Source organism: Mesorhizobium sp. WSM3626 (assembly GCF_000513935.1).
Classification (GTDB): domain Bacteria; phylum Pseudomonadota; class Alphaproteobacteria; order Rhizobiales; family Rhizobiaceae; genus Mesorhizobium; species Mesorhizobium salmacidum.
On sequence record NZ_AZUY01000027.1, the window covers coordinates 1 to 57671 of the forward strand.

A 57671-nucleotide genomic window follows, 5' to 3' on the forward strand; every position below is an offset into this window, starting at 1 on the left:
GACAGACCGACGGCGAAATCGCAGATGTCGATCATTTCCTGCACTTCACCGAGCCCTTCGGAGGGGATCTTGCCAACCTCGATCGACACCAGCCGGCCCAGCTCGGTCTTGTGNGCGCGCAGTTCTTCGCCCAGCAGCCGAACCAGTTCGCCNCGCTTGGGACCCGGCACCAGCCGCCAGGACTGGAATGCCTGGTGGGCGTCATCAATAGTCTTTGCCGCGTCGGCCGGCGAGATCGTCTTCAGCGCCGCGATCTGCTCACCCGTCACTGGGCTGCGCACGATCAGGTCGCCGCCGACAAGCGCCTCCTTGGCCACGCCCAGTTTCGCCAGAAGCTCGGCCGTTTCCTTCGCTATCGTCATTTTTGTCCCTTTCAGATCCCGCCGCTCGTGTGGCGTGGGTCAACGTCTTGCGCCATGCCTTCCCGCGCCGTTGCGGCTGGAAGGGGCTATCATGGCGTGCCATTACCTGTTTCAGGGGAAAATCGCCACCCCGGCATGGTCCAAGTCCAGGCTGCACGATTGAGCCAGACGACCCTTGGAGCAGAACTGGCTCAGTTTGCCTTTTTCGCCGGCGCGCGCACGGCGCCGTCCTTGATCAGACGGTCGATATGCATGCGGATATGGGCTGCTTCCGCCGCCGTGTTGGCGAGCGCAATGGCGCGGTCGAAGGCAATGCGTGCCTCCTCGCCCCGGTCGAGTTGCATCAAGAGCCCGCCCTTGAGGCCGAAGAAATGGAAATAGCCGGACAGTCTCTGTTCGAGCGGCTCGATCATCGCCAACGCCGCTTCCGGTCCGCGCACCTTGGCCACCGCGACCGCACGGTTAAGTGTGATGACCGGCGACGGCTGCATCTGTTCGAGCAGGCCGTAGAGCAGGTCGATCTCCACCCAATCCGTGTCCTCGGCCTTCTCGGCCCGCGCGTGGAGCGCCGCGATCGCCGCCTGCACCTGGTAAGGGCCGGGCTTGCGGTGGCGCAGGGCCTTGTCGACCAGCGCCAAGCCTTCGTCGATCATCTTGCGGCTCCACAGGCTTCGATCCTGGTCCTCGAGCAGCACGATCTCGCCATCATCGTCGAAACGTGCCGGAGCGCGCGCGTGCTGCAGCAGAAGCAATGCCGTCAGCCCCATGATCTCGGGCTCGGTCTGGAACAGTCTGAGCAGCAGCCGGGCCAGCCGGATCGCCTCCTCGCACAGCGGCGCGCGGGCCGGCGCCTCGCCGCTGTTGGTCGAATAGCCCTCGTTGAAGATCAGGTAGACCATGGACGCGACCGCCGCGAGCCGCTCGGAGCGCTCGACCGCGCCTGGCGTCTCGAACGGCACGCCGGCGTCCGCGATGCGCGCCTTGGCGCGGGTGATGCGCTGCTCCATCGCACTCTCGCCGACCAGGAAGGCGCGCGCGATCTGCTTGACGGTGAGGCCGGAGACGACGCGCAGCGCCACTGCGATCTGCTGTGTTGCGGGCAAATCAGGGTGACAGCAGATGAACAGCAGCCGCAGGATGTCGTCGCGGTAATGCGCGCCGTCCAGCCGCTCCGCGATATCGCTCTCGGCGTCTTCCAGATCGGATATCTGGTCTTCCTCCGGCATCGGCGCCTGCTTGGCGCGCTTGCGCACCGCGTCGATGCCGCTGTTGCGGCCGACGAAGATCAGCCAGGCCGCCGGATCGCGTGGCGGCCCGTTCTGCGGCCAGTTCTTCAGCGCCTTGAGACAAGCGTCCTGGAAAGCTTCCTCCGCGGTATCGAGATCGCGGAAATAGCGCAGCAGTGCGCCCATCGCTTGTGGGCGGGCAGCGCTGATCGCGGAGCTTATCCAGGCAAGTTCGGTCATGCTGGAACCCTGGTTGGGTGAAACACCGATACCGGCCGGATCTCATAGGAACCGCCGCTCGGGTTGACCTCGGAAAGCTCGCGGGCGAATTCGACGGCCTCATCGAGGTCAGCGCAATCGAGCGTATAGAAGCCGAGGAACTGTTCCTTGGTTTCGGCGAACGGCCCGTCGATGACCAGCGATTCGCCTTTCACTTTCCGCAGCGTCGTTGCCGCGGTCGTCGGCAAAAGCCGCGCCACGGGCCCAAGCCGGCCGGCGTTGGCATACTTCTCCTGAACGCCGAGCAGGTCGGCCATGACCTTGTCGTCCTGTTCCTTGCTCCAGGAGCAGACGACATCTTCGGAGGCGTAGCAGAGGATGGCATAGAGCATGGAGGGTCCTTTCTGTAGCAAAGGACGAAACACTAGGGCCGATCCCGACACGGCGTCGATAAAAAAATCGAGACGCCGCGGATTCAGCGGCCGCTGATTGCCGCCGATCGACTCTCCTGCGTCTTCAACCATCTCAGCACAAACGCTTCCTCTTCGTCGAGACCGTTTATGGATCGCTTGCGCTTGTTGGCTTCCGCCATTTCGGCAAGCAGCCGTCCTTCGCTCCAGGCCTCGAAGACCTGCGGGTGGATATAGCATTTGCGGCAGACCGCGCGCGTATTGCCCAGCCGTTCGGCCACTTTGTCGATGATGTTGTTCATCGCCCGCTTTCGCTGTGCCTGGCTTTCAGGCAGTTCCGTCTGTGCAAACAGCGACGCGGCATGGATGGTGCCGCCCCATGTGCGGAAATGCTTCGAACTGAACGCGTCGCCGGCGGCGTCCCGGATGTAGCGGTTGACGTCGTCGGAGCGGACCGGGCGTCTGTCGTCCCTCTCGTCGAGATACTGGAACAGTTTCTGGCCCGGCAGGTCCTGCGCGCCCCGAACGATCCCGGCGATGCGGCGGTCCACCAGCTTCAATCTCCATTCCTTGCCGGACTTTCCCTTGAAGGCGAAGCGCAGGCTCGATCCCTTGATGTCGACATGCCGATCGCGCAACGTCGTCAGGCCGAAGCTCTTGTTATCGCGTGCATAGGCCGCGTTGCCGACGCGGATCATCGTGTTGTCGAGCAGCCAGACCACCGCGGCGACGACGCGTTCGAGCGGCAGGCCGTGACGGCGCAGGTCGCTGTCGATTCTGCGCCGCAGGTCCGGCAGGCTTTCGGCAAAAGCGACGAGGCTGGAATATTTGACACCGTCGCGCTCCTCGGCCCATTGCGGGTGATAGCGATACTGCTTGCGCCCCCGCTGATCCCTCCCGGTCGCCTGGATATGCCCATTCGGATCGGGCGAAATCCAGACATCGGTCCAGGCCGGCGGAATGACGATGGCCGCGATGCGCGCCCTGTCGGCATCGGAGACCGCTCTCCCGTCCGGTCCCTTGTAGGCAAAGCCCTTGCCAGCCTTCAGCCGGCGGATGCCGGGCTCGGCATCGCTGACATAGGTGAGCGCGGTATCCCGGGCGGAAATCTGTGGTCGATTCTTGGGTACGCTATCACAGTCAGCCAATCGGCTACGCGACGATCCGGTTCTCTGCAGCATGACGGCTCCACGCAAAATGTCCGTAGATAAGCTGCGGGCAGACTGCTGGTTCCACACCCCGTCTGGAAAGCAGGATCCGGTGGCGTCGGCGAGGCAATGCGCTGCATCTGTGTCGGCGGAAAGGACAGCCGGCGGCGCGCGCCTTTTTTACGCCTTTTCGAGCACCACCGGGATGACGTCGACAGCCTGCTCCCCGACCTGTCCGCCGGTCGTCTTCAGCACGCCGACGATGGGCGCCACATCCGAATAGTCGCGCCCGTAACCGACGGTGATATGGTCGTTGGAAGCCCGCATGCCGTTGGTCGGATCGAACTCCTGCCAGCCGGCATCACGCCCGCACCAGACCTTGACCCAGGCATGCATGGCATCCGCACCTTCCAGCCGCGGCTTGCCCTTGGGCGGAATGGTGCGCAGGAAGCCGCTGACATAGCCGGCCGGAATGCCGAGTCCGCGCAGCCCGGCGATCATGATGTGCGAGAAATCCTGGCAGACGCCCCGCTTCAGCCGAAAGGCATCGCTGGCCAGGGTCCGCACCGTGGTCGCTTCGCCATCATACGTGAAATCATGGTGGATGCGCTGGCAGAGGCTCATAGCCGTGCCGGCGGTCGAGCCACCGATGCTGTCTTGCGCATAGATGGTGATCGCCGCATCCATGCCGGCGTGACCGCTTGCCACCAGGAAGTGATGCGGCGACGCCGGCGCCAGCGACCGCACGGTCGCCAGTTCCCGCCTCAGTCGGCCGATATCGGGCGACACGTCGAGCCCAGGCTCGGGCCGCGACACAGAAACGCGCGCGCTCATCCTTATGTCGAGCGCTTCATGCGCGTGGCGAAACGCGATCGAGGTGACGTTGTTGCCGAAAAAATCGGTGAAGTCGGATCGTTCATTGGGTGCCGGTTCAAAGGACAGCGAAGCGGCGATGACGCGCTGCACCCCGCCAATGGTCGGCGGCAGCACCCGCACCTGATGCCGGCCGCCGCCGGCAGCGGCGGCGTAGTCGTAATGGAGCAGAAGCCGGATGTCGTACAGCATGGCCATTGCTTTCTAGCCGAAATAGGCTTTGGCGAGGCTGTTGTAGAGGCCGCCGATTTCGCTGGCGAGTTCGTTCAGCGCCTCCGTCGTCATGTCAGCCGGCTCCTTGATGGCGATGGCGGTATTGAGCTGCAGGATCTCCTTGGCCGCCGCCGACATGTGCCCCTCGCCGCCGGTCGCCGGCAGCAGCCCTATCTCGGTCTTCAGCCTTTCCAGCTGGAACAGGATGGAGCGTGGATTGAGCGGATCGAGCGCCAGGAGATCGACCACCGTGCGCCGGCCGGCCTGCACCGGATATTGCCGACGATGGGTCATGACGCTGTCGCCGATCTCCAGCATCATGTCCAGCGCGCCATCCGGCGCCTTGCTGCCGGTCAGTCGGGCCAGCGTGCCGGCGATCTGGATGCCACGTTCCAGCCGCCGGCCGATCTCGAGGAAGCGCCAGCCGGCGAAACGGTACATGTTCTCGTGCAGCAGGCCGGAGAATCCGGCAAGCTTGCGCAGAATGACGGTCATGGCCCGCGTCGCGTCGTCGCCGGGCGCCACGGTGGTGGCGAACCGATGGATCGTCTTCGACAAATCCTTGAGCGCCAGCCAGCCATCCGGCGAGAAACGATCGCGGATCTGGCCGGCGCTGTAGACAGCGCTGTCGAGCATGCCGATCAGCCCTGGCGGGATCGCCGTTTCGACATCGATGCCGAACGGCTCGAGATAGTCCCTGATATCTGCCAGCAGAGGCATGTCGGGATCGGACGTTTCGGCGAGCCGCACATGATAAGCGCGCAGGATGCGCACGGTGTCTTCCGAGCGTTCGATGTAGCGGCCGAGCCAGGTCAGGTTTTCCGCCGCGCGGCTGGGCAGGCTGCCCGGTCTGGTGCGGTTGAAGCTGTCGCCCTCCTGCGGTAGCAGCGTCTCGCGCTCGACCGGTCTGTCGCTGACCACCCAGACATCAGCCGCCTGGCCGCCGCGCTGCATGGCGATCGCCGTCGGGTCGAGCGACAGGCCGACGCGGGCGAAACCGCCGGGCATCACCGTCCATCCTTCGGGCGTGCGCGCCAGATAGACGCGCAAGCTCGCCGGCCGGGGCTCCAGCCAGCCGCCGACATAGACGGGTGTCGTCGAAAGCGTCACTGCTTCCTGGCCGACGAAGGCCTCGCCATCACGTTCGATGCGCGCCACCAGTTCCGCCCGTTCCCCGACCGACAACGCCGAGCCGAGTTTTGTCTGTCCGTCATCCTCGAAGGCAAGTCTTGTCGACAGCGCCGGACCGACCACCATGCGGTCGATATTGGCGAGCACATGGGCGCGCTCCGTCCCCTGCCCGCACCACCATGTCGCCACACTGGGCAAAAGCAGCTCCTCGCCCCACAATTCGCGCGCGATCTTGGGCAGGAAGGCAAGCAGCGCACGCGTCTCCATCAGGCCCGATCCCAGCGCATTGACGGTGGACACCGTGCCTTGCCGGATCGCTTCGACCAGGCCCGGCGTGCCGATCTGCGAATCCGGACGCAGCTCGAGAGGATCGGCGAAGGCGGCGTCGAGCCGCCGCCACAGCACGCTGATCGGCATCAGGCCCGACACGGTGCGCACCATGAGCCTGCCGCCGGAAACAGTCAGATCCTCGCCTTCGAGCAGCATGATGCCGAGGTAGCGGGCGATATAGGCGTGTTCATAGTAGGTTTCGTTGAGCGGCCCCGGCGTCAGGATGGCGACGCGGCCGTCGCTCTCCTTTGCCATTCCGATCAGCGCATCGCGGAAGCGACGGAAGAAGCCGGCGAGCCGGTGCACATGCATCTCGCCATAGATGTCGGACAAAGCGCGCGTGGTGGCGACACGATTCTCCAGCGCGAAGCCGGCGCCCGAAGGCGCCTGGGTGCGGTCGCCAAGCACCCACCAGCGGCCATCGGGCCCGCGGCCGAGCTCGAAGGCGCAGAAATGCAGGAAATGCCCTCCGGCCGGCCTGGTGCCGACCACGGGCCGCAAATATTCAGGGCTCGCCGCGACCAGCCCTGCCGGCAGGATGCCTTTTTCGACCAGCCGGTTCTGCCCATGGATATCGGCGACAATTTCCTCGAGCAGGTCGGCGCGCTGCACCAGGCCGGCGCTGATCGCCTGCCACTCGCTGTCCTCGATGAGCACGGGAATATGCGCCAGCGGCCATTCGCGCTCGTTGGCGCCCGCCTTGTCATAGACGCGGTAGTAAACACCCGCATCGCGCAGATACTGGTCGGCGCGGGCGAAGCGCTGGCCGAGCTTTTCGGCCCCGAGTTCGTCCAGCGCTTCGACAAAATCCTTCCAGACCGGGCGGGGATTGCCCGACGCGTCGACCATCTCGTCGACGACGCCGTCAATCGGCTGGTAGTGCTCCAGCAGGCTATGGGCCTGCGGCTTGCCGCGTACCCTTTTGTGATTCCCCTTTGCCATATGGTCAGATCACAGTCTTGGTGGACGCCTGAGGTCAAGGGTCATCGGGAAATCTTCCCCCGGCTGTTCTTCACGCAACACATAGCCGGACGGGGTATGGCCGCGCGGTTCGAAGCGGGCGAGCCGCCGTGCCTCGGCCTCGTTGCCATTGACCGGGAAGGTGTCATAGTTGCGCCCGCCGGGATGGGCGACATGGTAGACACAGCCGCCGACCGCCCTGCCCGACCAGCGGTCGTAGATGTCGAACACCAGCGGCGTGTTGATCGGCAGTGCCGGATGCAGGCCTGAAGCCGGCTGCCAGGCCTTGAAGCGCACGCCCGCTACCGCGACCTCCCGGTTGTCGGTAGCCCTCATCGGCACGATGCGGCCGTTGCAGACGATCGCATGGCGCTCCGGATTGAGACCTTCGGTCTTGACCTGCAGCCGTTCGACCGAGGAATCGACGAAACGCACCGTGCCGCCGATCGCGCCCTGCTCGCCCATGACATGCCATGGCTCCAGCGCTTGCCTGAGCTCCAGCTTGATGCCCGCATGCTGGACTTCGCCGCAGAAAGGAAAGCGGAATTCGAGCTGGGCGTCGAACCATTCGGGCCGGAACTCGAAACCATTGAGCTTGAGGTCGTCGAGCACATCGAGAAAGTCCGCCCAGACATAGTGCGGCAGCATGAAGCGGTCATGCAGCGAAGTGCCCCAGCGCACGAAGCGTCCGTCGAGCGGGTTCTTCCAGGCGCGTGCGATGATGGCCCGCACCAGCAATTGCTGCGCCAGAGACATGCGCGCATTGGGTGGCATCTCGAATCCACGGAATTCGACAAGGCCAAGCCGACCGGTCGGTCCATCGGGCGAGAACAGCTTGTCGATGCAGATTTCCGAGCGATGCGTATTGCCGGTGACGTCGGTCAACAAATTGCGGAACAGGCGGTCGACCAGCCATGGCAAGGGTGCGGCCCCCTGGTCGGGATGCGGCACCTGCGCCATCGCGATCTCGAGCTCATAGAGTGAATCGTGTCGCGCCTCGTCGAGGCGCGGCGCCTGGCTGGTCGGGCCGATGAACAGGCCGGAGAACAGATAGGACAACGAGGGACGCCGTTGCCATTGCAGCACCAGGCTCTTCAGCAGGTCGGGCCGGCGCAGGAACGGACTGTCATTGGGCGTGGCGCCACCGACCACGACATGGTTGCCGCCGCCGGTACCGGTGTGGCGGCCATCGATCATGAACTTGTCGGCGCCAAGCCGCGTCTGCCGCGCTTCGTCGTAGATCGCCGTCGTGGTCGCCACGCAATCCTGCCAATTCGAGGCGGGATGGATGTTGACTTCGATGACACCGGGGTCGGGTGCCACGCGGATGACGTTGAGGCGCGGGTCATGCGGCGGGCCGTAGCCCTCGATGTGCACGGGAAGGCCAATCGCCTTTGCCGCGTTCTCGGCAGCGGCGACGAGTTCGAGATAGTCTTCCAGCGCCTCGACCGGCGGCATGAAAACGCACAGCCTGCCGTCACGCGGTTCGACCGAAAGTGCCGTGCGCACCGCGCCGCCGATCTCGGTGATCTCCTGCTCGACCCGCTCCTGCTGGCCGGTTGCCGCGGTGAACGACGCCGCCTGCTGGCGGCGTGCCATTTCGTCGGCGCCTTCCAGTTCGGCCGGAGCGGCCGCAGGCAAGATCGCTTCCCGCACGGGCAGCGGGCCACGCGGCAGCGACGGATCGACAGGCACGATGTAGGGGAACTGCGCGGGCGGCACATAGGGCAGCGTGCCCAGCGGCAGACGATAGCCGACCGGGGAATCGCCCGGCACCAGGAACAGCCGGCCACGCCGCGTCTTCCATTTTTCCGAGCGCCAGCGCGGATCGGACGCCTGGCTGTTCCAGCGCTGCACCGGCAGCACATAGCCTGACGGCTTGGTCAGCCCACGCTCGAAGACGCGCGCCATACGGCTGCGTTCCTCAGGATCTTCCAGCTTCGAATTGGACGGGTCGACATTCTCGGGCAGCTTGCCTTCCTTGAGCAGCCATTCGGCTGGATCCTCATAGGCTTCACTGACCATGGACGTGTCGATGCCGAGCTCGCCGGCGATCGCCGTCAGCAGGCTTTCGGCCTGTTTCGGCCCGACATCAGCCGAGCTTTTCTCCGGCGCGATCAGCGACGGATCGCTCCACACCGGCTCGCCGTCGGCGCGCCAAAAGAGCGAGAAGGTCCAGCGCGGCAGGCTTTCACCGGGATACCATTTGCCCTGGCCGTAATGCAGAAAACCGCCGGGCGCGAAGCGCTCGCGCAGGCGGCGGATCAGCGCGTCGGCCTTTTCACGCTTGCTCGGCCCGACGGCGGCGGTGTTCCACTCGGCGGCCTCGAAATCGTCGATCGACACGAAGGTCGGTTCGCCGCCCATGGTCAGCCGCACATCCCCGGCCGCGAGCGCGGCATCGACCTTGTTGCCGAGCGCGTCGAGCGCTTGCCAGCTTTCATCCGAGAACGGCTTGGTGATGCGCGGATGCTCGGCGATGCGATCGACCCGCATCTCGAAGCCGAACTCGACATTGGCAAAGCTCGCCATGCCCGAAATGGGTGCCGCATTGCGGAAATGCGGCGTGGCGGCCAGCGGCACATGGCTCTCGCCGGTGAGCAGGCCGGAAGTCGGGTCGAAACCGATCCAGCCGGCACCGGGAAGATAGACCTCGCACCAGGCATGCAGGTCGGTGAAATCGACTGATGTGCCGGCCGGCCCATCCAGCGCGACAAGGTCGGGCTTGAGCTGGATCAGATAGCCCGAGACGAAACGCGCGGCGACGCCGAGATTGCGCAGGATCTGCACCAGAAGCCAGCTCGAATCCCGGCAGGAGCCCTTGGCCGCCGCCAGCGTTTCCTCCGGCGAGAACACGCCGGTCTCCATGCGCACGATGTAGGCGATCTCGCGCTGCAGACGCGCATTGAGGTCGACGAGGAAATTGACCGTGTTCGGCGCGCTGCGGTCGACGGTTTCCAGGAAAGCCGAGAGAAGCGGCCCCGCCGGCTCCGGTGCCCGGTAGATGGCCAGATCATCCCTGATTTCCTCGGGATAATCGAACGGGAATGCCTCCGCCGACGGTTCGACGAAGAAGTCGAACGGATTGTAGACCGTCATGTCGGCGACGAGGTCGACCTCGATCTTCAGCTCCGTCACCGGCTCGGGAAAGACAAAACGGGCGAGGAAGTTGCCGTAGGGGTCTTGCTGCAGATTGACGAAGTGGTTCGCCGGCTCGACCTTGAGCGAATGGCTCAACACCTTGGTGCGGGAATGCGGTGCCGGCTGAAGCCTGATCACCTGTGGACCCAGAACCACCGGCCGGTCGTATTTGTAGTGGGTCAGGTGGTAGACGGCTGCCAGAATTGCCATGGGGCCCCGGAGATCGGCGTTTAGCTGGCCGAACCCTGACACATCTGGCCGCCATTCTCCAAGCGGATGTTGCGGTGCACCTAAATTAAACGGCTATTGAACGCTCAGAAAAAGGCCTGTATCCCCGTCTGCGCCCGTCCCAGGATGAGCGCGTGCACGTCATGCGTGCCTTCATAGGTGTTGACGGTCTCCAAATTCTGCGCGTGGCGCATGACGTGGTAGCCGATCTGGATACCGTTGCCGCCATGCATGTCGCGGGCCTGGCGGGCGATGTCGAGCGCCTTGCCGCAATTGTTGCGCTTGACGATCGAGATCATTTCCGGCGCCATTTTGTCTTCATCAAGCAGACGCCCGACGCGCAACGACGCCTGCAGCCCCAAGGCGATCTCGGTCTGCATATCGGCGAGCTTCTTCTGGTAAAGCTGCGTGCCGGCCAGCGGCTTGCCGAACTGCTTGCGGTCCAGCCCATACTGGCGAGCGCGATGCCAGCAATCTTCCGCCGCGCCCATCGAGCCCCATGAGATGCCGTAGCGGGCCCGGTTGAGGCAACCGAACGGTCCGCCGAGCCCCTTGGCGTTGGGCAGCATTGCGTCCTCGCCGACCTCGACGCCTTCCATCACCACTTCACCGGTGATCGACGCCCGCAGTGACAGCTTGCCGCCGATCTTCGGCGCCGACAGCCCCTTCATGCCTTTTTCCAGCACGAAACCGCGGATCTCGTCCTTGCCGTTCTCGCCCTTCAACTTCGCCCAGACGACGAACACGTCGGCGACCGGCGCGTTGGAAATCCACATTTTGGAGCCGGTCAGCTTGTAGCCGCTGGCGGTCTTTTCCGCGCGCGTCTTCATGCCGCCGGGGTCGGAGCCGGCATCCGGCTCGGTCAGCCCGAAGCAGCCGATCCATTCGCCGCTGGCGAGCTTCGGCAGGTACTTCTTGCGTTGTTCATCCGAGCCATAAGCGTAGATTGGATACATCACCAGCGATGACTGCACCGACATCATCGAGCGATAGCCGGAATCGACGCGTTCGACTTCCCGCGCCACCAGCCCGTAGGTCACATAGTTGGCGCCGAGGCCACCGAACTCCTCCGGGATATTGATGCCGAGCAGGCCAGCCTCGCCCATCTCCCGGAAGATCGCCGTGTCGAAAGTCTCGTTGAGATACGCGTCCTCGATGCGCGGCGCGAGCTTGTCGGCGGCAAAGGCCGCCGCGCCGTCGCGCACCATGCGTTCATCTTCCGAAAGCTGGTCCTCGATCAGGAACGGGTCTTCCCAGACGAATGCATTCTTGTCGGCGGCCATGGCTTGATCCTCAGAAGGGTGAAGCCCGGCTTATCGGCCCGTGGCCCGAAAAAATCAAACGAAATTGCTTCACCGATCAATGAGCGTTAGGAATAGATCATGAGTGTCCAGCGTCGCCTTTTGCCCAACATCAGCGCCCTTGCCGCCTTCGAGGCGGTGGCCCGGCTTGGCAGTTTCACCGCCGCTGCCCGGGAACTGGATCTAACCCAGGGTGCCGTCAGCCGGCAGATCAGCTTGCTGGAAGATCAGTTCGGTCGCCGATTGTTCGAGCGCGACAGCCGCAACGTCCGCCTGTCGACGGCAGGCGAAATCTACGCCGAGGCAGTACGTTCCGCACTTGGCCAATTGCGCGACGCAGCGCTTGGATTGATGAGCAATCGGCATAGCGGCATCCTGAACCTGGCCATATTGCCGACCTTCGGCACGCGCTGGCTGATGCCGATGATGCCCAATTTCGTCGAAAGCAATCCCGATATCACCATCAACTTCGTTACGCGCGTCGGCCGGTTCGACTTCGCCAGGGAGAGGTTGGATGCAGCCATCCACTACGGCCCGCCGGACTGGCCGGAAGCCGACTCGACACTGCTGGTGCGTGAGACGGTGGCACCGGTGGTGTCGCCCGAGTTCCTCGCCGGCCGCGCCATCGCCACGCCGGCCGACATCGGTCGTTTGCCGCTGCTGCACATGACGACGCGCCCCGGCGCCTGGACGGAATGGTTCGAGCATCAGGGACTGAGCGCGCCGACCGGACCAGGCATGCAGTTCGAGCAGTTCGGCACCGCCGCCCAGGCCTGCATGGCGGGGCTCGGCGTGGCGCTGTTGCCGCTGCTCCTCATCGCTGGCGAATTACAGCGCGGCCAGCTTGTGCCAGCACCCGGCCAGCCGATGCAAAGCCGCAGCGCCTATTACCTCGTCGTTCCCCACGACAAGCGCGGCTATCCACCGGTTGCCAGCTTTCGAGATTGGCTGCTAGGCCAGCTCGAGAAGGAGCCGGCTGTTCTGGCGTGGTAGCTATTTCCGCTTCAGTGCGTCGGCCAGCGCGGCGCCGAACGCACCTTGCTGTGCCGGCCGCTCGGGCTGGCGCTGCGGCGCCGGCGAGCGTGGCGCCGGCCTGCCGCCGCCATTGTCGCGCGGCCCGCTCCTCGGCGCGCCGCCCTCACCGGCATCCTTGCGCATGGAGAGCGCGATGCGCTTGCGCTTGACGTCGACATCGACGACGCGCACCTTCACCACGTCGCCGGCCTTGACCACCTCATGCGCGTCCTTGATAAAACGGTCGGCCAGTTGCGAGACATGCACCAGCCCGTCCTGGTGCACGCCGATATCGACGAAGGCGCCGAACGCTGCGACATTCGTGACAGTGCCTTCCAGCAGCATGCCGGGCTTCAAATCCTTGATGTCGTCGATGCCATCGGCGAAGGTAGCCGTCTTGAAGCCGGGGCGCGGGTCGCGGCCGGGCTTTTCCAGCTCCGCCAGAATATCGCGCACCGTCGGCAGGCCGAAACGCTCGTCGACGAAGACGCGCGGGTCGAGCGCCTTCAGCGCGGCGCTGTCGCCCATCAACGAACGTACGTCGCGGCCGCATGCGGCGACGATCTTCTTGGCCACGCCATAGGCTTCCGGATGCACCGACGAGGCATCGAGCGGCTCGCTGCCATTGGCAATGCGCAGGAAGCCGGCGGACTGTTCGAACGCGCGCGGCCCAAGCCGTGCCACCTTCAGCAGATCCTTGCGGCTGGCGAACGGGCCGGTCGCATCGCGATGCGCGACGATCGCCTCGGCAAGCGACGCGCCGAGGCCTGAAACGCGCGCCAGCAACGGTGCCGAGGCGGTGTTGAGGTCGACGCCGACCGCGTTGACGGCGTCCTCGACGACAGCCTCCAGCGAGCGGCCGAGCCGGTACTGGTCGACATCGTGCTGATACTGGCCGACACCGATGGATTTCGGCTCGATCTTGACCAGCTCAGCCAGCGGATCCTGCAGGCGCCGCGCGATCGACACCGCGCCGCGCAGCGACACGTCGAGGCCGGGAAATTCGGCCGCCGCCGTCGCCGAGGCCGAATAGACCGAGGCACCCGCCTCGCTGACGATAACCTTGAGCGGCTTCGGCCCTGGCCCCGCTGGCATGTCCGACAGCATGTCCGCCACCAGCTTCTCTGTTTCGCGGCTGCCGGTGCCGTTGCCGATCGAGATCAGCTCGACCTTGTGCTGACGGATCAGCGCGGCAAGCTCGGCCTGCGTGCCGCGCACATCGTTCCGCGGCGGGAACGGATAGACCGTCGTCGTCGCCAGCAGCTTGCCGGTGCCGTCGACCACCGCAACCTTGACGCCGGTGCGGATGCCGGGATCGAGCCCCATCGTCGGCCGCGAGCCGGCGGGAGCCGCCAGCAGCAAATCCTTCAGGTTGCGGGCAAAGACATGGATCGCCTCTTCCTCGGCCCGCTCGCGCAGGTCGCGCATCAGATCGAGCGTCAGGTGCAACGACAGTTTTATCCGCCAGGTCCAGCCGGCGACCTCCATCAGCCAGCGGTCGCCCGGCAGACTGGCACCGATGGCGTAGGCATTGGCGATCATCCGCTCGACCGGCTTCACCGGTGAGGCATCGTCGGCATCGACCTCGATATCGAGCGACAGCACCTCTTCATTGCGGCCGCGCAGCATGGCCAGCGCGCGGTGGCTTGGCGCCGTGGACCAACGCTCGACATGGTCGAAATAGTCCGAGAATTTCGCGCCGGCCTCCTGCTTGCCGTCGACCACCCTGGCGCGCAGGAAGGCGCGCTCCTTCATGTAGCCGCGCAGCTTGCCGACCAGATCGGCATTTTCCGCGAACTGCTCCGACAGGATGTCGCGCGCGCCATCGAGCGCGGCCTTGGCATCGGCCACCTCTTCGGTGACATAGGCGAGCGCGACTTCCGCGGGCACCAATGAGCGGTCGTTGAGAATGGCTTCGGCGAGCGGCCCCAGCCCGCGCTCCCTGGCGATCTCGGCCTTGGTGCGGCGCTTCGGCTTGTAGGGTAGGTAGATGTCTTCGAGCTCCGCCTTGGTGGCCACCGCCCCGATCTTCGCTTCGAGGTCTGGCGTAAGCTTGCCCTGCTCGCGGATCGAACCCAAAATGGTGTCGCGGCGGGCGTCGAGTTCGCGCAGATAGACGAGACGCTCGGCAAGGTCGCGCAGCTGCGTGTCGTCCAGCCCGCCGGTCACCTCCTTGCGGTAGCGTGCCACGAAAGGCACCGTCGCCCCCTCATCGAGCAGTCCGATCGCCGCGGCCGCCTGTTCGGGCCGCGCCTTGATTTCGGCTGCGATGATGGCTGCGATGCGCTTGATGTCGGATGCCATGTCGTTCCCACTCTCGTCGAAAAGAGCGGCGACCATAGGCGCAGAGATCAGGTCCGCCAACCACCGCGTTTTCAACGGCGGCGGAGGTCCACAGGAAAGCGCGGACGATTGGATTGTCCGGGCTGGTCAGACCATGCGGCTCAGCGCTTCGAAAAAGGCGACGATTTCGAGGTCCAGTGCATCGTCGACCGGCTCCGGCTGCGACGACATCTTGGCGATGACCACTTCGGTCCTGGGGTCGACGTAGAGCCATTGCCCATGGATGCCGATGCCGCAATAAGCGCCATTTTCCAAACCGGTCTGATACCATTTGTTTCGGTAACGGCCTTTCGGGAACAGCGGCAGCATGGCACCGCGTTGCCAGGCTTCCGAGCTGCCGCCGGTGCTGGTGGTGTCGCGCACCCAGGCCTCGGGCACGATGCGGCGGCCATTGGCCGTGCCGCCCTGCCGCATCATCTCGCCGATGCGCGCCAGGTCACGCGGCGTCACCGAAAGGCCGCCTGCGGTGCGTGCCGTGCCTTCCATGTCGACACCGACGGAGGCCTCGCTGACAGCGCCAAGCGGCAGCCACAGTTTTTCGCGCATCAAGTCGCAGAAGCGCTGCCCTGAAGCGCGTTCCAGGAGAAGGCCGAGCAGGTCGGAATTGGGCGAACGGTAGCGGAAGGTCTGGCCATGCGGCTCGGCAAGCCGCTCCAGGGTCAGGATGAATTCGCGCAGGCTTTCGGTGCCGCCGCCGGGGTTCCACAGCGTCGCGCGGCGGTAGCGGGCAAAGGCGCTTTCCGGATCGAGATAGGCCTCCTCGAAATCGAGGCTGACGCTCATGTCGAGCACATTCCGCACGCTTGCATCGCCATAGGCCGAGCCGGCGGCTTCGGGGATGTAGCGCGTCACCGGCGCCTTGGGGTCGAACACCCCCTCGCCTTCCAGTATGCCGGCGATGAGCGCCGTCACCGACTTGCTGACCGAGAAGATGATGTGGCGCGCGCCGAACTCCATATGCGGCGCGAACCAGTCGCCTATGATCTTGCCGCCTTTCATCACCGTCAATGCGTCGGTGCTGGAGCGAACGAGAAACTCGGCCACCGTCTCCGGCGCGCTCGCGACCGTGACCTTTTCCCCGAGCAAGCCGCCCAAGTCCCGCACAGGAGCCTCGATGACGCCCGGCGCCGCTGCCACGCGTGCCGTCGGCACCAGTTCGCCGAGGTTCTGGAACGACCACCGGTTGAACGGGGCCACGCGCCAGTTGCCGAGCAGCACCTCGTTACGGCCGAATCCGTATCGTGTCTCGAACGCGGTCTTGCCGGCCATCGCGTTTCCTACCAGTCCATTGTTCTTGAAGCTCAGCTAAGCACCGCTGCGATGGCGTGCACGGCCTTCAGCATTGCCACGGAATAGGCCATGTTGCTGAAATCCGGGTAGGTCGACAGCTTCACCACCACCATTCCTGTGTTCCAGTCGATATGGATCAACTGTCCGAACACGCCCCGGCACATCAGTGCGCGCGAGCTGGGATCCTCGATCCAGAACTGGTTGCGGTAGCTGCCCTCGGGCAGGCTGGCGGAGAAATCCGGACCATGCTTGCCGGTGCGCGTCGCCTCGATCCAGTCGGCCGGCACGATGCCGCCGCCATTGTCGAGGATCAGTTGGCCAAAGCGGGCGTAGTCGCGCAGCGTCGCGTTGAAGCCGCCATCGGCCAGCGCATAGCCGGCACTGTCGACGGTGAAGCAGGCGCTTTCGTCGGCGCCGAGCTTTTGCCAGAGTTCCTCGGAAACCAGCTGCGCCAGCCGCTTGCCCGTCGCCCGTTCCATGATGAAGGCGAGCACATCCGTCTCGATCGAGCGATATTCGAACGCAGCCCCATGCGGGCGCACCGTCTCTTTCAAGCCCAGGATCAGCTCGAACATGTGCGAGGGCCAGCGGAAATCCGGATTGCTGCCCGGCGGCACCGGCTTCCAGCCGGTGGCGACATCGACCTGGCCGATGTCGGAATAGCGGTCGGTGTATTCCTCTGAGAACCGCACGCCGGTGGTCATGTCGAGCACATGCTGGACGCTGGCGCCGGCCCAGCCGGTCGCGTTGAGTTCCGGCAGGTAGTCCGTCACCGGATTCGCCGGATCGATCAGACCCCGCCCGGCCAATATGCCGAATACCGAGCCGGTGACAGACTTCGCCATCGACTGCGACAAATGCAGCGTGCGCTCGGTCATACCGTTGAAATAGCGCTCATAGGCTATCCTGCCGTCCTTGAGCACCAGGAAGCCGTCCGTATAGGTCTCGTCGAGCAAGCCGGCGAGGGTCGAAGGCCTGCCCTCGCTGTCCTCGACAGCCAGCGCGTCGAGATCGACCTCGGCCCGTTCGAGACGATGCCTATGGCCATTGCCGCGCCAGACTTCGGCGGTCGGCAGAATTTCCCTGATGTGCTGGAAAGCCCAGCGGTTCCAGGGCGGCCGGTCCCAGTCGAGCTTGGGGGGCGCCATGGCGGGCGGCGAACCCTGCATGATCGGCGGCCGCGGATCGGAATTGCGATAGGACGTCATCGAACCTCCTCCCGTAAGCGCGAAGAAGGGAGGCCGAAGCCCCCCTTCCGCTGGATTTTTACCGACGCTACTTGCGCAGGTTGGTCCAGATCTTGTTGTAGATCTCCACCACTTCCGGCGGGCATGGCGGTACGAATTCCGCGGCCGGAGCGCCGGCCGGCGGGTTGATCTCCGGCGAGTTGGCAAAGTCGGGCGACAGGAACTTGTGGCTGCCGGCAATGCCATTGTCATAGCCGGCGAACTCGGAGATCAGCGCCGCGTTTTCCGGAGCCATGATGAAATCCTGGAACAGCTTGGCGTTTTCAAGGTTCTTCGCGCCCTTCAGCACCGCCACATTGTCCATCCAGCCCTCGATGCCTTCCTTCGGATAGGCATATTTGATTGCCGGGATCTTCTGGCGCGAGCGATAGGTCGCACCGTTCCACTGTTCGGTCACGATCACGTCGCCCGAGGTGATCTTGGTGATCGTGTCATAGCTGAAGGTCTTCCAGGATGGCTTCGCCGCCGTCAGGATGTCGTTGATCTTTTTCAGATTGGCCTTGTCGGCACCGCAGCGTGGCACGCCGGCATAGCGCTCGGCTGCGTGCATGACGGTGTTGACGTCGTCGAGCATGTTGATCTGGCCCTTCAACTCGGCGGGCGGGTCGAAGAGGATCGCCAGCGTGTCGATGTCGCCCTTGAACTTGTCCATGTTGACCGAGAATGTCGTGGTGCCGAACTGCCACGGCGCGGTGTAGTGGCGGCCCTTGTCCCAGTAGATGTCGACGAAGCGCGGGTCGATGTTCTTGCCGTTCGGCATTGCGTTGGGCTCGGTCTTTTCGAGCAGGCCCTCGTCGACCATGATCTTCACGGTGTAGTCCGACGGCACCACGATGTCGTAGCCGGAATTGCCGGCGCGCACCTTGGACAGCATGGTTTCGTTGGAATCATAGTCGTCCAGCGTCACCTTGACGTTGTACTGCTTCTCGAACTTTTCGATGAGTTTGGGGTTGGTGTAGTCGCCCCAATTGTAGATGTGCAGTTCGCCGTCGGCGAGCGCGGGCACTGCCCACAAAAGCACGGCCGTCGAAACGGCCGCCATCAGTTTCCTAGACATTTTATGTTCTCCTTTTTGCCTACCCATTTATTCAGTTGGCGCGCCATCATTTGGAGCGTCTGCGCGCGATGAGGAATGACACCGAGACGAAGAGGATCGAGACCAGCAGCAGGATCGTGGAGATGGCGTTGATCTCCGGCGTCATCGGTCGCCTGATCTGGTTCCAGATGTAGAGAGGCAGCGTCGTCTGTCCGGGTCCCGCGACGAGCTGCGTGATGGTGAAATCGTCGAAGGATACGATGAAGGCCAGTGCGGCACCCGACAGAATGCCGGGAACGAGCAGGGGCAGCGTGATGCGCCGAAAGGCATGCCACGGCGTGGCATAGAGATCGGCCGCCGCGGATTCGAGCGTCAGATCCATGTCCTCGAGACGCGCCCGGATCGGCATGTAGGCGAAAGGAATGCAAAACACCGTATGGGCAAGGATCAGGTTGCCGATGCCGAAATTCAGCCCGAAGGCCCCGGCGATCAAGGCGAAGAAGGACAAGGTCGCCACCGCCGTGATGATCTCGGGGACCATCAACGGCAGATTGATCACCATGAAGGCAGCCGAGAGCCCCCGCCACGGCTTCACCCGTGTCATGCCGATCGCCGCCAGCGTGGCGCATATCGTCGAAATGATCGTTGCGCTCACCGAGATGATCAGCGTGTTTTCGGCGGCTGCGTGGAATTCCTCGTTGAGCAGCGCACTGCCGTACCAGGTCAGGCCGACGCCTTCCCAACGGGTTACCAGCGAACCCGTGTTGAACGAAAACACCATCAGGATCAGGATCGGCACGTAGAGCACGCCAACGCAGATGATGGCGATCGTGCGGAAACCCGGCTGGTCCTTGATGTCGATCGTGCGGGGGTCAGCCATGCTGGATCTTCCCCGACGTGTTGCGGACGTAAAAGTAGAGGGCTACCAGCACCGCGGCCATCAGGATCAGCGCCTGGGCACAGCCAAGCGGCCAGTTGCGCCCGGAGCCGAACTGCTGGGCGATGAGATCGCCGATCATCAGGTGGATGCCGCCGCCAAGGATCAGCGGCGTCACATAGGCTCCGAGAGCCGGAATGAAGACGAGCAGGCAGCCTGCGATGATGCCCGGCAGCGACAGCGGAATGATCACCCGCCAGAGAACTTGCCGGCGTGTCGCGTACAGGTCGTTGGCGGCCTCGACCAGCCTGAAATCGAGCTTCTCCAGGCTGGCATAGAGCGGCAGGATCATGAACGGCAGAAACGAATACAGCAGGCCGAGCTGAATGGCGAAATTGGTGTAGAGCATGGTGATCGGCTTTTCGATCACGCCAAGCCCCATCAGCACATCGTTGATCAGGCCTTCATCGCGAATGATGAACATGATGGCCAGCGTACGCACCAACAGGTTCGACCAGAACGGAATGGTGATCAGCAGCACCCACCAGTTACGCTGCGCCGGGGTTCGCGTCGCCATGAAATAGGCGGTTGGAAAACCAAGCAGCAGGCAGATGACCGTCGTCACTACCGCGAACAGGAACGAGCGCAGGTAGATGATCAGGAAATCCGGCGTGAACTGCAGCGTGTCGTCGAAAATATCGCGCTGAAACAGGAAGTTCAGATAGGCGTCCGTCGAAAACTTCCACTGCACGCCACCATAGGGCGCGGCCGCGAGAAACGAATAGATGCAGATGATCAGCAGCGGCAGCACGCCGAACACGCCGATGATGATCAGCGCCGGCATCGACAGCAGGCGGTGGCGGCGGCTGGCAGTCCGTGCCGCCTTGGCTTCGAACAACGCGGCCTGGGAAACAGCGTTTGTCATCAGTCCCTCAATATCCGCGCGCCGCCATCCTCGAAAACGATACCGACCTTGGCGCCCGGCTCGAATGCCACCGCGCTCGACCGGCTGTTCTGATGGCGCACGATGAAATCGTCACCGCCATCCAGCTTCACGTGGTAGTGGGTGTCGGTGCCGAAGTAGACGACGTTGGACAAAGTTCCGGCGACCGTGCCCTTGGCCGCATCGGCAATCAGATCCGCATGTTCGGGCCGCACAACGACCGTCACCTCCCCGGAAGGTTCGAAGCTGTCGGGGAACCCCGCCGCCACCATCGCGTCGGAAGCGATCTTTACGGTGGCGACACCGGATTTCTTCGACACGACGGTGCCCTTCAGGAAATTGGTTTCGCCGATGAAGTCGGCGACGAAGCGCTCGGCCGGGCGGTCGTAGATGTCGTGCGGCGAGCCGACCTGCAGGATCTTGCCGGCCGACATCACCGCGATGCGGTCGGACATCGTCAGCGCTTCTTCCTGGTCGTGGGTGACGAAGATGAAGGTGATGCCGGTTTCGTGCTGCAGCCGCTTCAGCTCGATCTGCATCTCCTTGCGCAGCTTGTAGTCGAGCGCCGACAAGGGTTCGTCGAGCAGCAGCACCTTGGGCTGCGGCGCCAGTGCCCTGGCCAGCGCCACGCGCTGCTGCTGGCCGCCGGAGATCTGGCTGGTGCGGCGGCCGCTGAGCGCCTCCATCTTGACCAGCTTCAGCATCTCGCCGACGCGCGCCTTGATCTCGGCCTTCGGCTTGCCCAGCATTTCCAGGCCAAAGCCGATATTGTCGGCGACCGTCATATGGGGGAACAGCGCATAGGACTGGAAGACGGTGTTGACCGGCCGCTTGAACGGCGGCAGCGGCGCGATGTCCTGGCCATGGAGCAGGATTTCGCCGGCGCTTGGGAAATCGAAGCCGGCGATCAGCCGTAGAAGCGTCGTCTTGCCGCAGCCGGAAGGCCCCAGCAGCGTGAAAAACTCATTTTCGCGGATTGAGACGGACACAGTGTCCAGCGCGGCGACTTGCGCCTCCCCCGTGCCGAAAACCTTGCGCACACGACGGACTTCGATCGCATTCTTACCCGGTTGTTCCGGCACGATTACCCCATTGAGAAAGCCTGCTCTTGGCGGCAGGTTTCGTTCCTGTTCGATTGTCATCACATGGCGGCCAGCTTGGCAACTGCGTAACTGAACCTGGATTCAGAAGGCAATTCCCATGCCACCGTCAGGCTTGGTATGTCACCTTGCCGCCGCAGATCGTCGTCACTGGCCGAACCGTATGCAGCGCTTCAGGCGCCGTCTTCTCGATATCGGCCGAGAGCACCACCAGATCGGCCAGATAGCCCGGCTTCAGGCGACCTTTGCGATTCTCGGCGAATTCGGCATAGGCACCCTCCACCGTATAGGCCGCAAGCGACTCCTGCAGCGAGAAACTCTGGTCGGGATCGCCTTCTGCCCATGGTTTGCGCAGCACTGCCGCTTGAATGCCCAGGATCGGATCGACGGGCGACACCGGCCAGTCCGAAGCGAACACGACGCGCGCGCCGGCCGTCTTCAGCGTCCGCCAGGCGTAGCTCAGCGGCCATTTCTTGCGCCCGATGCGTGACAGCGTCGGTTCGAGCGGAAAGTTCAGGGCGCCTGGCGGATGCGGCGGCTGCATCGATGCGATGACGTCGAATTCGGCAAAGCGCGGCACGTCGGCCTCGGTGGTCACTTCGATGTGCTCGATGCGATGCCGGCTGTCACGCTTACCATTCGCCTTCCGCGCCGCCTCGTAGCCGTCGAGCACGGCGCGCACGGCGCCGTCGCCGATCGAATGCACCGCGATCTGCAGGCCGCGACGATCAGCCTCCACCGCCACTTGCGCGAAATGCTCGGGCGAAAACAGCGGCTCGCCGACCCAGTCCGGACGATCCGCATAGGGCTCGACCATCACCGCCGTCCATGAATCGAGCACGCCGTCGTAGAACACCTTGACCATGCCCGACGACAGCCACTCCGATTTGTAGGTCGAAGCCATCATCGATGCTTTTTCAAGCGCGTCGAGACCCATGAAGTTCTTGAAGTGGAAAGGAATTTGCGTACGGCACAAGAGCCGCCCTTCCTGTTCGAGGCCGGCAAGCAGTTCAAGCTGGTAAAGGTTGCCGTCCATGTTCTGGATCGAGGTGATGCCATGGCGGGCGCACCATTCCAGCCCGCGATGCATCAGGTCGCGGTCGGCCGCGAGTTCGTCGGCGGACGGATAAGGGTGTGGTTCCTCGCCCGCCAGCCCGAGCCGCGTCCGGTTCTGACCGTAGAACTCCAGGATCGGACCGAACGCCTCGCCTTCGCGCAATTCGCCCGACGCCAGTCCATCGGCGCCCATGACGATCTCATTGCCCGGCCCCACTTGCTTGCCGCGCAGCAGGCCGGCCTCTTCCAGCGCCTTGGTGTTCGCCCACATGGTGTGATGGTCGGAGGCCGACATGGCGAAGGGACGGTCGGCAATGATGCGGTCGAGATGGTGGCGCGTAACCGGCTCGGGCAGGATCGCATAGTTGACGCCGGCGCCCACCAGCAATTTGGCATTCGGCCGTTTGGCGGCGTAGGCCTGGATCGAATCGCGCAAGGCATCGAAGCCATGCACGCCCGCCAGGTGCAGATTGTCGAGTTCCGCCGCGCCGCCGAAAAGATGCATATGCGCTTCGATGAAGCCCGGGATCACCGAACCGCCCTTGGCGTCGATGACCTTGGTACCCGATCCCTTGAACTCTTCGATGGCGGTTCTGCTGCCAATGGCGATGATGGCGCCGTCCTTGACGGCGACGGCCTCGGCGGCGGGATTGTCACCGTCCATGGTCAGCACACGGCCGTTGACGACAATCAGATCCGCACTATCACCCGCACCCGTGACCGACATCGCGACTCCGCGTTTTTTGACGACTGACTCAGACCGGTAAAGCTCGCTCCAACGACCTGCACACCACGGCGCGGCGCTATCGGACAACGAATGATGCCAGTGCGCTGTCTTCGAAATTCCCCTTGTTATCCCAAGAGACAGCGTGAATAAAGAATGCGACTGATTATTCGCGTTTGTCAACATGCCGGATTTAGAATGTATTGTGAACAGAAGCGCTTCGCTTGTGTTGGGACCAGGCGGGAACGAGGGCATCAAGCAGTGAAGCGCAGTCTCGACCGCAAAACCAGGATAGCGCTCGAGCCGCGCAAGCAGCCGCGGCAACAGCGGTCTAGCAAGGTGGTCGACAGGATTCTCGACGCGGCGCTGATCCTGACGCGGGAGCAAGGAACCAAGACGCCGACGACGCTCGCCATCGCGCAGCGCGCGGGGCTGTCGGTCGGTTCGATCTACCAGTACTTTCCCAACAAGGAAGCCATTCTTCTGGATCTCGCCCGGCGCTGGCTGTCATCCTTTCCCGAGGTGATCGCGAGGCGCATCAAGGTCGCCCCGCCCACCAACCGCGAAGAGTTCCGGCGCGAAGTGCGCAAGCTCTTCATCGACACATCGAAGCTCTATCTCGAAAACGCCACCCTGATGCCGGTGATCGAGGCCATCTCGGGCAATGCGGACCTGCGGCCGATCCAGAACGAATATGACGACCAGATCATCGCCCTCTATGCCGCATGGCTGCAGCATGTGAACCCGGCACTCGAAGGCAAGATCGCCAGCCGGCTCGGGGTGGTGATGATGGAGGTCGGGCATGCCTGCCGGCTCGTGGGGCTGAAGAAGGACCGCAGGACATTCGACCTCATCGAGGACGATGTCGAAACCATGTGGCTCGCTCTGCTGAGCCCCTATCTCAATCTTGGCTGACCGGTTTCAACGCAATTCCGGACGGAAAACCGCTTCACACCCTTCCTGGTATTGCCTTAGTTGCGCACTTTGAGAGGAATTTCATGAAGACTGTCTATTCGCCGCTTCACGCCGGTCATGCCGGCCAAATGGAACTGGTTACCTCAGCCATCGTGCCCGGCTTTGAAAAGCCCTCGCGCGCGGAATTCATCAAGGCGCGGGTCGAAAGCGAGAAGCTCGGTCCGATCATAGCGCCGGTCGAGCACGACCTTGCCGCCGCCAAGCGCGTCCACAGGGCCGACTACATCGACTTCCTGCCGACCGTCTGGCCGCAATGGGTGGAATCCGGCTTCACGGGCTCGGCCATGCCCTTCACCTGGCCGACGCGCGGCCTGCGCGGCGACGTGCCGCCCAAGCGCATCGATGCCCTGCTCGGCTACTATTCCTTCGACGGCGGCGCCACCTTCGTCGAGGGCACCTGGACCGCGATCAAATCGTCCTTTGACGTCGCGCTGACCGCAGCCGGCCTGGTCAAGGACGGCGAGAGATCGGCCTTCGCGCTCTGCCGTCCGCCCGGCCACCATGCCGGCGCCGGCTTCATGGGCGGCTATTGCTACATCAACAACGCCGCGGTCGCCGCGCAATGGTTTCGTGACCAGGGTGCCAAACGGGTCTCGATCCTCGACGTCGATTATCACCACGGCAATGGCACGCAGGAGATATTCTATGATCGCGCCGACGTGCAGGTTCTCAACCTGCACGGCGATCCGATGGTCGAGTACCCCTTCTTCCTCGGCCATTCCGATGAGCGCGGCGCGGGCGCGGGCGAAGGTTTCAACATCAACTACCCCATGCCCTTCGGCACCGGTTGGGATGCCTGGAATGCCTCACTCGAGGATGCCTGCGCCAGGCTCGCCGCATACGCGCCCGACATCGTCATCGTCTCGCTCGGCGTCGACACCTTCGAGAAGGACCCGATCAGCCAGTTCAAGCTGAAAAGCCCCGACTATCCGAAGATCGGCCGGCGCATCGCCAAACTCGGCCTGCCGACGCTGTTCGTCCAGGAAGGCGGCTATGCCGTCGAGGAGATCGGCATCAACGCCGTCGGCGTGCTGACCGGCTTCGAGGATCGGTAAGCCTGCCAGCAAATCCAGGCGAGCAACGACAGATAGTAAAAGGGCGGCGTGGCCGCCCTTTTTGCAAGCTACGTTGCGATGCCAGTGCTCGGCGCGGCCATTGGCGCGGCTGCCCTGCGTGATCGTCCGAGATAATAGACCGCCGCCGCCGCGACGACGCCGACCGCCAGGATGGCCGCTGCCAGAACCGGCCGATACCAGAACCAGGCAATCGCGATTGTCGTGGCGCCGACCAGGATCGCCAGGAAGAAGGCGATGATGCCGGTTCCCATCCGCGCCATGCTGCCAAGGAACGGGATCACGTCGAGGATCACGCCAATCGGGCTGAGGAACAGCGCAAAGCCGATGGTCAGCAATAAAAGGCCGGCAACGCGCAGCAGCCAGGTAATCAGCGTGTTGGCGCTGACCGCCTCGGCGAACATCTTGTCGGCCGGCACCGAGCCGGTGTCGACCATCAGCAGCGCATCGCCCGCCTGCGTCTGGTAGGGCTCGAATCGGCTGCCGGCCTGGCGCGCCACGATGCTGACCACGCCGAGCGGCGCCAACTCGTAGCCGATACGGTAGTCGCCTAGCGCGGGCGTCGTGTTGTCGCTGCCGAGATAGATCTTGCCATCGACTATGCTGAGCGGCTTCGTCCCGGTGTAGGCGGCCTGGATCGCGGCTGACTGGCTGGCCGACAACGAAAGACCCTTGTCGCCATCGATGCGATCCAGCACCGGCGTATCGAGATCGAAAGCGCCAAGCTTGCCCTGTGGAATCTGAAAGGCACGGCCGTGGATCGCCATCGGCGGATTCTGATGGCCGTCGGGCTTCTTGAAGTCCGACGAATCGATCTGGCTGTCGTCCCACACCTTCGAATAGCTGTAGGTCGTCTCCGTCTCCTCGCCGCCGCCAAGCTTCTTGGTGGTTTCCGATTTGGACTCTTCCTTCCACTGATACATCTCGACGCCGCGCGACAGGCGCAGCCCTTGCGCCGTGATGCCGAAATCCGGATCCGCCAAGCTGCTGTCCGCCGTCACTGGCCCGCTGACATGCACCAGTTTGCCTTCATTGGCGGCATCGGAACTATCAGCCTCCACCGAGACCACGGCACCAGAGCCCTCGGCCAGCGAGCGCGCCGTCTGCACCGCACGGCCTTCGTTCCAGAACAGCCCTATCACCATCAGCACGATCAACAGCAGGCCGAAGATAACCCCGCCGACCGCGCGCTTGATCCGCCCGAACCACGAGATTGAAGTAACTTCCCGAAATGAATCGCTCATTGTTTCCCCCGAGACCAACCTTGCCAAGACCCGAGTAGCGCCGCAGCGGACAACCGCATTCCGCGCTGCCGACCTTGCGCTCGACTGCCGGGGGTGCCCACCCCTTCGGCACGAGCGAAACTACCGCAACGGCCCGGACGCTGATATGGCCTACGCGCACAGTCCCGGTATTTTCGCCCCTTAATGGCTCCGAAAGCTCCCCTGAGTCGCAAGCAGAGTCCCCCAGATTCGATTTTGTCGAATCGCGTTTGATGTCGGATTCATCTGCGGGTAGATTAGACCCGAATCAGCCGGTCCTCGGGGGGCGCGGCGACCACCCAAAGTCTCACGTTCCGGACTTCTCCGGCGCCAGACGCGGATGTCTTCGCGTTCCCTGAATGGATTCCGTCTGGTTGGGCGCGGCCCCGCGCCTCGTGTGTGTCTCGTAAAAGTAATGCGTTTTCGGGTTCGGCGGCTGGCTCTCCAGCAACCGGACATCAGCATCGATTCCGGCCAAAAGCAGCAGATGAGCAGTCCCGCCGCGCCTCTTCAATCCGACACATTGGGCTCGCGCCTGACGTCGCGCGGTGATCTCACCAGCTTCTTCATGGAGCTGACCGCCGAGATCGGCGCCGACAGCTACATGCTGGTCGCCATCGTCCATGACCAGGACCGCAACGACGCGCGTATCGTCTCCTCGAACTGGATCTTCGACGCCATCGAGCTGATCGGCAAGCGGCTGATCGCCGGCCTTGCCCAGGGACCGCTCACCGCAGCACCCGGCATCCGTCCGACACCGCTGGTGGCGGCCCAGGCGCCGGATGCCGACGGGCTGGTCTCGGGTGAAGAGGCCCGGCTGCTCGACGTGCTCGGCCATGCCGAGATCTATTCACTGCGGCTGAATGTCGGCCGTCAGCGCCTGTTCGCCTTGTTCTCGGCGGCGGCCGCCGGCCGGATCGACCAGCCGGCGCTGATGAAGGCGCAACTGAAATGCTGCTACGCGCTCTCGCACATTCCGCAGTTGATCGCCGCCGCGGCCATGCAGGATCCGCTGTCGGACCGTGAGCGCGAATGCCTGTTCTGGGTCTCGGAAGGCAAGACCACCGACGAGGTGGCCGTCATCCTCGGCGTCTCCTCAAACACCGTCAACAGCTACATCACCCACGCCATCCAGAAATTCGCGGCCAGCAACCGTGCGATGGCCATCGCCACGGCGATCAGGAGTGGCATCATTTGAAACACACCGAGATCAAGGACGCTGCGGAAGCCCTTTTCAACGAGCAGCGCAGCCCTTTCGGCGCCTTCTCGCTGGGATCCGAAACACATCACGCCGTCACCATTCCCGATGCGGTGCGCCGCTGCCGCTGGATATCAGTCGACATCAACGCCTCGGCCTTCGGCCTGTTCTTCGTCAGCCCGTCGCCGGAGCGCGCCCGGCTGGTCCCGTGCTTTGATTCCGATTATCCCAGCGTCGCGGTGGCGTCGAAATTCATTTCAGGCGCCAATGGCGAGGAGATCGTTCGCCATAGTCGGATTTCGACCGAGCCGCGCTGGTGGACGGATGATGGCGTGGCGGCCATGGCCGACATGTTCGGCAATCTCGCCTGGACCGGACAGATGGCGCCGCTGACACCCGGATCGAGCGGCATTGCCTTTCCCGTCCATGCCGATCGGGGTCAATGCGGCCTCGTCGTCTTCCTGGGATCGGAGATCACGCTGCCGCAGGATGCGCTCTACGAGATCCACGCTCGCTGCTTTTCGCTGTTCGCCGCCGTCGCGCGGATGCGTCCGGGCGATGTTGGCAGAATGCGGTCGATCTCCAAGCGCGAGCTCGAATGCCTGAAGCTGACCGCCAACGGCAACACCAGCGAGGAGATCGCGCGGCTCCTGAAACTATCGGTGCACACCGCCAACCAGTACCTCACCCAGTCGACCCAGAAGCTCAACGCCGTCAACCGCAACCAGGCGGTCGCCAAGGCGCTGCGGCTGGGACTTATCGAGTAGCCGCTATCGGCTGACCGAAGCGCTTTAAAACGCCAGCGGTTCGACCTTGCGGATACGGGCCTGTTCGATCACCGCCTCCAGCAGCGCCGTATTGTGCTGGGGGTCTTCGCCCGGTTTTTCAAACGACACGTAATTGACCACGACCGTGTTGCCGGTCTCGCTCAGCGTCAGCTGGAAATAGACGGTCACGCCGGGTGGCCTGAGTTCCAGGTCGAGCACGATGCGAGGGCTGCCGCTCCAGTCGACATGCGCCTCGCCGCCATGGCCGAGCCGCAGCGTACCCGGCATGAAGAACAGCTCCGCCGCTGAATCGACCAGATCCGACAGGCAGGCGAAATGCTCCAGCCGGATGAAGGCGATATAGTCGGCGACGTCGATCAGCCTGAGTTCCACCACCACCTGCTCGATGGCGCTGGCGACGATGATCTCGCGGGATTTTGCGTGCGGTTGGCGGTTCATGAAATCTGTCTGCGCTCAGCCTTTTTCGAGTAGACGATCCGCACCAGTTCGGCGACGGCCTGGTAGAATTGCGACGGGATCACATTATCGACCGAAACTTGCTTGTACATGGAGCGGGCGAGCGCCACGTCCTCGAAGATCGGGATGTTATGCTCCTTGGCGATCTCGCGGATTTTCAGCGCCACGAGATCCTGCCCCTTCGCCACCACGAGCGGCGCCGAGTCCTCGTCACGCACATATTTCAGCGCGATCGAGAAGTGGGTCGGGTTGGCGATTACAAGCGTCGCGCGCGGCACCGCCGTCATCATCCGCTTGCGCGCCCGGTCTCGCGCCAGCGAGCGCAGCCGCGACTTGACGATCGGATCGCCCTCGGACTGCTTGAACTCGTCCTTGACCTCCTGCTTGCTCATGCGCAGGTCCTGCTTCCAGTGGAAGCGCGACCAGACGATGTCGATCGCCGCGATCAGTCCCATGACGAAGACGATCGCCACCAGTATGTCGACGGCGATGCCGCGGATGACCAGGCCGAAAGCGACCGGATTGGTGATCATCCCGGCAAGCAGCTTGCGGTGATCCTCCGACAGCGTGAAGGTGAGCACGGCGATGGCAAAGCCGACTTTTGCGAGGGACTTCAGGAATTCGACCCAGCCCTGGGCGCCGAACATCCGGTTCCAGCCCTTGACGATCGAGATGCGTGACATCTGCGGCCTGATCCGCTCGCCGACGAATTGCGGCATATTCTGCAGCACCGAGGCGCCGATGCCGGCAACGGTGAGCAGCACCAGCAGGCTGAGTACGGCGCGGCCCACTTCCAGCATGACGAGCTTGTAGAGCGCGATGACATCGGTCTCGGTGTCCATCGGCCAGGCTTCGGGCTTCTCGAGGAACATCGACAGGAACATGCCGAGCTCGACGATGGCGTCCTTGGCATAAAAGACCGTGAACACCAGTATGGCGACAAAGGAGGCCAGGATCGCGGTCTCCCTCGAATGGGGCAATTTGCCCTGTTCGATGGTGTCGCGGATCTTCTTTTCCGTCGCCTCTTCGGTTTTCGAGTCCTTGTCGACGGCGTCGGACATGCCTTAGGCGGCGTTCTGCGTCGAGGGAAGTTCGAAGGCGCCTTCGCGCGACAGCCGGATCGTCGTCGTCACGATCGTCTTGCGTGCCGCCATGATGTCGGCGGCGGGCACACCCTCCGACCCTTGCCCGAGTTCGGCCTCTATCATGCGCCGGGAGCGGGCGCCGATCGCCGACAGGACCGCTTCGGCCAGTGCCGCCGACGTGCCGCGCAGCGCCAGCGTGACAAGCTCGGTCGACAGCCCGTCGAACAAAAGCACGCGCGCCTTCTGGGTGAGCAGCGGCAAATCGTCGAAAGCGAACAGCCGGGCCCGAACACCGTCGAGGTCGGGCGTGCCGGCGGCTTCGAGATCCTGCATGACCTCATCGAGCAGGGGCTTTTCCAGCTCGTTGAGCACGCTGGCGACGCGCGCCTGCCCGGCCGAAGTATCCTTGGTCGTGGTGTCCGACAGCACGCTGGCGCGCAGCCGGTTCTCGACGATCTTGGTGGCGGCGGCCGGAACATTGGCCATCGTCACCATGCGCTTGATGATTTCGCCGCGCATCGGCTTCGTCAGCGTCAAAAGCACGCTCGCCGCCGCCTGTGGCGCCAGCTTCGACAGCACCATGGCCGCCGTCTGCGGATGTTCGCCCGCGAGGAACGCGCCCAACCGCGAGGGCTCGAGTTTTTCGAGATCGGGCCAGATCGGCGGTGGCCCTTCGGGTGCCGCCTCGGGCTTCTTGTTGCCCATGATGGCGTTCATCTCTTCGGGCGAGAGAGACTCGTTGAGGATGGTGTCCATCCTGTCGGCGGAATCGAGCAGGCCGGCGCCCTCGGTGAATTCGGCCTCGAATTCGGCGACGATGCGCTCGAGATCGCTTTGCGGAATGGTCCTGAGCAGCCGGGCGCCCTCGATCAGCGCCTTCAGCTCTTCCTGCTTGAAGAATTTCAACAGGCGGCTGGCGGACGGTTTGCCCATCGCCACCAGTATGGCTGCCGCCTTCTGTGCGCGCGTCAGGGTCGTCAGCGGCGTTGTCATGCCTTTCGCCTCCGCTGCCGTCGGCAAGCCCCGCCAGCCATGTCTAGGCGCCCTTCGTGCCGGCGATGATTTCGGTCAGCCTGATGCCGAAGCGCGAAGGGTCGCTTTCGAGCACGGTGATCTCGCCGCGCGCTATTTTGCGGCCATTCACCACCACATCGACCGGTTCGCCGATGCGCCGGTTGAGTGCGACCGTCGACCCCTTCTGCAGCGCCATCAGATCGGCAACCGCCATCTCGGTGCTGCCGAGAATGATCTGGACATCGACTGGGATGTTCATGATGACGCTCGAATTGGCTGCCGCGGCGGCCCTGAACGCCGCATCAGGGCGTTGCTCTTCTTCGTGCAGGACCCCGCGTAATTCCTCGATGGCGCGATCGAGCTGCTCGTCCGGCTGGTCGAGCTCTGGTTCTACCTTGGTCTTGGCCATGCGTCGTCTCCAAAAGCTCAGGCGCGCCCGGCACCAGCCGGCATGAGCCCGTCGATAAAGTCCTGACCGGCATCGAAAGGATGCCTGATTCGGACGGTGTAATTCTGCCCCAGTTTGCCGAACTCGCATACGAACAGCGTCTGGCCGCGCGCGCCGAGGCGGGCGCGCGATTGCGCCGTTTCTTCGAAGTCGATGACCTGGCCTACTTCGAGATTGGCGAGGTCTCCGAGCGTCAGCCGCGCCAGCGGCATGGTGGCTTCGAGCGCCACGGTCGAGCGCATCACCTCTTCCGAAAAGCGTGCCCGCCAGCTGGTGTTGTGATCGTCGTCGCTGACGCTTGCCGTACCGTCGCGGCCGGCCAGCACGATACGCTGCGGCATCGTCACCGTGATCGAGCCGCTGTCGACCGGCGTCGAGATGCCGAGGACGATGCGGATCGCGGCGCCGTCGCGCAACACGTGTCGCCTGGCCTCGATGCCCGACATGGCCCGCGGCGCCGGCAGCCGCAGTTCGAGCGAGCGACGTCCCGATCCGTTCAGGGCCTGCGCAACCTCCTGGAACACCATGGTCGAGACATCGGCCTCGATCGACGACAGGTCGCGCTCGATCGGCGACACCGGCATGTCGGGGTCGCCGCCGAACAGCGTCGAGACGATGATCGCGATCGCGGAAGCATCTATGACGAGGGTCATCGCGTCCGAGGACGCCGGCGAGCCGACGACGGTCATGGCGAAATTGTCGCCGGCGCGCGAGCGCGCCTCCGGGACGCGGCTGACCTCGATGGCCCGGAGGTCGACGCTCACGGGAGCGCCGAGTTCGCCCGAGAGCGCCTGCTGCAGCAGCGGTACGGCGCGTTCGGCCATGGCGCGTCCGGCGTCGATGACCTGGTCGGCCTCGCCGCTGTCGCCGACCAGACGCTCGATGATCAACGAACGCGCTTGCGAGGGGCTGCCCGGACTCGTCATGAAAGTTTTGGCACCGGTCTGTCGCGCATCGCTCAGGCGGCCTTCTTCTCGGCGCTGCCGGTGTTCATCGTGCTCTGTTCGACGGCGTCGATGCTCGGCCGCTCATAGGAAGAGATGGTCTTGCGGCCGAACTCGATCGCCACCTGCGGCAGCGCGCCGTTCATGTAGGCGAGCAGCGTCTGCTTGACGATGATGTAGAGGCGGTTCTTCTTCTCGCGCACCGTCTTGATCTTGGTGGCGACAGGTCCGACCACCGCGTAGGACAGGAAGATGCCGAGGAAAGTGCCGACCAGCGCCGCGCCGATCAGGCCGCCGAGGATTTCCGGCGACTGGTCGAGGGCGCCCATCGCCTTGACCACGCCGAGCACGGCGGCGACGATGCCGAGCGCCGGCAGGCCGTCGCCAACCGCGACCAGCGCGTGATAGGCCTTCATCTTGTCGGACTTGATGGTCTGGATTTCCTCGTCCATCAGCGCCTCGATTTCATGTGAGCGGGCGTTGCCGATGATGATGATGCGGCAGTAGTCGCAGATGAAATTCATCAAATCGTGGTTCTTGAGCACGGTCGGAAAGGCCTGGAAGATGGCCGATTCCTCCGGATTGTCGATATGCGCCTCGACCTCGCTGCGCGACTTGGCGCGCAGCTCGCGCATCAGGCTGTGCAGCACGCCAAGGGTTTCCAGATAGTCCTGCTCCTTCGGCACAGCCTGTTTGAAGGCCTCCAGTATGCCTTTGCCGGTATCCTTGACTGTCTTCATCGGATTGGCGACCAGGAAAGTGCCGAGCGCGGCACCGCAGATGACCACGGCTTCCCATGGCTGCACCAGCACGTGCAGATGCCCGCCCATGGCCATGAAGCCGCCAAGGACGCAGCCAAGCGTCACCACAAGTCCAATCAGAATGCCCACGACCGGTCCTTCCGCATTTCACGTCGGAGAAGGGATAGCCCCCGTGCCTTGTGTGAGGCTTGAATCCGAGCCGCCATGAACCGAAAGTTGGCGATTCAGTTTCGCGCAAGGAAGTGAGCTTATTGTGCTGGCATAGCTTCGGCCGGAGGCGCGTCCTTGCTCAGTACCTATACCAGCTACCAGTTGATCACCAGAGACATCAACAAGTCGATCGACCGCATCGAGCAGCAGCCGACGGTCGATCGCGATACCCAATATTACCTCGCCAACATCACCAAGGTGAAATCGATCGACGATTTCGTCAAGAACGACCGCTTGTTCAAATATGCCATGAAGGCCTACGGGCTGGAGAACATGGACTACGCCAAGGCGTTCATGGTCAAGGCACTCAAGGAAGGCGTCACCAATCCCGACAGTTTCGCGAACAAGCTGACCGACAAGCGCTACGCCGCGTTCGTCAGGGCCTTCAATTTCGCTGCCAACGGCGCCGATGCGACGATCTACAACAAGGCCCAGCAACTGGTGACGAAGAACTATGCCACGCAGGCGCAAATCGCAGGCCTCGATCCGAATTCAGACTATGTGAAGGGCGAGACGGCGTATTATCTCGCCAACATCACCAAGGTGAAGTCCGTCGACGACCTGATGGGCAACAGCCGCATTTACACCTATGCCCTAGCGGCGTTCGGTCTCGATTCGGCGACCGAGGACAAGGACCTCATCAAGCAGGTCCTGCAAGGCGGCGTGCGCGATCCCGACAGCGCCGCCAACAAGCAGACGAATCCGGCTTACGCGGCACTGGCCTCGGCTTTCAACTTCGAGCAGTACGGCGAGAACGCCACCACCATCAATCCGGCGCAGCAACCGACTGTCGACAAGTACATGCGCCAGACGCTGGAGGAAGATGCCGGCCAAACCAATGAGGGTGTGCGGCTGGCGCTCTATTTCCAGCGCAAGGCTCCTGACATCACCAGTTGGTACGACGTGCTGGCCGACACCGCGCTGGCCAGCGTGGTGCGAACCGCGCTGGGGCTGCCCGATTCCTTCGCCACCGCCGACATCGACAAGCAGGCGCAACTGTTCGAGCAGAAGCTCGACATCTCGGATTTCACGGATCCCGTGAAACTCAACAAGTTCCTGACCCGCTTCACCAGCATGTACGAGATCAACAATCCGACCTCGACGGCCGTGACATCGATCAGCGTGCTCTTCGCCAAACCGGTCACATCGGGCATATCCACCGACCTGATGATGGCCATGCAGAAACTGAAGTTCTGATCATGCGAGACAGTCTCTACGTCGCCCTCTCCGCCCAGATGGCCCTCGAGCGACGGCTCGATACGATCGCCGACAATGTCGCCAACGCCAGCACCGTCGGCTTTCGCGCTACCGGCGTGAAGTTCGAGGACGTGGTGTCGGGTGCAGGGCAGAAGTCGGTATCGTTCGCTTCCTCCGGCAAGACCTATCTGTCGGGGGCTCACGGTGCCATGACAGAAACCGGCAACCCGTTCGATTTCGCCATCCAGGGCGACGCCTGGTTCGCCATCGACACGCCGGCAGGCACCGTCATGACCCGCGACGGCCGCTTCTCGATGAACGAGAATGGCGAGCTGATGTCGGTCGAAGGCCACCCGGTGCTCGACGCCGGCGGCGCGCCGATCCAGCTCGATCCCCGCAACGGCCCGCCCAAGGCCGGCGCCGACGGCTCGCTGCGCCAGAATGAACAGCTCGTCGGCTCGATCGGCCTCTACAATTTCGATCCGGGCCAGAATTTCGTTCGCTACGGCAATTCCGGCATTGTGCCCGCACGCACGCCCGAACCAGTCACCGACCGTTCCGATGTCGGCATAGCGCAAGGTTTCGTCGAGGAATCCAACGTCAATCCGGTGCTGGAAATGACCCGGCTGATCATGGTTCAGCGAGCCTTCGAGAACACCGCCGCGCTGATGCGGCAGACCGATTCTTCCACCGACGAGGCGATAAAGACGCTCGGCTCGAAGTCGTAGCATGTCCTCGGAGCAACCATCCATCCGCGCACCCGAAAGACAGCTCCAGCCGGCGCCGCAGGATAAGCTTGCCGCGTTGGAGCGGATTATCAGGCGCTTCGGCAACGGCGACGGGTTGATCAAGCGCGGCGGCCTCGTCAGCGAAGTCACGCCCACGCACTACAAGGTGCGCGGCCTTTCCGATTTCACCAGGCTGGGCGACATCGTCGAGCAGCGCGGCCAGACCGGCGCGCGCCGCGGCGAGATTGTCAAGATCAGCCGGGACGAGGTTGTGATAGCCCCCTTCGAACGCAGCGCCGACGCCGGCATCGGCGATGCCGTGTTCCGCAGGGGTCCGCTCGCGGTGGCGCCGCATGCCTCGTGGCGCGGCCGCGCCATCGACGCGCTCACCCGGGCGATCGATGGTGGTCCGCCTCTGATCAGGGGCGACGACATGTCGGCGACCGCCGCGACGCCCGGCGCCATGGCGCGGCAGCGTGTCGGCACCGCCTTCATGACCGGCGTCAAGGTCATCGACATCTTCACGCCGCTCTGTTTCGGCCAGCGCATGGGTGTCTTCGCCGGCTCTGGCGTCGGCAAGTCGACGCTGCTTGCCATGCTCGCCGGCGCCGACGCGTTCGACACGGTCGTCGTGGCGCTGATCGGTGAACGCGGCCGCGAGGTCCGTGAATTCCTCGAGGACACGATCGGCGACAGCATGGCCAAGACCGTCGCCGTCGTCGCCACAAGCGACGAGAGCGCCATGATGCGCCGGCGCGCGCCCGACACCGCCATGCGCGTGGCAGAGCATTTCCGCGACCAGGGCCACCGTGTGCTGCTGGTGCTGGATTCGATCACCCGCTTCGCCCACGCGCTGCGCGAGGTGGCGACCGGCACGGGCGAGCCGCCGGTCGCCCGCGGCTATCCCGCCTCGGTCTTCACCGAATTGCCCAAGCTGCTCGAACGCGCCGGACCCGGAGCCGAAGGTAAAGGCTCTATAACCGCCATCATTTCCGTGCTGGTCGATGGCGATGACCACAATGATCCGGTCGCCGATTCCGTGCGCGGCATCCTCGACGGCCATGTCGTGCTCGACCGCGCGATCGCCGAACAGGGCCGCTATCCGCCCGTCAATCCGCTGTCGTCCATATCGCGACTTGCGGGCAAGGCCTGGAGCGTCGAGCAGCGAGCCCTGGTGACGCGGCTGAAGTCGATGATCTCCCGCTTCGAGGACACGCGGGACATCCGCCTGCTCGGCGCCTATCAGGGCGGCGTCGACGCCGAACTCGACATGGCCGTGCGCCAGGTGCCCCTGATCTATGAGGCGCTGACGCAATCGCCCAGGGACCGTCCGTCCGCCGATCCGTTCTCCGACCTTGCCCGCTATCTCAAGGGAAAACAGAATGCCGAACCAGGAGACTGAACGCCAGTACACCGAGCGCCTCCTGAACGAGATGATCGCCGAGGCGAACGCCGCGGAGCAGGCTCGAGCGGAGGAGGTCAGGGTCGCCAAGGCAAACACCGCCGGCGCCATGGCCGCCCGGACCGCGGCTGTTCTGGTCAGGGCCGTCAAACCGGCTCTCCCCAGATCCGAACCTGTTCTGGGTCGGACCGCCCTTTCCTCAATGCATGTGGTTTCCGGCGTCGATGCTCCCGAGATGACGCAGGCCAGCCGCGAATCGCTGATCGATGGCCTGTTCGCCGCCACTGAATGGCCGCAACCGCCAAAGGCGCAATTTCCAAAATTGAGAAAGAAGGCTGACCGTCGCAGCGACGTCGTCATCGCCGCGCTCGGCATCACGCTCGGCCTGACCTGCGCCCTGTTTCCCTGGTACATTTTCTTCAACCAGGACCAGTTCGGCGTGCAGGCGATCAAGTTCGGCGGCACCGGCACCAATTCGGGACGCGCGGGCGGCGGTGTGGTCGCCGCACGCAGCGCGCCGCTGACCGCCAAGGACGTTCCCAACACCAGCGTCGACCTGCTTGCCACCGGCACGGTGCAGGACGATTCCAAAGCGGACCCACCCGGCGACCAACCCTTTCCCGCCGATATCGCGAAGTTCCGCATGGTCCATGTCGCCAACGGCCGCGCCATGATCGAGGACGACACCGGCCTGTGGATGGTCCAGCGGGGTTCGACGCTGCCGGATTCCAGCAAGGTATCGGCGATCGAACAGCGCAACGGCAAATGGGTCATGCTCACCAGCGCCAACCAGGTGATCGAGCTTTCCCGGTAAGGCCGGTTCGGCTTTGGCCAGAGCTGGATCCAATTCAAGAGACGGAGCAAGATGCCGTCCAAAAGCCGCTTCATATTTTTCGCCGTCATTTTCTAGCGACCGTCCGCAAGGTCCGCGCAAGACTGGCGGCCTAGTCTTTGGGCACATGCCCGGAGATTCCCATGGAGCCTGTTTCCCTTTTCGATCTCGCCGCCAAGCAAGCGCAGTGGCTGTCCGTGCGTCAGTCGGCGGTCGCCGGCAACATCGCCAATGCCAACACGCCGGGCTACACGGCAAATGATGTCGAGCCGTTCGAGAAGGTGCTCGACCGCACCGCGGTGTCGCTCCAGATCACCGAGCCCGGCCATCTCGGCAGTGCTGCCACCAATGCCGGCTTCACCATCAAGCCGCAGGAAGACGACGGCGTGATCATGCCGTCCAAGAACACGGTCGTGCTTGAAGACCAGCTTCTCAAGGCCGGCGAGGTACGCCGCTCCTTCGAACTCAACACGGCCATCGTCAAGGCATTCCACTCAATGATGATGATGGCGGTGAAGAGCTGATCATGGACGCACTGACCGCAGCCCTCAAAGTCGCGGCATCAGGCCTCGGCGCCCAGTCCGAGCGCCTGCGCGTGGTCTCGGAAAACCTCGCCAACGCCCAGTCGACAGGCACCGCGCCGGGCGCCGACCCGTATCGCCGCAAGACCATCAGCTTCGTCTCCGAACTCGACCGGGCTTCCGGCAGCTCGACGGTTGAAGTGAATTCGATCGACCGCGACCCGAGCAACTTTCCCGTCGAATTTCAGCCCGGCAACGAGGCTGCCGACGACAAGGGCTACGTCAAGATGCCCAATGTGAACGTGCTGATCGAAATGGCCGACATGACCGAGGCCAACCGCTCCTACGAGGCCAACCTGCAAGTTGTGAAGCAGGCGCGCGACCTCATTTCAATGACCATCGACCTGATGAGGAACCAATGATCGTCAACGGCATCGGCGCGCTCAACCTGAAGCCTGGACTGGGCGACACAGCCACCGACCTGCTTCAGGGCGGTGTCGCGCCCGCGACAGCCGGTAACCTTGGCACCTCCTTCGCCGAAGCGGTGAGCCAGGCTGCCTCCAAGACCGTCAGCACCATGCAGAATGCCGAGCAGGTGTCGCTCCAGGCGCTCAAGGGCGACGCCGACACCCGTCAGGTGGTCGATGCCGTGATGAGCGCCCAGCAGGCGCTGCAGACCGCCGTCGCCATCCGCGACAAGGTCGTCTCGGCCTATCTCGAAGTCAGTCGCATGGGCATCTGAGGAGCACGCCATGAAAGCACTCGCCATCGCCGCCACCGGCATGAATGCCCAGCAGACCAATCTGGAAGTCATCGCCAACAACATCGCCAACATCAACACCACCGGCTACAAGCGCGCCCGCGCCGAATTCTCCGACCTGCTCTACCAGGTCGACCGCACGCAAGGTGTGCCGAACCGTTCCAACGCCTCGCTGGTACCGGAAGGCGTTTCGATCGGTCTCGGCGTCAAGACGACCGCCGTGCGTAACGTCCACACACAGGGCGAGCTGACCAGCACCGGCAACAGTTTCGACATGGCGCTCACCGGCAGGGGCTGGTTCCAGATCGAGGGTGCCGATGGCGGCACGCTCTATACGCGCGCCGGCGCCTTCAACACCAACGCCACCGGCCAGCTGGTGACGGTTGACGGCGCCAGTGTCATTCCGGCCATCACCGTGCCGACTGATGCGGTCGAGGTCATCGTCAACAAGACCGGCCAGGTGTTCGCCCGCATCGACGGCCAAACCAACCTGCAGAACCTCGGCCAGCTGCAGATCGTCAACTTCGCCAACGAAGCAGGTCTGGCACCGCTCGGCGACAATCTCTTCCAGGAAACGACAGCCTCCGGTCCCGCCAATGTCGGCGTGCCGGGCGATCCCGGCTTCGCCACCATCCAGCAAGGCTATCTCGAGGCTTCCAATGTCGACCCGGTCAAGGAAATCACCGAGCTGATCTCGGCGCAGCGCGCCTATGAGATGAACTCCAAGGTGATCCAGGCCGCCGACGACATGGCCTCCGTCGTCTCCAAGAACATCAGGTAACGGATGATGGCCATGCCGATCTCCTGCTCCGCATTCCGCCGCGCCGCGCTGACCCTTGCGCTGGTGGCCGGCGGCATGCCGGCTTTCGCCCAGGAATCGGCCAGCCAATCGGCGGGCCAGTCGGCCACCCAGATCGCCAGCAACCAGCCTGCCGGCGAGGTCGTGCTGATCCCCAACCGCGTCATCTATCCCGGCGAGACGATCGAACTCGGCGCCCTGAAGCAGGTGACCCTCATCCCGGGCAAGCACAGGCCGGATGCGGTGGCGACCCGTTCCGAGGAACTCCAGGGCAAGATCGCCAAGCGCACGCTGCTGCCCGGCCGCTACATTCCTTCCACCGCCATCCGCGAGGCCTGGCTGGTCGAACAGGGTGCCGCCGTGCAGGTCTTCTTCATCGCCGGCGGGCTGACGATAACGGCCACCGCCGTGACCTTGCAGCCGGGCTCGGCCGGCGACTTCATCAAGGTTCGCAACAGCGACAGCGGCAAGATCCTCTCCGGCACGGTGATGGCCGACGGCACAATCCAGGTCGGCGCTTCATGACGCGCCCATTTGCCCTTCTGCTCGCGGCGGCACTTGGCCTGCAGCCGGCGCTGGCCGATGGCCTGACGCCCAAGGCCAAACGCGAGCTCGCCGCCAGGAATGGCGGTGTCTACGACGATCCGGAATATGATCCGGCCACCACCACCCGCATGTTCCGCGTTTCGCCCGGGCCAAGTTCGCTGCCACCAGGCCAGGTCGCTTCGCGCATCAAGGACATTGCCCAGCTGCAGAGCTCGCGCGACAACCAGCTCGTCGGCTACGGCCTCGTCATCGGGCTGGCCGGATCTGGCGACAGCCTGCGCAATTCGCCGTTCACCGAACAGTCAATCCGCGCCATGCTCGAAAATCTCGGCATCGCCACCGAAGGCGGCAGCGCGCGCGCCAAGAACGTCGCGGCCGTCATCGTCACCGCCAACATGCCGCCCTATGTGCAGTCGGGCGCCCGCATCGACATAGACGTCTCCTCGATGGGCGACGCCACCTCGCTTGCCGGCGGCACGCTGATCATGACGCCGCTGAAGGCGGCGGACGGCGAGATATACGCCGTCGGCCAGGGCGCGGTCATCGTTTCCGGTTTCACCGCCCAGGGTCAGGCCCAGCAATTGACGCAGGGCGTGCCGACCGCCGGCCGCGTGCCGAACGGGGCCATAGTCGAGCGGCAGGTGAAGGCCGAGTTCGACGACCAGTCGACGCTGACGCTGCAATTGCGCAATCCCGATTTTTCGACCGCTATCCGCATCGCCGACGCGATCAACGACTACACCGCCCAGCGCTTCGGCATGCGCGTGGCGGCAGAGCGCGATTCCCGAACCGTGCAGATCAGGCGGCCGAAGAGTGTTTCGGCGGCCCGCTTCTATGCCGAGATCGAGAACCTGGTGGTCGAGTCCGACACGCCGGCCCGCGTCGTTATCGACGAGCGCACCGGTACCATCGTCATCGGCAACGACGTTAAGATCTCGCGTGTCGCCATCAGCCATGGCACGCTGACGGTGCGCATCACGGAAGCGCCGCGCGTCGTGCAGCCCGAACCCTTCTCCAAGGGCGAGACCGCCGTCGAGCCGTTCACCGCAATCGACGCCAGCCGGCCCGATGCCCGCGTCGCCGTGCTCGACGGGCCCGACCTGCAAACCCTTGTTTCCGGCCTCAACCGTCTCGGCGTCAAGCCGGACGGCATCATTGCCATCCTGCAAGGCATCAAGTCGGCCGGCGCCCTGCAAGCCGATCTGGTTCTCCAATAGGCGATGCCGATGATCTCCTCCCTCTCGCCCCGTGAAAGACGCCGCTCCCGCACCTTCCTGTTTGCGGCCGCCCTCACGGCCATGCCTGTTTTTGGTGGCGCACACGCGGACGATACCGTGCGCCAAGTTCTGCCCGGTGCGCAGCCCATGGTCGCGCCGCAGCAATTGACGCGGCAGAAAGCGCCGGACCAAAGCGAGATCGAGCGCTTCTGCTCCAATATCGCCGACGCCGCTCGCGACCGCCGCTATGCCTTGCAGGCCGAGGAGTTGAAACAGCTCCAGGCCGGCATCGACGAGCGCATGAAAGCTCTGGACGCAAAGAAAGCCGAATACGAGACCTGGCTGAAGCGGCGCGAAGTGTTCCTGGCCCGGGCCGAGGACGGCGTCGTCAAGATCTATGCCGGCATGAAGCCCGATGCGGCGGCCGAACGCCTGGCGATCGTCAATGCAGACCTGGCCGCGGCCATCCTGATGAAGCTCGATTCACGCAAGGCGGGCGTCATCCTCAACGAAATGGACCAGAAGGCGGCGGCGACGCTCACCGGCATCATGGCCAGCGCAGCCCGAAGGGTAGATCCGTCATGATCCGCAGAATGCTCATCCTGTGCGCGGCGGCAGCCTTGTCCGGCTGTGGCACCAACTTCAAGGAGATCGGCAGGGAACCGGCGCTGTCGCCGGTCGGATCGGGCATCGGCAGCGACGGGGCAGCGCCCTACAGCTATCCTCAGCCGCCCGCCACGCCGGTCAAGAAGTTCTCTCTGTGGGACGATCGCCAGAGCCGGCTGTTCACCGATCCCAGGGCGCTGCGCGAAGGCGACATCCTGACCGTCAGGATCAAGCTCAACGACAAGGCCAATTTCAAGAACCAGAACGACAGGAGCCGCACTGCCGCGCGCAAGCTGGGCTATGACGCCACGCTCGGATGGGACGGCCACAGCACCAGCGGCAAGGGCGACGCCGGCCTGAATTCCAGCACCGAAACCAACGCCGACGGCGAAATCAAGCGCTCGGAGAACCTCGAGCTCAACGTCGCCGCCGTCGTCACCGAGGTCCTTCCCAACGGCAATTTGATGATCAGGGGTTCACAGGAAGTGCGCGTCAACTACGAGCTCAGGGTGCTTACCATCGCCGGCATGGTGCGCCCGTCGGACATCGGCGCGGAGAACACCATCTCCTATGAACGCATCGCCGAGGCGCGGATCTCCTATGGCGGCCGCGGTCGCGTCAGCGAGATCCAGCAGCCGGCCTACGGCCAGCAGGTCCTCGACCAGGTTCTTCCGTTCTAGTTGTTGGCGTTCTGGGGATTGGAGAGCAAAGCGCCGTGGCCAATGTCGAACAGGTTCAGCCTCGCAAGGGTCCTTCCCTTGCCATCCAGGGCGCCATGCTGCTCGTGGTGACGGCGGCCGCCATCGGCATGGGCTGGATGTCAGGCGGCTACCTCAAAGGCGTCGATGCACCACCATCGGTGCCGGTTGCGCCTGAAAATGAGGGCAAGGTCGCCCAGCCCGCCGCCGCACAACAGCCTGGCACGGGCCCGACGCTTGTCGCACTGGCGCCGATCACCACCAACATCGCCTCGCCCGCGGATACCTGGATCAGGATGGAAGTATCCGTGGTCTATGACGCGCCGCAGCCGCCGGCCATGGCGGAGGACATTCAACAGGATCTTCTGGCTTTCGTACGTACCCTGAAGACGCACCAGATCGAAGGCGCCAGCGGCTACCAGCATCTGAAGGCCGATCTCGACGAACGCGCCTCGATCCGCAGCCAGGGGCACGTCAAACAGGTTCTTATCAGGACATTGCTGCTCGAATGAGAAAATTCCTTCTTGCCGCGGTACTGATCGGTGCCGCCACCTCCGTCGCGGCGGCCCAGCAACTGGACCTTGGCGGCATCGGCAAGGCCGATGGCACCACCGTCGGCTACATCATCCAGATGTTCGGCCTGCTTACCGTCTTGTCGGTGGCGCCGGGGCTGCTGATCATGGTGACGAGCTTCACCCGCTTCGTTATCGCCTTCTCGATCCTGCGTGCCGGCATCGGCCTGCAATCGACGCCGGCGAACCTCATCCTCATTTCGCTGTCGCTGTTCATGACCTTCTATGTCATGGCGCCGACCTTCGATCAGGCCTGGAATACCGGCGTCAAGCCGCTGATGGACAACCAGATCAGCCAGACCGAGGCCTTCGAGAAGATTTCCGATCCGTTCCGCACTTTCATGCTGCACAATGTGCGCGACAAGGACTTCGATCTTTTCGCCGATCTCGCCCGCGAGCGCGGCCAGGTCGTTGCCAAGGAGACCGTCGACCTGCGCATCCTGGTGCCCGCCTTCATGATCTCCGAAATCCGGCGCGGCTTCGAGATCGGCTTCCTGATCGTGCTGCCATTCCTGGTCATCGATCTGATCGTCGCCACCATCACCATGGCGATGGGCATGATGATGCTGCCGCCCACGGTCGTGTCGCTGCCGTTCAAGATCCTGTTCTTCGTCCTGATCGACGGCTGGAACCTGCTCGTCGGCAGCCTGGTGCGCTCTTTCACCTGATCCTCTGCGCTCGACATCAGGCACCGCTCGGCCGAGGAACCGGGCAGCGCGAGGATCATCGAATTTTCTCCGAATTATTTTCGATTAACCGTTCAGTTTAGTCCTTTGGTAGGGACTCGCCGCCATAGTCGCTCGCAGATGGCGGGTGACCCAAACGCAACGGTCATTGGCATGATGCCGCTCCGTCATACCGGACAAACCGGTATGCAAAAAACTCCTGTAAAAACAAGGTACGAGTAGCAATGGCCAGTATCATGACCAACGCCGCAGCGTTGACCGCGCTGCAGAGCTTGAACGCCACCCAGAAGAGCCTCGACACCACCCAGTCCCGCATCTCGACGGGCTATCGCGTCTCCCAGGCTTCGGACAACGCCGCCTACTGGTCGATCGCGACCACGATGCGCTCCGACAACCAGGCCATGTCCACCGTTTCGGACTCGCTCGGCCTCGGCGCCTCGAAGGTCGACACCGCCTACACCGGCATGAACAGCGCGATCACCACCATCAACTCGATCCAGCAGAAGCTGACCGCGTCCTACGGTCAGACCGACGCCTCCAAGGAAAAGACCCAGGTCGAAATCAAGGCACTTCAGGATCAGTTGAAGGCCTACGCCGATGGCGCCACCTTCTCGGGCACCAACATGCTTTCGGTGTCCACGGCTTCGGGTACGGCGGCCGACGTGAAAGTCGTTTCGGCTTTCAATCGTAGCGCCACCGGCTCGGTTTCGATTTCGACGATCGACGTCAATGTCGAAAGCATCAAGCTCTATGACGCCGGCGCTGCGCCGACCGCCAAGGGCATTCTGGACACAGCCCGCCTCGGCGCCACTGGCGCTGCGGTTACAACCGCCTCGGCTCCGACCCTGGGCGCTGCCGCAGCGGGCACCGACACTTATTCGGTCTCCAGCCTGGCCATCTTCTCGGGCACCACGGCGGCCAGCGACAGCCAGATCTCGCAGATGATGACCGTCGTCGACGCCGCGCTCAAGGACATGACGACCGCCGCCACCAAGCTCGGCGCCGCCAAGAGCTCGATCGACCTGCAGAAGACCTTCACCTCGAGCCTGATGGACTCCATCGATCGCGGCGTCGGCCAGCTCGTCGATGCCGACATGAACAAGGAATCGACCCGCCTCCAGGCTCTGCAGGTTCAGCAGCAGCTCGGCGTCCAGGCGCTGTCGATCGCCAACGGCTCGTCGCAGTCGATCCTGTCGCTCTTCCGCGGCTGATCGCTCTCGACCGACCAAACTAAGCAAACGGGCCGCGCCAGAAGCGCGGTCCGTTTCGCGTTTGCTCCAGCCCCGCGCAACTCTCGTTCCTTAACCCTCTAAAGTCGGCTTTTAATAGGCCGTTAACCATAACGCGCTAGTCATGGTTAACCAATGACTTACAACGGATTACCGAATCGGCCCAATCGGGGCGGCGGCAATCCACGGGCGGGTCGAGCGGCTCGCGAGGGCAACGCCGGTTTTTGAGAAAGACCGGTCTGGAAAAAGGAGCGAGTTTCTTGGCGAGCATCATGACGAACGCTGCGGCGTTGACTGCACTTCAGAGCCTCAACGCCACCAACAAGTCGCTTGAGCAGACACAGGCCCGCATCTCGACGGGCTACAGGGTCTCCGAAGCATCCGACAACGCGGCCTACTGGTCGATCGCCACGACGATGCGCTCCGACAACCAGGCGCTCTCGACCGTGCAGGACGCGCTCGGCCTCGGCGCCTCGAAAGTCGATACCGCTTATACCGGCATGAACAATGCGCTGGACACGATCGGCAAGATCAAGACCAAATTGCTCTCCACCATTGGCCAGACAGCCGCTGCCAAGGCGAAGACACAGACCGAAATCACGGCCCTCCAGGCGCAGATGAAGTCCTTTGCCGATGCCGCCACCTTTTCGGGTTCTAATTACCTTTCGGTGACATCGACACAGGTCGCCGCCGCCAATGACGGCGTCCAGGCCAACGCCAAGATCGTCTCGTCCTTCAATCGCTCCTCCTCGGGCGCCATTTCGCTCGGCACGATCGACATCGATGTCGAGAGCACCAAGCTGTTCGATTCCGGTCTCTCCACCGCCGTCAAGAACCAGGGCACGCTCGACCGCCAGACCTCGGTCTATTCCACGGCGGCCGCCCAGAACCTGTATGATACCGCTTATGCGGCCGCAATCGCCGGCGGCGGCACGGACATTGCCGCCAACACCGCCGGCCAGACCGCGGCCGGTGCGGTGGTTCCCAGGATCGACAATGTTTCCGCTTACAATCTCGATATCACGGCGGCCGGCGTGACCGACGACATCATCACCCAGATGGTCGGCAAAATCGACAAGGTCATGAGCCAGTTGACCGACTCCGCCACCATCCTCGGTTCGGCCAAGAGCAGCATCGACCTGCAGAAGACCTTCACGCAGAGCCTGATGGACTCCATCGACCGCGGCGTCGGCCAGCTCGTCGATGCGGACATGAACAAGGAATCGACCCGCCTCCAGGCGCTGCAGGTGCAGCAGCAGCTCGGCATCCAGTCGCTGTCGATCGCCAACAGCTCCTCGCAGTCGATCCTGTCGCTGTTCAAGAACGGCTAATTCAACCTTAGCCGACGGATACGTCGATTTCCAATTCACGGGCCGCGTCGCAAGCGCGGCCCGATTTCATTTTCGCACAAGCTTCGAGGATTAGTGTTCCGGCGGACAGTCATGCGGGGAGTCGCTCAATCGTGCCGGAACAGATCCAGAGCATCATCTCGAATCTCCGCGGCTTTGGCGTCAGGCGCCTCGCCATGCTGGCGGGCATCGCTGTCCTGGTGATGGGCGTCATCGGCATTGCCTCGGTCTACCTCAACCGCCCGGCCTACGACACGCTCTATGTCGGGCTCGACCGCTCCGACGTGAACCAGATCGGCCTGGTGTTGGGTGAAGCCGGCATCGGCTTCGACGTCGGCGCCGACGGAACCTCCGTGCTGGTGCCGGCCGGCACCACGGCGCAGGCGCGCATGCTGCTTGCCGAGAAGGGCCTGCCGACCAGCGCCAATGCCGGCTATGAGCTGTTCGACAATGTCGGCGCGATGGGCCTCACCTCCTTCATGCAGCAGATCACCCGCGTGCGTGCGCTGGAAGGCGAGATCGCCCGCACCATCCAGTCCATCGCCGGCATCAAGGCGGCGCGCGTCCACATCGTCATGTCCGAGCGCGCCAATTTCCGCCGCGACGAACAGCAGCCCTCCGCCTCGGTCGTCATCCGCTACGCCGGCATCGACGCGGAGAAGAGCGCCATGTCGATCCGCCACCTCGTCGCCGCTGCCGTGCCTGGCCTGTCGGCCGACAAGGTGACGGTGCTCGATTCCAACGGCAATCTGCTGGCCGCGGGTGATGATCCCTCCAACACCAGTGCCGCCCGCACGCTCGGCGTCGAGCAGACCGTGGAGGCGCAGATCGGTGACAACATCCGCCGCGCTCTGACACCCTATCTCGGCCCGGACAATTTCCGCGCCAGCATCAAGGCCGAGGTCAACACCGACACCCGTCAGACGGAAGAGACAATCTTCGACCCGAATTCCCGTGTCGAGCGCTCGGTGCAATCGGTGCGCGCCAATGAGAACAGCAACCAGAAGCAGGCTTCAACTCCCGCCAGCGTCGAGCAGAACCTGCCCGAAACCCAGGCGACCAGCACCGAGGGTCCGCAGACCTCCTCGGCCAACGACCGCAAGGAGGAGATCACCAACTACGAGATCAATTCCAAGAAGATCGCCACCGTCTCCAACGGCTATTCAGTGACCAAGATGTCGATTGCCGTCGTCGTCAACCAGGATCGGCTGAAGACGATCCTGGGCAAGGATGCGACACCGGAGCAGATCGCCAAGCGCGTCGCCGAAATCCAGAAGATGGTGAGCTCCGCCACCGGCTTCGACGACAAGCGCGGCGACGTCATCGACGTCTCGGCCGTCGAGTTCATCGACGGGCTGGACGGCGAGGCGGTGCCCCAGGCGGGAATGCTCGATTCCATCGGCCAGCATGCCGGCACGCTGATCAATGCCGGGGCCTTCATCGTCGTGGTGTTCCTGGTCGCCTTTTTTGGCCTGCGGCCGATGGCGGCCGCGTTGACGGCCAGGGCGACGCCCGCCATAGCAGGCCCCAATTTCGATGAAGTCCAGCGCTCTCTGCCGACGCCGGAGGCAGCCGCTTCCGCCGATGCGGGTGCCGCCATTGGCGCCCTGCCCGGCACGCGTGCCGGCGCCACCCCGCTCGACGATCTGCGCCAGAAGATCAGGCCGGCCCCGCAGGAGCGGCTTGCCCGCATGGTTGACATCAACGAGGAACGCACCGCGCAGATCCTGCGCAAATGGGCGGCCCAGGAAGTCGCGGCGTAGACCATGCCCTCCGCAGCCCTCTTCGATCTTCTCCCTGATTTCGGCACGCGCGCGCAACGTGCCAGCCAGCCCCAGGCCGCCACCGAGCACAAACCCGAGTCGGCACCGCCGGCCGATATCGGCACGCTGATCGCCGAAGCGGTTGCCCAGGCGGAGGCAGCGCTCGGCGAACGGCTTGCCGCGACGCATGAAGCAGCGCTGGAAGCGGAACGCCGGGCCAATGCCGAGGAAGCGAAGGCCTTTCTCGACAGCTTCGGTGGCGATGTCGGCAAGGCGGTCTCGTCGCGGCTCGACGCCATGGAGGCGCGCGTGACGGATCTTGTCGGCGCCACGGTCGCCCGCATCATCGGCGGCGTGGTCAGCGACGATCTGCGGAAGCGCTCGCTTGAAGCGCTCGCCGGCGCGGTCCGCGAAGCCGTCGGCGATGGCGAAGCCGTGCGCATCACGGTCCGCGGGCCGCTCTCGCTGTTCGAAACGCTGAAGGCATCGCTTGGGCCGCGTGCCGAAAATCTCGACTTCATCGAGGCGCCCGGCTTCGACCTGACGGTCACCATCGACGAGGCCGTGTTCGAGACGCGCATGGCCGAATGGTCGGCAACACTTTCCGAGGTGCTGTCATGAGCGTCGCCGATGCCGATCATGGCAGGCACGAGATCATCATCGTGCGGCGCGGGCATGACGACCACGACGAAGGTCACCATGGCGGCGTCTGGAAGATCGCCTTCGCCGACTTCATGACCGCGATGATGTGCTTCTTCCTGGTCATGTGGCTGATCAATGCCGCCAACGAACAGACCAAGGCCGCGGTCGCCAGCTACTTCAACCCCGTCAAGCTGGTCGACCGTGAGTCGAGCCGCAAGGGCCTCCAGGATCTCGGCAATGGGCCGCGCTCGGTCGGACTGATGGCCGACGACCCGCAAGAAGCGACAACCAAGGCCGGGCAGGACGGCAGCGGCGCCGCGGGCTCATCCAACCGCAAGCAGGAAAAGCAGGAGCCGCAGCAGTCGCCACAGTCCGACGAGCATCTTTTCGCCGACCCCTATGCGGTGCTCTCGGAGATCGCCACGGATACCGGCGTCATGCAGAATGTCAGCCAGAAGGGCGATGGCGGCGCGCAGAATTCCGGCCCGGCGACGGGTGCCTCGGGCGGCGCGTCCTACCGCGATCCCTTCGAGCCGGACTTCTGGTCGCAGCAGGTCGCCGCGCCCGGCGCCGAGGCGAGCGCCCAGCGTCCCAGGATCGAGGGCGACCCGCTCAAGTCCGGCGACAAGGCGGCCGAGACTCAGGTCGCCAAGGTCAAGGCCGTGCCGCCCGCATCGCCGGTCAAGGACGCACCGCTCGAGCCCTTGGCCGGAGATGGCAAGAATACCGCCGCGACAATGGTCAATACGGGCGATGCCAAGACCGGCGATGCCAAGACGGGGGATACCAAGGCGGGCGACGCCAAGGCTGGAGAGAACAAGGCCGCTGATGCGGCCAAGGCGGGCACGGCCGTCCCGAAGCAGGAGGCCGCAAAAACCGAGGCGGCGGACAAGGCTCCGACCGGCGCCGCGCTGAAGGCGGCTGCCGACGTCAAGCAGCAGCTCGCCGATGCCTTCAAGCCCGGTGACAAGCTGCATGATGGTGTCTCGGTGGAAGCCACCGACAAGGGTGTCGTCATCTCCATCACCGACCAGCTCGACTTCGGCATGTTCGAGGTCGGGTCGGCGGTGCCGAGTCGGGAGCTGGTGCTGGCGATGGAAAAGATCGGCCACATCGTCAACAGCCAGAAGGGCACCATCAGCATCAACGGCCACACCGATGCGCGCCCTTTCCGCAGCGCCAGCTACGACAATTGGCGGCTGTCGACGGCGCGGGCGCACTCCGCCTATTACATGCTCGTGCGCGGCGGCGTCGATGAACGCCGCATCACCGAGGTTGCCGGCTTCGCGGATCGCCAGCCCAAGGATCCGGCAGACCCAATGTCGGCGGCCAACCGCCGCATCGAGATCCTGATGGCGACCGGCGGATGAAGCGGACGGCGCTGACCAGTCGCCTGATGGGCCTGTTGCTGCTGGCCACGGCATATCCGTCGGCGGGCTTCGCCCAGGATACGCTGCAGCCCTATCAACTGGTGCGCTCGTTGCAGCTCGTCCAGGACCGTATCGCGGCCGGCGATCACGCCGCGATGCCGATGCAGGCCAAGCTGCTCGAGATGACCGATGCGCGGTTGCGCGCGGCCGATGCCGAGGATTTCAAGGATCCCAGGAATTTTCGCGCGCTCCTGGTCTACGGCATGAGCGGCGGCAATCCGGTAACCGTCGAGGCGGCCGTGTCGCGCGCCGCCTCCGATCCGCGCAACCTTGCCATGGCCAAAGGTGTGATCGACTACCTGAACGGCCGGCCCGGCGAGGCGATCGAAGCCCTGAGGTCGATCGATCCGATGGCTCTGCCAGGCGATCTCGGCGCGTTCCTCGCCTTGGTCAAAGGCTCGCTGCTTGCCACGGACCAGCCGGCGACCGCACTCACGCTGTTCGACGAGGCCAAGCTGCTCAGCCCCGGCACTCTGGTCGAGGAAGCGGCGCTGCGGCGCTCGGTCGGCATTGCCGTGACGCAAGGCGACGCGGCACGGTTCGCGCTTGCCTCCACCCAGTATGTCGAGCGCTATCTCTATTCGCCTTACGCCAGCCAGTTCGCCGACTCCTTCGTCTCCGGCGTCATCGCCCTGCACATGTCGATCAGCCAGGACAAGCTTGCCGACATCACCTCGATGATGGATCCCGAGCGCGAGAAGGTGATCTATCTGCGCATCGCCCGCCGCGCCGCGATTGACGGCATGAGCGACTTGTCGGCCTTCGCCTCGGCACGGGCCGAGCAGGGTCGCGACGGCAACACCAATCAGGGCGATCCGCGCGCCCTGCTCTATTCCAGCCTGTCCACGGTGACCTCCGATACCATCGAGGACGTGCGTGCCAAACTGGGCAAGATCGACCGCAGCAGGTTGTCGGACGGCGACCGCGCCTTGCTCGACGCGGCCCAGACCATCGCCGGTGAAGTGGTGGCACCGCCTGCCTCCCCTCCGGCCGCAAATCCGGCGCCCGCCCCGGTTGTGCCATCGCCCGAACCCGAGATTGCGGCCGCGCCAGCCACCGATGCCGCCGGATTGCCACCTGTCGAGGGCGCCGTCCCTGAACAGACCGCCGTAGCGCCATCCCTGGACGCAGCAGCGGCTGCGCCGAACGCATCCACGCCCGCAATCGATGCGGCGACCGTCCTGCCGGCATCGGCACCGGCGGTCTCGGCCAGCGCCGGCACGACAGACCCGACCGACGCCGCCATGACGAAAACCCGTCGACAGCTAGACCTGATCGACCAGATGCTTGGAGCCGCCCCGAAATGACCCCCAGCCTCGGCCCGGCCCTGCCAGGATTTACCGCCGCGCGCACGGCCGAGCAGCCGGCCGCGTCCGGAAGAAAGGACGACACCGGTTTCGGAGAGATGGTGCACGGCGGCGCGAGCCCTGCCCATTCGGAGAAGCAGCCACCGGCCGAGGCAGGCTCCCGCGATCCGCGGTGGAGCAGGCTTGCCGCGGAGCTTGCGGCAAAGGCAGGCGAGGACAAGCCGATGCCCGCCGGCAAGGCAAGGGCCACGCCGAGCGGATCGTCTGCCGCGAAATCCATGAAGGACGGCAAGGACGCCGGGACGGACAAGGATGCCGATGCCGAAGCGCCGGCCGCCGATCCGGGCGCAACGCCGCTCGACGGGCATCTGCCGCTGCTGATGGCGTTTCATGACCTGCGCCATTTCTCGACATCGACCAAGTCGGCCGACTCGAGCGCGAGCGAAACAGGACAGGGCTCTGCTATCGATGGACAGCTTCCGTCGAAGGCCTATCGGCAGAAATCTGCAACGGGGCGTGACGGTCTCGAACCCATGTCCGAGCCTGAGCGGGTATCGCTCGTCGACGGGCCGTTGACGAAACTCGACGGCAAGCTCGTCCGCGATGCCGCCGGCGCGCCGAAACACGACAATGCCATCGCGGCCGACCCCCTGCCCGAGGCGCCCGCGGAGGGGCCGGGCGTGGAGACGAAACAGGCGGGGCCGCAGCTGAAATCCATTGCCGACCTTCAGTCCTCATTGCGGTCCGAGCCGGGAAAACAGCAGTCGGCGGCGGCACGCATCGACGTGGTTTCCGAACGCAGCTTTCCCGCGCCGCCGCAGGCACCGATGAGCCAGGCAGCCCTCAACGTGATCGGCGCCATTTCAGCCGATGGGGGCCCGAACAAGACGCTTTCCACGGCTTCCGCGACCGCTCAACTGACGGGCTCTGTTGCCGTTCCGACACATGTGTTGAAGATCGAACTTCACCCGGCCGAACTGGGCATGGTCACGGCCCATCTTCGGCTCTCCGGAGAACAACTGTCGATTGAATTGAAACCCGAAACACACGATGCCTACCGCCGGCTTTCCAGCGACAGCGAGGCGATCGTCAAGTCGCTGCGCGGGCTGGGTTTCGAGGTTGATAAGGTCACGATCTTACAACCCTCGGTCGCAATTCCCCCTACAACCCGGACGGATGCAACCGCCTCCGTGAGCGCTGCACCCGGCCGCGATCCATCATCCTTCCAGCCCGGAAATTCCGGCGGCGGCAATAATGGAGCCGGCGGCCAGCAGTCGGGTCAGCAATCCGCAAGGGGTAACCATGATGAAGCGCAAGCACACGGCCGCGCCGCTTCGCCTTCTCGCGAGCGCGCTGGCGATATATTTATCTAGCCTCGCGAGCAGCGCCGGCGCCGCCACCAATCCTTGCGAACCCGAGATCCTGCGTGCCGCCGACCGCTATGGCGTACCCGCCGGCATCCTCTATGCCGTCGGATTGACGGAAACCGGCAACAAGGGCAGTCTTCAGCCTAACGCCTTGAACATAGAGGGAAAAGCAGTCTTCCCGAGAAGCCGGGCCGAAGCGCTTGCCGCCTTCGCCAACGCCCAGCGCGAGGGCAAGACACTGATCGATCTGGGCTGCATGCAGATCAACCATCACTACCATGCCTCGCATTTCCGCAGCGTGGAGGACATGCTCGACCCACGCCAGAACGTCGACTACGCGGCAAGCTTCCTGGCCAGCCTCCATGCCCGCCATGTGACCTGGTCGATGGCCGTCGCCCGCTATCATGCCGGTCCCGACAACGATCCGGCGCAGAAGGTCTATGTCTGCAGGGTGATCGCCAACATGGTGGCCACCGGCTTCGGCAAATGGACCACGAACGCTCGCGCCTTCTGCAACCCATAAGCGCATTTTCTGCTTCTAATACATCAACTCCCTGGATGCGAAGCGGTCCATTCGACTTGGTCAAGACTTGGGCTCACAAACATATCTGGCGGCGCGCTAATGCAACCGTTCCGACTCCAGACTCCCAAGAAACTAGTTACAAGAAATGACGGTTGTTCAGGATTCTCGCCAGCGGATACGCCTTTCCCCACGGGGCAAATGTGCTGATTCGGAGGCGGGGCCGATGATCGTTATCGTTGACGAGCGAGAGCTCGTGACAGAGGGCTATAATTCACTTTTCGATCGCGAGGGGATCGCCTGCGCCGGTTTCGCGCCGGGCGAATTCGGCGAGTGGGTCAACTCGGCCGCCGACACCGATCTGCGATCGGTCCGGGCCTTCCTGATCGGCGACTGTCGCGACGGCGCGATCTCGCCGCGCCAGATCCGCGACCGCACCGGAGCTCCGGTCATTGCGCTCAGCGAGCAGCATTCGCTGGAAAACACGCTGCGGTTGTTCGAGAGCGGCGTCGACGACGTCATCCGCAAGCCGGTGCACATCCGCGAAATCCTGGCCCGCATCACCGCCATCCGCCGACGCGCCAGCGAGGACGTCGCCTATACCGAGATCGGCGCCATGCGCATCTTCATGGACGGCCGCGATCCCGAGATCGACGGCCAGCCGCTGCCCTTGCCGCGCCGCGAGCGCCGCATCCTGGAATATCTGGCGAGCAATCGCGGCCGCCGCGTCACCAAGACCCAGGTGTTCAACGCCATCTACGGCATTTTCGACGAAGAGGTCGAGGAGAACGTGGTGGAAAGCCACATCAGCAAACTGCGCAAGAAACTGCGCGAGAAGCTGGGCACCGACCCGATCGATTCCAAGCGCTTCCTCGGCTACCGGCTGGTGTTCTGATGCGGCACCGCGCCAGCCTCGCGCAAGACAGGAGGCGTAGCCTCGAAGCCAGTGGCAAGGATATTGCGGAGACATCTCGATGAGCCTCTACGGAATGATGCGGACTGGCGTTTCCGGCATGAACGCCCAGGCAAACCGCCTGTCGACGACGGCCGACAACATCGCCAACTCCGACACCACCGGCTACAAGCGGTCCTCGGCCGAATTTTCGACGCTGATCATGCCGTCGACCGGGGGCGCCTATAATTCCGGCGGCGTCACCACCACGATCCGCCAGGCGGTCAGCGATCCGGGTGTACTTCAATACACGACCTCGGTCTCCGATCTTGCCGTCAGCGGCGATGGCTTCTTTGTCGTCCAGGACCCGAGCGGCACGCCCTTCCTGACCCGTGCCGGCGCCTTCGTTCCCGATGCACAGGGCCGGCTGGTCAATGCCGCCGGTTTCCAGCTGATGGCCTACAGTTACGCCAATGGCACGCCGGCAGCGACCGTGAACGGCTTCGAAGGTCTAGAGCCGGTTGTCATCTCCGACCAGGGACTGACCGCGACGCCGAGCACCCAGGGCAATTTCAGTGGCAATCTGCCGGCAGGTGCGACACCGGTCGCCGCCGGCAACCTGCCCACCACCAACACCGCAGGCGCGCAGTACACCTCGAAATCGTCGATGGTCGCCTATGACAATCTCGGCAACAAGAAGCTGCTCGACGTCTATTTCACCAACACCGGCGCCGGCACCTGGCAGGTGGCGGTCTTCGACCAATCGAAGGCGACGGCCGGAACTGGCTTCCCCTACGCTGGCGGCGGTGCACTGGGCTCGGCCAACCTGACCTTCGATACCACCACGGGCAAACTCACCGGCACGCCCACCAACGTTTCATTCACGGTGCCGGGCGGCGCGAGCCTCAATCTCGACCTTTCGAAGCTGACCCAGCTCGGCACCGGCTTCACCGTCTCCGACGCCCAGGTCAACGGCAATGCGCCGAGCACCATCGACAAGGTGCAGATCAGCAAGGACGGCACCATCTACGCCCAGTACAAGGACGGCACCTCCAAGCCGCTCTACAAGATTCCGCTGGCCGACGTGCAGAGCCCCGACCAGCTCAAGGCGCTGCCTGGCAATGTCTACGCCCAAGGCACCGACTCCGGTGCCATCCGTGTCGGCTTTGCCAATGAAGGCAAGCTTGGTTCGATCATTTCGGGCGCGCTCGAAAATTCCAACGTCGATATCGCGGAGGAATTGACCGACATGATCGCGGCACAGCGCAGTTACACCGCCAATTCCAAAGTCTTCCAGACCGGTTCCGATCTGATGGACGTCCTCGTCAACCTGAAGAGATAAACCGGGCTCCGCCCGTGAAAGACCAGCATGTCGCTTTCCTCCGCACTGAGCATCGCCCAATCGGCGCTTCTGGCCACCTCGCGGCAGACAAGCGTCGTCACGCGCAACGTGGCAGACGCCGACAATCCGAACTATTCGCGCCGCATCGCGCTCGTCACCAGCACGACGCCCGGCGCGCGTTCGGTTGATGTTCAGCGTGCGGCCAACGACCTGCTGTTTCGCCAGAACCTCGGCGCTTTGTCCGCCTACGCCGGCCAGAACGCGCTCTACAGCGGCATGGATCAGCTCGACGTTTCAGTGAATGGCGTCGACAACGCCTCCTCACCTTCGACCGCCATCGCCAATCTGCAGCAGGCGCTGCAGCTATACGCCACCTCGCCGTCCAACCAGAATCTGGGCTCGAGCGTCATCGACGCGGCCAAACAGGTCGTGCGGTCCCTGAATGAAGGCTCCAAGGCCATTCAGGATTTTCGTACCCAGACCGACGGCCAGATCGACACCGCCGTCAAAGACCTCAACTCGCTGCTCAACCAGTTCCAGGATGCCAATATCGCGGTCATGTCCGGAACCCGTTCGGGCACCGACGTTTCCGATGCGCTCGACCAACGCGACGCATTGTTGAAGAAGATCGCCAATTACATTCCGGTATCGACCTTCACGCGTGGCGATAATGACATGGTCATCACCACGGGCGACGGCACGACATTGTTCGAGACGATCCCACGCACCGTCAGCTTCGCCCCATCTTCGGGCTATGCCGCGGGTGCGGCTGGCAACACCGTCTATATCGACAATGTGCCGGTCTCGGCGGGCAGCGGCGGCAACACCACCGCCAGCGGCACGATTGCCGGCATGCTGCAATTGCGCGACGGCGTCGCCTCGACCATGCAGAGCCAACTCGACGAAACCGCGCGCGGCCTGATCACCGCCTTTGCCGAAACCGCACCGTCGATGCCCAACGCGGCGGGCCTGTTCACCTGGTCGGGCGCACCAGCGGTACCAGCCGCGGGCACGCTCGTCGATGGCCTTGCTGGAACGATCAAGATCAATGCCGCGATGGATCCCAGCACCGGCGGCAACCCGACATTGCTGCGCGACGGCGGCGCCAATGGCGCCGCTTACGTCGCCAACACTGGCGGAGCTTCATACTCCAACCTTCTGGTCGCCTATGGCGACCAGCTCGACAAGCCGATGACGTTCGATTCCTCGGCCGGGATTTCGGCAACCTCCAGCGTTGCCGACTACGCCGCCAATTCGATCGGCTGGTTGCAGGGCGTTCGTCAGCAGGCTTCGACCGCCGCCGACGCGAAGGAAGCCCTGGCACAGCGCAGTGCCGATGCCTTGTCCAACGCAACCGGCGTCAATGTCGATCAAGAGATGTCGCTGATGCTCGATCTCGAGCATACCTATCAGGCATCCGCCCGGATGATGAAGACCGTCGACGACATGATGACGGCCCTGTTGAACGCGGTGGGATAAGCCATGACCTTTGTCTCCTCTGCTGCCCTCACGAATGCCATGCGCTATCAGCAGATGCGCATGCAGGCCGATCTCGTCAAAGCCACGAAGGAGGCCTCGACCGGCAAGGTCGCCGATGTCGGTCTGGCACTTGGTGGGCGCACCGCCCAGTCCGTCACCTTTTCGCGCGACCTCGACCGGCTCAACGTCATTGTCGATTCCAACGGACTGGTGGCCGCCCGGCTCTCATCGACCCAGACCTCGCTCGGCCAGCTCTCCAACGTCGCGCAGACTTTCCTGTCCAGCCTGACCACCGCATCGTCGGGCGACAACTCCGACAGCCTGACCCAATCGACCGGCCAGACAACTATCCAGCAGCTTACGTCGATCCTCAACACCAGCGTCAACGGCGAATATCTGTT

At 63.9% G+C, this 57671-nt stretch carries 54 protein-coding genes (1 of these 54 running past the window's edge); 31 read left to right on the plus strand and 23 right to left on the minus strand.

Translation table 11 applies throughout. The features are described from left to right. The 8 genes from M653_RS01000000133015 to M653_RS0118835 all read right to left on the minus strand — a co-directional run. Positions 1–362: aldehyde dehydrogenase family protein (locus M653_RS01000000133015; protein ID WP_032935578.1), on the minus strand; the 362-nt coding region annotated here is incomplete at its 3' end. A 191-nt stretch (positions 363–553) separates the two neighbouring features. Next, positions 554–1828: an RNA polymerase sigma factor gene (locus tag M653_RS0118805; protein ID WP_027144718.1), complete on the minus strand. Its 1275-nt coding sequence runs from the start codon at positions 1826–1828 to the stop codon at positions 554–556. After that, the gene (locus M653_RS0118810) at positions 1825–2199 is read right to left on the minus strand and encodes a YciI family protein (RefSeq protein ID WP_015315946.1); all 375 of its coding nucleotides are present in this window, start codon (positions 2197–2199) and stop codon (positions 1825–1827) included. Before M653_RS0118810 ends, M653_RS0118805 begins: the two co-directional genes overlap by 4 nt. A gap of 83 nt (positions 2200–2282) precedes the next feature. Next, positions 2283–3398, minus strand: a complete 1116-nt coding sequence (locus tag M653_RS0118815) for a DNA topoisomerase IB (protein WP_027144719.1) — start codon at positions 3396–3398, stop codon at positions 2283–2285. A 147-nt stretch (positions 3399–3545) separates the two neighbouring features. Further along, on the minus strand, positions 3546–4430 hold the full coding sequence (locus M653_RS0118820) for a transglutaminase family protein (RefSeq protein WP_027144720.1): 885 nt from the start codon (positions 4428–4430) through the stop codon (positions 3546–3548). Positions 4431–4442: 12 nt separating this feature from the next. After that, complete coding sequence (locus M653_RS0118825; protein WP_027144721.1) at positions 4443–6854, minus strand: circularly permuted type 2 ATP-grasp protein; 2412 nt, start codon at positions 6852–6854, stop codon at positions 4443–4445. A 9-nt stretch (positions 6855–6863) separates the two neighbouring features. After that, a complete protein-coding gene (locus M653_RS0118830) occupies positions 6864–10223 on the minus strand; it encodes a transglutaminase family protein (RefSeq protein WP_027144722.1) in 3360 nt (1119 codons plus the stop codon). A gap of 104 nt (positions 10224–10327) precedes the next feature. Beyond that, positions 10328–11524 carry an acyl-CoA dehydrogenase gene (locus tag M653_RS0118835; protein ID WP_027144723.1) on the minus strand — a complete coding sequence of 399 codons (1197 nt, stop codon included), beginning with the start codon at positions 11522–11524 and terminating at the stop codon, positions 10328–10330. Between the two features lie 99 nt (positions 11525–11623). Here M653_RS0118835 and M653_RS0118840 point away from each other — a divergent pair, with 99 nt between their 5' ends. Next, entirely contained in the window at positions 11624–12535 is a 912-nt protein-coding gene (locus M653_RS0118840; protein WP_027144724.1) for a LysR family transcriptional regulator, read from the plus strand. Here the strand turns inward: M653_RS0118840 and M653_RS0118845 are convergent, their stop codons facing one another. The 8 genes from M653_RS0118845 to M653_RS0118880 form a co-directional block, all read right to left on the minus strand. Next, positions 12536–14860 carry a Tex family protein gene (locus M653_RS0118845; RefSeq protein WP_027144725.1) on the minus strand — a complete coding sequence of 775 codons (2325 nt, stop codon included), beginning with the start codon at positions 14858–14860 and terminating at the stop codon, positions 12536–12538. Positions 14861–14986: 126 nt separating this feature from the next. Further along, complete coding sequence (locus M653_RS0118850) at positions 14987–16168, minus strand: serine hydrolase (RefSeq protein WP_027144726.1); 1182 nt, start codon at positions 16166–16168, stop codon at positions 14987–14989. Positions 16169–16200: 32 nt separating this feature from the next. Continuing rightward, positions 16201–17397, minus strand: coding sequence for a serine hydrolase (locus M653_RS0118855; RefSeq protein ID WP_027144727.1), 1197 nt, complete (start codon positions 17395–17397; stop codon positions 16201–16203). 67 nt (positions 17398–17464) lie between these two features. Next, positions 17465–18493, minus strand: a complete 1029-nt coding sequence (locus tag M653_RS0118860; protein ID WP_027144728.1) for an extracellular solute-binding protein — start codon at positions 18491–18493, stop codon at positions 17465–17467. Positions 18494–18539: 46 nt separating this feature from the next. Further along, on the minus strand, positions 18540–19352 hold the full coding sequence (locus M653_RS0118865; protein ID WP_027144729.1) for an ABC transporter permease: 813 nt from the start codon (positions 19350–19352) through the stop codon (positions 18540–18542). Beyond that, positions 19345–20274 carry an ABC transporter permease gene (locus M653_RS0118870; RefSeq protein WP_051442737.1) on the minus strand — a complete coding sequence of 310 codons (930 nt, stop codon included), beginning with the start codon at positions 20272–20274 and terminating at the stop codon, positions 19345–19347. The genes M653_RS0118865 and M653_RS0118870 overlap by 8 nt, the downstream gene beginning before the upstream one ends. Beyond that, positions 20274–21374, minus strand: a complete 1101-nt coding sequence (locus tag M653_RS0118875; RefSeq protein WP_027144731.1) for an ABC transporter ATP-binding protein — start codon at positions 21372–21374, stop codon at positions 20274–20276. Before M653_RS0118875 ends, M653_RS0118870 begins: the two co-directional genes overlap by 1 nt. A gap of 127 nt (positions 21375–21501) precedes the next feature. After that, entirely contained in the window at positions 21502–23175 is a 1674-nt protein-coding gene (locus tag M653_RS0118880) for an amidohydrolase (protein WP_027144732.1), read from the minus strand. 258 nt (positions 23176–23433) lie between these two features. Between M653_RS0118880 and M653_RS0118885 the strand changes: the two genes are divergently transcribed. After that, positions 23434–24087, plus strand: a complete 654-nt coding sequence (locus tag M653_RS0118885; RefSeq protein WP_027144733.1) for a TetR/AcrR family transcriptional regulator — start codon at positions 23434–23436, stop codon at positions 24085–24087. A gap of 83 nt (positions 24088–24170) precedes the next feature. Next, entirely contained in the window at positions 24171–25202 is a 1032-nt protein-coding gene (locus M653_RS0118890; RefSeq protein ID WP_027144734.1) for a histone deacetylase family protein, read from the plus strand. A gap of 68 nt (positions 25203–25270) precedes the next feature. Here the strand turns inward: M653_RS0118890 and M653_RS0118895 are convergent, their stop codons facing one another. Then, positions 25271–26464, minus strand: a complete 1194-nt coding sequence (locus M653_RS0118895) for a TMEM43 family protein (RefSeq protein WP_027144735.1) — start codon at positions 26462–26464, stop codon at positions 25271–25273. Positions 26465–26969: 505 nt separating this feature from the next. On the opposite strand from M653_RS0118895, the gene M653_RS0118900 reads away from it, so the two are divergent. Further along, the gene (locus tag M653_RS0118900) at positions 26970–27680 is read left to right on the plus strand and encodes a helix-turn-helix transcriptional regulator (RefSeq protein WP_027144736.1); all 711 of its coding nucleotides are present in this window, start codon (positions 26970–26972) and stop codon (positions 27678–27680) included. Continuing rightward, positions 27677–28447, plus strand: coding sequence for a helix-turn-helix transcriptional regulator (locus M653_RS0118905; RefSeq protein WP_027144737.1), 771 nt, complete (start codon positions 27677–27679; stop codon positions 28445–28447). The genes M653_RS0118900 and M653_RS0118905 overlap by 4 nt, the downstream gene beginning before the upstream one ends. 24 nt (positions 28448–28471) lie before the next feature. On the opposite strand, the gene M653_RS0118910 is transcribed toward M653_RS0118905, so the two are convergent. The 6 genes from M653_RS0118910 to motA are packed head-to-tail and all read right to left on the minus strand — an operon-like array spanning position 28472 to position 33305. Next, entirely contained in the window at positions 28472–28906 is a 435-nt protein-coding gene (locus tag M653_RS0118910) for a hypothetical protein (RefSeq protein ID WP_027144738.1), read from the minus strand. Continuing rightward, complete coding sequence (gene flhB, locus M653_RS0118915; RefSeq protein WP_027144739.1) at positions 28903–29985, minus strand: flagellar biosynthesis protein FlhB; 1083 nt, start codon at positions 29983–29985, stop codon at positions 28903–28905. Before flhB ends, M653_RS0118910 begins: the two co-directional genes overlap by 4 nt. 3 nt (positions 29986–29988) lie before the next feature. Beyond that, entirely contained in the window at positions 29989–31002 is a 1014-nt protein-coding gene (locus tag M653_RS0118920) for a flagellar motor switch protein FliG (protein ID WP_027144740.1), read from the minus strand. A gap of 43 nt (positions 31003–31045) precedes the next feature. Then, on the minus strand, positions 31046–31432 hold the full coding sequence (gene fliN, locus M653_RS0118925) for a flagellar motor switch protein FliN (protein WP_027144741.1): 387 nt from the start codon (positions 31430–31432) through the stop codon (positions 31046–31048). A 17-nt stretch (positions 31433–31449) separates the two neighbouring features. Then, positions 31450–32397, minus strand: coding sequence for a FliM/FliN family flagellar motor switch protein (locus M653_RS0118930; protein WP_027144742.1), 948 nt, complete (start codon positions 32395–32397; stop codon positions 31450–31452). 32 nt (positions 32398–32429) lie between these two features. Beyond that, positions 32430–33305 carry a flagellar motor stator protein MotA gene (gene motA, locus M653_RS0118935; RefSeq protein ID WP_027144743.1) on the minus strand — a complete coding sequence of 292 codons (876 nt, stop codon included), beginning with the start codon at positions 33303–33305 and terminating at the stop codon, positions 32430–32432. A 156-nt stretch (positions 33306–33461) separates the two neighbouring features. Here motA and M653_RS0118940 point away from each other — a divergent pair, with 156 nt between their 5' ends. From M653_RS0118940 to M653_RS0119065, 26 genes are all read left to right on the plus strand, one after another. Then, positions 33462–34583 (plus strand): DUF1217 domain-containing protein, encoded by a 1122-nt coding sequence (locus M653_RS0118940; protein ID WP_027144744.1) that lies wholly within the window; start codon positions 33462–33464, stop codon positions 34581–34583. 2 nt (positions 34584–34585) lie between these two features. After that, the gene (gene flgF / locus M653_RS0118945) at positions 34586–35311 is read left to right on the plus strand and encodes a flagellar basal-body rod protein FlgF (protein WP_027144745.1); all 726 of its coding nucleotides are present in this window, start codon (positions 34586–34588) and stop codon (positions 35309–35311) included. A gap of 1 nt (position 35312) precedes the next feature. Continuing rightward, positions 35313–36713 (plus strand): flagellar protein export ATPase FliI, encoded by a 1401-nt coding sequence (gene fliI / locus M653_RS0118950; RefSeq protein ID WP_027144746.1) that lies wholly within the window; start codon positions 35313–35315, stop codon positions 36711–36713. Continuing rightward, positions 36694–37527, plus strand: a complete 834-nt coding sequence (locus M653_RS0118955) for a hypothetical protein (protein WP_027144747.1) — start codon at positions 36694–36696, stop codon at positions 37525–37527. The genes fliI and M653_RS0118955 overlap by 20 nt, the downstream gene beginning before the upstream one ends. A gap of 161 nt (positions 37528–37688) precedes the next feature. Further along, positions 37689–38069, plus strand: coding sequence for a flagellar basal body rod protein FlgB (flgB, locus tag M653_RS0118960; RefSeq protein WP_027144748.1), 381 nt, complete (start codon positions 37689–37691; stop codon positions 38067–38069). A 2-nt stretch (positions 38070–38071) separates the two neighbouring features. Continuing rightward, a complete protein-coding gene (gene flgC, locus M653_RS0118965) occupies positions 38072–38488 on the plus strand; it encodes a flagellar basal body rod protein FlgC (RefSeq protein ID WP_027144749.1) in 417 nt (138 codons plus the stop codon). Next, positions 38485–38808, plus strand: coding sequence for a flagellar hook-basal body complex protein FliE (locus M653_RS0118970; protein ID WP_027144750.1), 324 nt, complete (start codon positions 38485–38487; stop codon positions 38806–38808). The genes flgC and M653_RS0118970 overlap by 4 nt, the downstream gene beginning before the upstream one ends. A gap of 10 nt (positions 38809–38818) precedes the next feature. Continuing rightward, on the plus strand, positions 38819–39607 hold the full coding sequence (flgG, locus tag M653_RS0118975; RefSeq protein ID WP_027144751.1) for a flagellar basal-body rod protein FlgG: 789 nt from the start codon (positions 38819–38821) through the stop codon (positions 39605–39607). A gap of 6 nt (positions 39608–39613) precedes the next feature. Further along, the gene (gene flgA / locus M653_RS0118980) at positions 39614–40150 is read left to right on the plus strand and encodes a flagellar basal body P-ring formation chaperone FlgA (protein WP_198028806.1); all 537 of its coding nucleotides are present in this window, start codon (positions 39614–39616) and stop codon (positions 40148–40150) included. Continuing rightward, complete coding sequence (locus tag M653_RS0118985; protein ID WP_027144753.1) at positions 40147–41388, plus strand: flagellar basal body P-ring protein FlgI; 1242 nt, start codon at positions 40147–40149, stop codon at positions 41386–41388. The genes flgA and M653_RS0118985 overlap by 4 nt, the downstream gene beginning before the upstream one ends. 3 nt (positions 41389–41391) lie before the next feature. Next, positions 41392–41973: a MotE family protein gene (locus M653_RS0118990; protein ID WP_027144754.1), complete on the plus strand. Its 582-nt coding sequence runs from the start codon at positions 41392–41394 to the stop codon at positions 41971–41973. Continuing rightward, complete coding sequence (gene flgH, locus M653_RS0118995; protein ID WP_027144755.1) at positions 41970–42674, plus strand: flagellar basal body L-ring protein FlgH; 705 nt, start codon at positions 41970–41972, stop codon at positions 42672–42674. Before M653_RS0118990 ends, flgH begins: the two co-directional genes overlap by 4 nt. 35 nt (positions 42675–42709) lie before the next feature. Next, positions 42710–43204 carry a flagellar basal body-associated FliL family protein gene (locus M653_RS0119000; RefSeq protein WP_027144756.1) on the plus strand — a complete coding sequence of 165 codons (495 nt, stop codon included), beginning with the start codon at positions 42710–42712 and terminating at the stop codon, positions 43202–43204. Then, a complete protein-coding gene (gene fliP / locus M653_RS0119005; RefSeq protein WP_027144757.1) occupies positions 43201–43932 on the plus strand; it encodes a flagellar type III secretion system pore protein FliP in 732 nt (243 codons plus the stop codon). The genes M653_RS0119000 and fliP overlap by 4 nt, the downstream gene beginning before the upstream one ends. A 242-nt stretch (positions 43933–44174) precedes the next feature. After that, complete coding sequence (locus tag M653_RS0119010; RefSeq protein WP_027144758.1) at positions 44175–45161, plus strand: flagellin; 987 nt, start codon at positions 44175–44177, stop codon at positions 45159–45161. A gap of 278 nt (positions 45162–45439) precedes the next feature. Continuing rightward, a complete protein-coding gene (locus M653_RS0119015; protein ID WP_027144759.1) occupies positions 45440–46510 on the plus strand; it encodes a flagellin in 1071 nt (356 codons plus the stop codon). A gap of 131 nt (positions 46511–46641) precedes the next feature. After that, a complete protein-coding gene (gene fliF / locus M653_RS0119020; RefSeq protein WP_027144760.1) occupies positions 46642–48291 on the plus strand; it encodes a flagellar basal-body MS-ring/collar protein FliF in 1650 nt (549 codons plus the stop codon). A gap of 3 nt (positions 48292–48294) precedes the next feature. Then, complete coding sequence (locus M653_RS0119025) at positions 48295–48912, plus strand: hypothetical protein (RefSeq protein WP_027144761.1); 618 nt, start codon at positions 48295–48297, stop codon at positions 48910–48912. Continuing rightward, positions 48909–50303, plus strand: coding sequence for a MotB family protein (locus tag M653_RS0119030; RefSeq protein ID WP_027144762.1), 1395 nt, complete (start codon positions 48909–48911; stop codon positions 50301–50303). The genes M653_RS0119025 and M653_RS0119030 overlap by 4 nt, the downstream gene beginning before the upstream one ends. After that, positions 50300–51670: a chemotaxis protein MotC gene (locus M653_RS0119035; RefSeq protein WP_027144763.1), complete on the plus strand. Its 1371-nt coding sequence runs from the start codon at positions 50300–50302 to the stop codon at positions 51668–51670. Before M653_RS0119030 ends, M653_RS0119035 begins: the two co-directional genes overlap by 4 nt. Further along, on the plus strand, positions 51667–53043 hold the full coding sequence (locus M653_RS0119040) for a flagellar hook-length control protein FliK (protein WP_027144764.1): 1377 nt from the start codon (positions 51667–51669) through the stop codon (positions 53041–53043). Before M653_RS0119035 ends, M653_RS0119040 begins: the two co-directional genes overlap by 4 nt. Then, on the plus strand, positions 52976–53560 hold the full coding sequence (locus tag M653_RS0119045) for a transglycosylase SLT domain-containing protein (RefSeq protein ID WP_181166653.1): 585 nt from the start codon (positions 52976–52978) through the stop codon (positions 53558–53560). The genes M653_RS0119040 and M653_RS0119045 overlap by 68 nt, the downstream gene beginning before the upstream one ends. Before the next feature lie 223 nt (positions 53561–53783). Then, positions 53784–54452: a response regulator transcription factor gene (locus tag M653_RS0119050; protein ID WP_015315897.1), complete on the plus strand. Its 669-nt coding sequence runs from the start codon at positions 53784–53786 to the stop codon at positions 54450–54452. A 79-nt stretch (positions 54453–54531) separates the two neighbouring features. Further along, a complete protein-coding gene (locus tag M653_RS0119055; protein ID WP_027144766.1) occupies positions 54532–55791 on the plus strand; it encodes a flagellar hook protein FlgE in 1260 nt (419 codons plus the stop codon). 27 nt (positions 55792–55818) lie between these two features. Further along, entirely contained in the window at positions 55819–57270 is a 1452-nt protein-coding gene (gene flgK, locus M653_RS0119060; RefSeq protein WP_027144767.1) for a flagellar hook-associated protein FlgK, read from the plus strand. Positions 57271–57273: 3 nt separating this feature from the next. Then, positions 57274–57671: the beginning of a flagellar hook-associated family protein gene (locus M653_RS0119065; protein WP_027144768.1), read on the plus strand. The gene runs 646 nt beyond the window's last position; only the first 398 of its 1044 coding nucleotides appear in the window; it begins with the start codon at positions 57274–57276; its stop codon lies beyond the right edge, outside the window.

Coding starts and splice junctions, on each gene's coding strand:
- M653_RS0118805 (WP_027144718.1), bottom strand. CDS start 1,828: ATGACCGAACTTGCCTGGATAAGCTCCGCGATCAGCGCTGCCCGCCCA.
- M653_RS0118810 (WP_015315946.1), bottom strand. CDS start 2,199: ATGCTCTATGCCATCCTCTGCTACGCCTCCGAAGATGTCGTCTGCTCC.
- M653_RS0118815 (WP_027144719.1), bottom strand. CDS start 3,398: ATGCTGCAGAGAACCGGATCGTCGCGTAGCCGATTGGCTGACTGTGAT.
- M653_RS0118820 (WP_027144720.1), bottom strand. CDS start 4,430: ATGCTGTACGACATCCGGCTTCTGCTCCATTACGACTACGCCGCCGCT.
- M653_RS0118825 (WP_027144721.1), bottom strand. CDS start 6,854: ATGGCAAAGGGGAATCACAAAAGGGTACGCGGCAAGCCGCAGGCCCAT.
- M653_RS0118830 (WP_027144722.1), bottom strand. CDS start 10,223: ATGGCAATTCTGGCAGCCGTCTACCACCTGACCCACTACAAATACGAC.
- M653_RS0118835 (WP_027144723.1), bottom strand. CDS start 11,524: ATGGCCGCCGACAAGAATGCATTCGTCTGGGAAGACCCGTTCCTGATC.
- M653_RS0118840 (WP_027144724.1), top strand. CDS start 11,624: ATGAGTGTCCAGCGTCGCCTTTTGCCCAACATCAGCGCCCTTGCCGCC.
- M653_RS0118845 (WP_027144725.1), bottom strand. CDS start 14,860: ATGGCATCCGACATCAAGCGCATCGCAGCCATCATCGCAGCCGAAATC.
- M653_RS0118850 (WP_027144726.1), bottom strand. CDS start 16,168: ATGGCCGGCAAGACCGCGTTCGAGACACGATACGGATTCGGCCGTAAC.
- M653_RS0118855 (WP_027144727.1), bottom strand. CDS start 17,397: ATGACGTCCTATCGCAATTCCGATCCGCGGCCGCCGATCATGCAGGGT.
- M653_RS0118860 (WP_027144728.1), bottom strand. CDS start 18,493: ATGTCTAGGAAACTGATGGCGGCCGTTTCGACGGCCGTGCTTTTGTGG.
- M653_RS0118865 (WP_027144729.1), bottom strand. CDS start 19,352: ATGGCTGACCCCCGCACGATCGACATCAAGGACCAGCCGGGTTTCCGC.
- M653_RS0118870 (WP_051442737.1), bottom strand. CDS start 20,274: ATGACAAACGCTGTTTCCCAGGCCGCGTTGTTCGAAGCCAAGGCGGCA.
- M653_RS0118880 (WP_027144732.1), bottom strand. CDS start 23,175: ATGTCGGTCACGGGTGCGGGTGATAGTGCGGATCTGATTGTCGTCAAC.
- M653_RS0118890 (WP_027144734.1), top strand. CDS start 24,171: ATGAAGACTGTCTATTCGCCGCTTCACGCCGGTCATGCCGGCCAAATG.
- M653_RS0118895 (WP_027144735.1), bottom strand. CDS start 26,464: ATGAGCGATTCATTTCGGGAAGTTACTTCAATCTCGTGGTTCGGGCGG.
- M653_RS0118900 (WP_027144736.1), top strand. CDS start 26,970: ATGAGCAGTCCCGCCGCGCCTCTTCAATCCGACACATTGGGCTCGCGC.
- M653_RS0118910 (WP_027144738.1), bottom strand. CDS start 28,906: ATGAACCGCCAACCGCACGCAAAATCCCGCGAGATCATCGTCGCCAGC.
- flhB (WP_027144739.1), bottom strand. CDS start 29,985: ATGTCCGACGCCGTCGACAAGGACTCGAAAACCGAAGAGGCGACGGAA.
- M653_RS0118920 (WP_027144740.1), bottom strand. CDS start 31,002: ATGACAACGCCGCTGACGACCCTGACGCGCGCACAGAAGGCGGCAGCC.
- fliN (WP_027144741.1), bottom strand. CDS start 31,432: ATGGCCAAGACCAAGGTAGAACCAGAGCTCGACCAGCCGGACGAGCAG.
- M653_RS0118930 (WP_027144742.1), bottom strand. CDS start 32,397: ATGACGAGTCCGGGCAGCCCCTCGCAAGCGCGTTCGTTGATCATCGAG.
- flgF (WP_027144745.1), top strand. CDS start 34,586: ATGCGAGACAGTCTCTACGTCGCCCTCTCCGCCCAGATGGCCCTCGAG.
- fliI (WP_027144746.1), top strand. CDS start 35,313: ATGTCCTCGGAGCAACCATCCATCCGCGCACCCGAAAGACAGCTCCAG.
- M653_RS0118955 (WP_027144747.1), top strand. CDS start 36,694: ATGCCGAACCAGGAGACTGAACGCCAGTACACCGAGCGCCTCCTGAAC.
- flgB (WP_027144748.1), top strand. CDS start 37,689: ATGGAGCCTGTTTCCCTTTTCGATCTCGCCGCCAAGCAAGCGCAGTGG.
- flgC (WP_027144749.1), top strand. CDS start 38,072: ATGGACGCACTGACCGCAGCCCTCAAAGTCGCGGCATCAGGCCTCGGC.
- M653_RS0118970 (WP_027144750.1), top strand. CDS start 38,485: ATGATCGTCAACGGCATCGGCGCGCTCAACCTGAAGCCTGGACTGGGC.
- flgG (WP_027144751.1), top strand. CDS start 38,819: ATGAAAGCACTCGCCATCGCCGCCACCGGCATGAATGCCCAGCAGACC.
- flgA (WP_198028806.1), top strand. CDS start 39,614: ATGGCCATGCCGATCTCCTGCTCCGCATTCCGCCGCGCCGCGCTGACC.
- M653_RS0118985 (WP_027144753.1), top strand. CDS start 40,147: ATGACGCGCCCATTTGCCCTTCTGCTCGCGGCGGCACTTGGCCTGCAG.
- M653_RS0118990 (WP_027144754.1), top strand. CDS start 41,392: ATGCCGATGATCTCCTCCCTCTCGCCCCGTGAAAGACGCCGCTCCCGC.
- flgH (WP_027144755.1), top strand. CDS start 41,970: ATGATCCGCAGAATGCTCATCCTGTGCGCGGCGGCAGCCTTGTCCGGC.
- fliP (WP_027144757.1), top strand. CDS start 43,201: ATGAGAAAATTCCTTCTTGCCGCGGTACTGATCGGTGCCGCCACCTCC.
- M653_RS0119010 (WP_027144758.1), top strand. CDS start 44,175: ATGGCCAGTATCATGACCAACGCCGCAGCGTTGACCGCGCTGCAGAGC.
- M653_RS0119025 (WP_027144761.1), top strand. CDS start 48,295: ATGCCCTCCGCAGCCCTCTTCGATCTTCTCCCTGATTTCGGCACGCGC.
- M653_RS0119030 (WP_027144762.1), top strand. CDS start 48,909: ATGAGCGTCGCCGATGCCGATCATGGCAGGCACGAGATCATCATCGTG.
- M653_RS0119035 (WP_027144763.1), top strand. CDS start 50,300: ATGAAGCGGACGGCGCTGACCAGTCGCCTGATGGGCCTGTTGCTGCTG.
- M653_RS0119040 (WP_027144764.1), top strand. CDS start 51,667: ATGACCCCCAGCCTCGGCCCGGCCCTGCCAGGATTTACCGCCGCGCGC.
- M653_RS0119045 (WP_181166653.1), top strand. CDS start 52,976: ATGAAGCGCAAGCACACGGCCGCGCCGCTTCGCCTTCTCGCGAGCGCG.
- M653_RS0119050 (WP_015315897.1), top strand. CDS start 53,784: ATGATCGTTATCGTTGACGAGCGAGAGCTCGTGACAGAGGGCTATAAT.
- M653_RS0119055 (WP_027144766.1), top strand. CDS start 54,532: ATGAGCCTCTACGGAATGATGCGGACTGGCGTTTCCGGCATGAACGCC.
- flgK (WP_027144767.1), top strand. CDS start 55,819: ATGTCGCTTTCCTCCGCACTGAGCATCGCCCAATCGGCGCTTCTGGCC.